This window comes from Deinococcus sp. Marseille-Q6407 (assembly GCF_946848805.1).
Classification (GTDB): domain Bacteria; phylum Deinococcota; class Deinococci; order Deinococcales; family Deinococcaceae; genus Deinococcus.
This window is the reverse complement of record NZ_CAMPFU010000003.1, coordinates 275,650-320,000: the sequence shown is the minus strand read 5'-3', so window position 1 is coordinate 320,000 and position 44,351 is coordinate 275,650. Positions and strand designations below refer to the sequence as shown.

Annotated in this window: 49 protein-coding genes and 3 tRNA genes (2 of these 52 only partly in view); 34 read left to right on the top strand and 18 right to left on the bottom strand. The window is 68.1% G+C overall.

From position 1 onward, the window contains the following. The 4 genes in view from folP to OCI36_RS08685 are tightly spaced (at most 42 nt apart) and all read left to right on the top strand, a layout consistent with a single transcriptional unit that may run on beyond the window. Window positions 1-26 carry the 3' portion of a dihydropteroate synthase gene (gene folP, locus OCI36_RS08700; RefSeq protein ID WP_261664688.1) on the top strand. 889 nt of this gene lie to the left of the window's left edge, so only the last 26 of its 915 coding nucleotides appear in the window; its start codon lies beyond the left edge, outside the window; its stop codon occupies window positions 24-26. Continuing rightward, window positions 23-424, top strand: a complete 402-nt coding sequence (gene folB / locus OCI36_RS08695) for a dihydroneopterin aldolase (RefSeq protein ID WP_261664687.1) — start codon at window positions 23-25, stop codon at window positions 422-424. The genes folP and folB overlap by 4 nt, the downstream gene beginning before the upstream one ends. Beyond that, window positions 421-930: a 2-amino-4-hydroxy-6-hydroxymethyldihydropteridine diphosphokinase gene (gene folK, locus OCI36_RS08690; RefSeq protein WP_261664686.1), complete on the top strand. Its 510-nt coding sequence runs from the start codon at window positions 421-423 to the stop codon at window positions 928-930. Before folB ends, folK begins: the two co-directional genes overlap by 4 nt. 42 nt (window positions 931-972) lie before the next feature. After that, complete coding sequence (locus tag OCI36_RS08685) at window positions 973-1,452, top strand: hypothetical protein (protein ID WP_261664685.1); 480 nt, start codon at window positions 973-975, stop codon at window positions 1,450-1,452. 92 nt (window positions 1,453-1,544) lie between these two features. On the opposite strand, the gene OCI36_RS08680 is transcribed toward OCI36_RS08685, so the two are convergent. Beyond that, entirely contained in the window at window positions 1,545-1,865 is a 321-nt protein-coding gene (locus OCI36_RS08680) for a hypothetical protein (protein WP_261664684.1), read from the bottom strand. A 35-nt stretch (window positions 1,866-1,900) separates the two neighbouring features. Between OCI36_RS08680 and OCI36_RS08675 the strand changes: the two genes are divergently transcribed. Continuing rightward, entirely contained in the window at window positions 1,901-2,143 is a 243-nt protein-coding gene (locus OCI36_RS08675; RefSeq protein ID WP_261664683.1) for a hypothetical protein, read from the top strand. Between the two features lie 108 nt (window positions 2,144-2,251). On the opposite strand, the gene pnp is transcribed toward OCI36_RS08675, so the two are convergent. After that, on the bottom strand, window positions 2,252-4,627 hold the full coding sequence (pnp, locus tag OCI36_RS08670) for a polyribonucleotide nucleotidyltransferase (protein ID WP_261664682.1): 2,376 nt from the start codon (window positions 4,625-4,627) through the stop codon (window positions 2,252-2,254). A 95-nt stretch (window positions 4,628-4,722) separates the two neighbouring features. On the opposite strand from pnp, the gene OCI36_RS08665 reads away from it, so the two are divergent. Continuing rightward, window positions 4,723-5,541 carry an isoprenyl transferase gene (locus OCI36_RS08665; protein ID WP_261664895.1) on the top strand — a complete coding sequence of 273 codons (819 nt, stop codon included), beginning with the start codon at window positions 4,723-4,725 and terminating at the stop codon, window positions 5,539-5,541. Window positions 5,542-5,825: 284 nt separating this feature from the next. Here the strand turns inward: OCI36_RS08665 and OCI36_RS08660 are convergent, their stop codons facing one another. Further along, window positions 5,826-6,314: an EVE domain-containing protein gene (locus OCI36_RS08660; RefSeq protein ID WP_261664681.1), complete on the bottom strand. Its 489-nt coding sequence runs from the start codon at window positions 6,312-6,314 to the stop codon at window positions 5,826-5,828. Window positions 6,315-6,359: 45 nt separating this feature from the next. Further along, entirely contained in the window at window positions 6,360-7,772 is a 1,413-nt protein-coding gene (locus OCI36_RS08655; RefSeq protein WP_261664680.1) for an esterase/lipase family protein, read from the bottom strand. Window positions 7,773-7,966: 194 nt separating this feature from the next. On the opposite strand from OCI36_RS08655, the gene OCI36_RS08650 reads away from it, so the two are divergent. The 3 genes from OCI36_RS08650 (at window position 7,967) to OCI36_RS08635 (ending at window position 11,919) form a co-directional block, all read left to right on the top strand. After that, window positions 7,967-10,021, top strand: coding sequence for a molybdopterin oxidoreductase family protein (locus OCI36_RS08650; RefSeq protein ID WP_409996730.1), 2,055 nt, complete (start codon window positions 7,967-7,969; stop codon window positions 10,019-10,021). A gap of 237 nt (window positions 10,022-10,258) precedes the next feature. Continuing rightward, window positions 10,259-11,065, top strand: a complete 807-nt coding sequence (locus tag OCI36_RS08640; protein WP_315941265.1) for a GNAT family N-acetyltransferase — start codon at window positions 10,259-10,261, stop codon at window positions 11,063-11,065. 5 nt (window positions 11,066-11,070) lie between these two features. After that, complete coding sequence (locus OCI36_RS08635) at window positions 11,071-11,919, top strand: serine hydrolase (RefSeq protein WP_261664678.1); 849 nt, start codon at window positions 11,071-11,073, stop codon at window positions 11,917-11,919. 87 nt (window positions 11,920-12,006) lie between these two features. Here the strand turns inward: OCI36_RS08635 and OCI36_RS08630 are convergent, their stop codons facing one another. Next, on the bottom strand, window positions 12,007-13,077 hold the full coding sequence (locus tag OCI36_RS08630) for a M20/M25/M40 family metallo-hydrolase (RefSeq protein ID WP_261664677.1): 1,071 nt from the start codon (window positions 13,075-13,077) through the stop codon (window positions 12,007-12,009). Window positions 13,078-13,116: 39 nt separating this feature from the next. Here OCI36_RS08630 and apaG point away from each other — a divergent pair, with 39 nt between their 5' ends. The 3 genes from apaG to OCI36_RS08615 all read left to right on the top strand — a co-directional run bounded on the left by apaG (window position 13,117) and on the right by OCI36_RS08615 (window position 15,031). Continuing rightward, entirely contained in the window at window positions 13,117-13,524 is a 408-nt protein-coding gene (apaG, locus tag OCI36_RS08625; RefSeq protein ID WP_261664676.1) for a Co2+/Mg2+ efflux protein ApaG, read from the top strand. 81 nt (window positions 13,525-13,605) lie between these two features. Then, window positions 13,606-14,226 carry a single-stranded DNA-binding protein gene (locus OCI36_RS08620; protein ID WP_261664675.1) on the top strand — a complete coding sequence of 207 codons (621 nt, stop codon included), beginning with the start codon at window positions 13,606-13,608 and terminating at the stop codon, window positions 14,224-14,226. 46 nt (window positions 14,227-14,272) lie between these two features. Then, on the top strand, window positions 14,273-15,031 hold the full coding sequence (locus OCI36_RS08615) for a metallophosphoesterase (RefSeq protein ID WP_261664893.1): 759 nt from the start codon (window positions 14,273-14,275) through the stop codon (window positions 15,029-15,031). 13 nt (window positions 15,032-15,044) lie between these two features. Here OCI36_RS08615 and OCI36_RS08610 read toward each other — a convergent pair whose 3' ends face one another. Next, window positions 15,045-15,788: a metal-dependent transcriptional regulator gene (locus OCI36_RS08610; RefSeq protein WP_261664674.1), complete on the bottom strand. Its 744-nt coding sequence runs from the start codon at window positions 15,786-15,788 to the stop codon at window positions 15,045-15,047. Between the two features lie 93 nt (window positions 15,789-15,881). On the opposite strand from OCI36_RS08610, the gene OCI36_RS08605 reads away from it, so the two are divergent. The 6 genes from OCI36_RS08605 (at window position 15,882) to purK (ending at window position 20,340) form a co-directional block, all read left to right on the top strand. Then, complete coding sequence (locus tag OCI36_RS08605) at window positions 15,882-17,078, top strand: glutamate ligase domain-containing protein (RefSeq protein WP_261664673.1); 1,197 nt, start codon at window positions 15,882-15,884, stop codon at window positions 17,076-17,078. Window positions 17,079-17,302: 224 nt separating this feature from the next. Further along, window positions 17,303-17,377 (top strand) — tRNA-Gln (locus tag OCI36_RS08600). A gap of 26 nt (window positions 17,378-17,403) precedes the next feature. Next, window positions 17,404-17,478, top strand: a tRNA-Gln gene (locus tag OCI36_RS08595). A gap of 49 nt (window positions 17,479-17,527) precedes the next feature. Then, a complete protein-coding gene (locus OCI36_RS08590; protein ID WP_261664672.1) occupies window positions 17,528-18,637 on the top strand; it encodes a M20/M25/M40 family metallo-hydrolase in 1,110 nt (369 codons plus the stop codon). A gap of 63 nt (window positions 18,638-18,700) precedes the next feature. Continuing rightward, entirely contained in the window at window positions 18,701-19,231 is a 531-nt protein-coding gene (purE, locus tag OCI36_RS08585; protein ID WP_261664671.1) for a 5-(carboxyamino)imidazole ribonucleotide mutase, read from the top strand. Next, a complete protein-coding gene (purK, locus tag OCI36_RS08580; protein ID WP_261664670.1) occupies window positions 19,228-20,340 on the top strand; it encodes a 5-(carboxyamino)imidazole ribonucleotide synthase in 1,113 nt (370 codons plus the stop codon). The genes purE and purK overlap by 4 nt, the downstream gene beginning before the upstream one ends. A gap of 28 nt (window positions 20,341-20,368) precedes the next feature. On the opposite strand, the gene OCI36_RS08575 is transcribed toward purK, so the two are convergent. Next, entirely contained in the window at window positions 20,369-21,217 is an 849-nt protein-coding gene (locus OCI36_RS08575; protein ID WP_261664669.1) for a PH domain-containing protein, read from the bottom strand. Between the two features lie 152 nt (window positions 21,218-21,369). On the opposite strand from OCI36_RS08575, the gene OCI36_RS08570 reads away from it, so the two are divergent. Beyond that, window positions 21,370-22,800, top strand: a complete 1,431-nt coding sequence (locus OCI36_RS08570) for an alanine/glycine:cation symporter family protein (protein ID WP_261664668.1) — start codon at window positions 21,370-21,372, stop codon at window positions 22,798-22,800. A 75-nt stretch (window positions 22,801-22,875) separates the two neighbouring features. Here OCI36_RS08570 and OCI36_RS08565 read toward each other — a convergent pair whose 3' ends face one another. Beyond that, window positions 22,876-23,565, bottom strand: coding sequence for a hypothetical protein (locus tag OCI36_RS08565; protein WP_261664667.1), 690 nt, complete (start codon window positions 23,563-23,565; stop codon window positions 22,876-22,878). A gap of 111 nt (window positions 23,566-23,676) precedes the next feature. On the opposite strand from OCI36_RS08565, the gene xseB reads away from it, so the two are divergent. The 7 genes from xseB (at window position 23,677) to OCI36_RS08530 (ending at window position 28,592) form a co-directional block, all read left to right on the top strand. Beyond that, window positions 23,677-23,949 (top strand): exodeoxyribonuclease VII small subunit, encoded by a 273-nt coding sequence (xseB, locus tag OCI36_RS08560; protein ID WP_261664666.1) that lies wholly within the window; start codon window positions 23,677-23,679, stop codon window positions 23,947-23,949. 79 nt (window positions 23,950-24,028) lie between these two features. Beyond that, a complete protein-coding gene (locus tag OCI36_RS08555) occupies window positions 24,029-24,643 on the top strand; it encodes a lysophospholipid acyltransferase family protein (RefSeq protein WP_261664665.1) in 615 nt (204 codons plus the stop codon). Then, entirely contained in the window at window positions 24,640-25,662 is a 1,023-nt protein-coding gene (locus OCI36_RS08550; RefSeq protein WP_261664664.1) for a FecCD family ABC transporter permease, read from the top strand. The genes OCI36_RS08555 and OCI36_RS08550 overlap by 4 nt, the downstream gene beginning before the upstream one ends. Further along, a complete protein-coding gene (locus tag OCI36_RS08545; protein WP_261664663.1) occupies window positions 25,659-26,447 on the top strand; it encodes an ABC transporter ATP-binding protein in 789 nt (262 codons plus the stop codon). Before OCI36_RS08550 ends, OCI36_RS08545 begins: the two co-directional genes overlap by 4 nt. Window positions 26,448-26,503: 56 nt before the next feature. Further along, window positions 26,504-26,872, top strand: coding sequence for a (2Fe-2S) ferredoxin domain-containing protein (locus OCI36_RS08540; protein WP_261664662.1), 369 nt, complete (start codon window positions 26,504-26,506; stop codon window positions 26,870-26,872). Window positions 26,873-26,929: 57 nt separating this feature from the next. Then, window positions 26,930-27,853: an SDR family oxidoreductase gene (locus OCI36_RS08535; protein ID WP_261664661.1), complete on the top strand. Its 924-nt coding sequence runs from the start codon at window positions 26,930-26,932 to the stop codon at window positions 27,851-27,853. A gap of 109 nt (window positions 27,854-27,962) precedes the next feature. After that, window positions 27,963-28,592: a lysophospholipid acyltransferase family protein gene (locus tag OCI36_RS08530; protein ID WP_261664660.1), complete on the top strand. Its 630-nt coding sequence runs from the start codon at window positions 27,963-27,965 to the stop codon at window positions 28,590-28,592. Window positions 28,593-28,621: 29 nt separating this feature from the next. Here OCI36_RS08530 and nrdR read toward each other — a convergent pair whose 3' ends face one another. Together nrdR and OCI36_RS08520 are read right to left on the bottom strand one after the other, a co-directional pair. Then, complete coding sequence (gene nrdR, locus OCI36_RS08525) at window positions 28,622-29,104, bottom strand: transcriptional regulator NrdR (RefSeq protein ID WP_261664659.1); 483 nt, start codon at window positions 29,102-29,104, stop codon at window positions 28,622-28,624. 25 nt (window positions 29,105-29,129) lie between these two features. Next, the gene (locus tag OCI36_RS08520; RefSeq protein WP_261664658.1) at window positions 29,130-29,888 is read right to left on the bottom strand and encodes an SDR family NAD(P)-dependent oxidoreductase; all 759 of its coding nucleotides are present in this window, start codon (window positions 29,886-29,888) and stop codon (window positions 29,130-29,132) included. 372 nt (window positions 29,889-30,260) lie between these two features. On the opposite strand from OCI36_RS08520, the gene glpX reads away from it, so the two are divergent. Beyond that, window positions 30,261-31,265: a class II fructose-bisphosphatase gene (gene glpX / locus OCI36_RS08515; RefSeq protein WP_261664657.1), complete on the top strand. Its 1,005-nt coding sequence runs from the start codon at window positions 30,261-30,263 to the stop codon at window positions 31,263-31,265. Window positions 31,266-31,387: 122 nt separating this feature from the next. On the opposite strand, the gene OCI36_RS08510 is transcribed toward glpX, so the two are convergent. After that, a complete protein-coding gene (locus OCI36_RS08510) occupies window positions 31,388-33,565 on the bottom strand; it encodes a hypothetical protein (RefSeq protein ID WP_261664656.1) in 2,178 nt (725 codons plus the stop codon). Window positions 33,566-33,866: 301 nt separating this feature from the next. Here OCI36_RS08510 and OCI36_RS08505 point away from each other — a divergent pair, with 301 nt between their 5' ends. After that, window positions 33,867-34,913 carry a Glu/Leu/Phe/Val dehydrogenase family protein gene (locus OCI36_RS08505; protein ID WP_261664655.1) on the top strand — a complete coding sequence of 349 codons (1,047 nt, stop codon included), beginning with the start codon at window positions 33,867-33,869 and terminating at the stop codon, window positions 34,911-34,913. 96 nt (window positions 34,914-35,009) lie between these two features. On the opposite strand, the gene OCI36_RS08500 is transcribed toward OCI36_RS08505, so the two are convergent. Next, window positions 35,010-35,084, bottom strand: a tRNA-Asn gene (locus OCI36_RS08500). Between the two features lie 147 nt (window positions 35,085-35,231). On the opposite strand from OCI36_RS08500, the gene OCI36_RS08495 reads away from it, so the two are divergent. Genes OCI36_RS08495 through OCI36_RS08485 form a run of 3 tightly spaced genes read left to right on the top strand, consistent with a single transcriptional unit; the run spans window position 35,232 to window position 36,805 of the window. Continuing rightward, window positions 35,232-35,984 (top strand): phosphodiester glycosidase family protein, encoded by a 753-nt coding sequence (locus OCI36_RS08495; protein WP_261664654.1) that lies wholly within the window; start codon window positions 35,232-35,234, stop codon window positions 35,982-35,984. 30 nt (window positions 35,985-36,014) lie between these two features. Continuing rightward, complete coding sequence (locus tag OCI36_RS08490) at window positions 36,015-36,470, top strand: putative dsRNA-binding protein (protein WP_261664653.1); 456 nt, start codon at window positions 36,015-36,017, stop codon at window positions 36,468-36,470. Then, window positions 36,467-36,805 carry a YraN family protein gene (locus OCI36_RS08485; protein WP_261664652.1) on the top strand — a complete coding sequence of 113 codons (339 nt, stop codon included), beginning with the start codon at window positions 36,467-36,469 and terminating at the stop codon, window positions 36,803-36,805. Before OCI36_RS08490 ends, OCI36_RS08485 begins: the two co-directional genes overlap by 4 nt. Window positions 36,806-36,842: 37 nt before the next feature. Here the strand turns inward: OCI36_RS08485 and OCI36_RS08480 are convergent, their stop codons facing one another. The 3 genes from OCI36_RS08480 to OCI36_RS08470 form a co-directional block, all read right to left on the bottom strand. Continuing rightward, a complete protein-coding gene (locus OCI36_RS08480) occupies window positions 36,843-37,916 on the bottom strand; it encodes a M20/M25/M40 family metallo-hydrolase (RefSeq protein WP_261664651.1) in 1,074 nt (357 codons plus the stop codon). A 137-nt stretch (window positions 37,917-38,053) separates the two neighbouring features. Beyond that, complete coding sequence (locus tag OCI36_RS08475) at window positions 38,054-38,548, bottom strand: hypothetical protein (RefSeq protein WP_261664650.1); 495 nt, start codon at window positions 38,546-38,548, stop codon at window positions 38,054-38,056. A 106-nt stretch (window positions 38,549-38,654) separates the two neighbouring features. Then, window positions 38,655-39,218: a DUF2179 domain-containing protein gene (locus OCI36_RS08470; protein ID WP_261664649.1), complete on the bottom strand. Its 564-nt coding sequence runs from the start codon at window positions 39,216-39,218 to the stop codon at window positions 38,655-38,657. 95 nt (window positions 39,219-39,313) lie between these two features. On the opposite strand from OCI36_RS08470, the gene OCI36_RS08465 reads away from it, so the two are divergent. The 3 genes from OCI36_RS08465 (at window position 39,314) to OCI36_RS08455 (ending at window position 42,112) form a co-directional block, all read left to right on the top strand. Then, window positions 39,314-40,168 (top strand): VC0807 family protein, encoded by an 855-nt coding sequence (locus tag OCI36_RS08465; protein WP_261664648.1) that lies wholly within the window; start codon window positions 39,314-39,316, stop codon window positions 40,166-40,168. Between the two features lies 1 nt (window position 40,169). Then, a complete protein-coding gene (locus OCI36_RS08460; RefSeq protein ID WP_261664647.1) occupies window positions 40,170-41,150 on the top strand; it encodes a multidrug resistance efflux transporter family protein in 981 nt (326 codons plus the stop codon). An 86-nt stretch (window positions 41,151-41,236) separates the two neighbouring features. Continuing rightward, window positions 41,237-42,112, top strand: a complete 876-nt coding sequence (locus OCI36_RS08455) for an aminoglycoside phosphotransferase family protein (protein ID WP_315941264.1) — start codon at window positions 41,237-41,239, stop codon at window positions 42,110-42,112. Window positions 42,113-42,124: 12 nt separating this feature from the next. Here the strand turns inward: OCI36_RS08455 and OCI36_RS08450 are convergent, their stop codons facing one another. The 3 genes from OCI36_RS08450 to OCI36_RS08440 form a co-directional block, all read right to left on the bottom strand. Further along, entirely contained in the window at window positions 42,125-42,859 is a 735-nt protein-coding gene (locus tag OCI36_RS08450) for a metallophosphoesterase family protein (RefSeq protein ID WP_261664645.1), read from the bottom strand. Between the two features lie 84 nt (window positions 42,860-42,943). Further along, complete coding sequence (locus OCI36_RS08445) at window positions 42,944-43,438, bottom strand: flavin reductase family protein (protein WP_261664644.1); 495 nt, start codon at window positions 43,436-43,438, stop codon at window positions 42,944-42,946. 199 nt (window positions 43,439-43,637) lie between these two features. Further along, window positions 43,638-44,351, bottom strand: the final stretch of a protein-coding gene (locus tag OCI36_RS08440; RefSeq protein ID WP_261664643.1) for a family 10 glycosylhydrolase. It continues 1,185 nt past the right edge of the window; 714 of the gene's 1,899 nt are visible here — the last part of the coding sequence; the start codon falls outside the window, past its right edge; its stop codon occupies window positions 43,638-43,640.

The following is a 44,351-nucleotide window of genomic DNA, read 5'->3' as shown; positions in this document are numbered from 1 at the left end:
CACTGACGGCCGGAGCTGGCCAATGACCGGCCAATCTGCGACCGGCCAATCCGCAACCGGCCGGGTGGTGCTGTCGGGGCTGGAATTTTTTGCCCGACACGGGGTCTTCGAGGCAGAGACCCAGCTGGGGGCCCGCTTCGTGGTGGATGCCGAACTCGTCTACCCGTTTGCTGACCTGAATGACGACCTGAGCGGTGCCGTGAACTACGCCGAAGCCTACGACCTGATCCGGCAGCTGGTCACCGGAGAACGCTTCGACCTGATCGAAACCCTGACGGCCCGCATTGCCCGCGAGTTGCTGACCGCGCATCCCCGCCTGGAACAGGTCACTGTGCGGGTACACAAGCCGGGTGCGCCGGTGGCAGGCATCTTCCGCGACATCTATGCCGAACTGACCCTGGACCGAACGGAGCCGGGCGCATGACTCTGGCCTATATCGCCCTGGGCGCCAATCTGGGTGACCCCCTGGCCACCCTGCACGCTGCGCTCGGCGGGCTGGCAGGGCTGGGCGAACTTCAGGCAGTCAGCCGGCTGTACCGCACGGCACCGGTGGGGGGACCGCCCGGGCAGCCGGACTATCTGAATGCGGTTGCCGCGTTAGAGACCCGCCTGGCCCCGCTGGCCCTGCTGGACGCCTTGCAGGCGCTGGAAGCTCAGGCCGGCCGCACCCGCACAGTGCGCTGGGAGGCCCGCACGCTGGACCTGGACCTGCTGCTGTACGGGGGAGAGGTGCTGGCCTCGGAACGCCTCAGCGTGCCGCACCCGCGGGCCTGGGAGCGTGCTTTCGTGCTGGCTCCGCTGGCTGACCTGGCCCCGGATCTGGCGCATCCGGTCAGCGGAGAAACAGTCCGGCAAGCACTGGCCCGGGCCGGGACGGCCGGCGTCACGGCCGCGCTTCAGAGCAACTGGCCAGAGTGCCGGACAGAGTGACTGGGGCGGCTTTTAAGCCGGAAACGCGCTATTGTGGGAGATATGAACGAGAACACGACCACTACCAGCCGGGGCGGTTCAGGGCGCACAGCGCTCTGGGTGGTGCTGGCCCTGTCGCTGGCGGCTCTGGCTTATCTGACCATGGGCCTGGCTATTCCCAATAACCCGCTGTATTCCGACCGCAGTGCCAACGGCATCAGCAAGTACAAGTTCCTTGAACAGTGCCAGGACGGAATCGAGCAGGCCGAAGAAATGGGCCAGATCCATGACGCGCTGGTCAAGCAGCACATGCTGGGCGAGGATGACAATGTCCGCACCGAAATGCTGCTGAACTCGCGTGAACTGGTCGACAGCATCCGGGTCTCCAACCAGCCTGGTCAGAGCTGGGCCATGTCGGCGCCGGTGCTACTGCGTTCTCAGCTGACCAACGAGCCGCTGCTGCAGGTGTACTCGCAGTGCCACTACGACCGCGAAAACAACCAGGCCGTGGTGTCGCTGCAGCCCAGCAACTCCGGCTTCTAATTCTGAGTCTGACGGCGAGATAAACAGGGGAGAGAGCGGCAGCAGGTGATGGGAGCCGCTCTTTTCTTTTGAATTTGCCGCGTCCCCGCAGCTTAAAGTTGTTCGCGGCGCCAGTTGTTCCAGAGCTGCTGGGCCTGGGTGCGCACGGCGCCGTCCCCGGCGGTCCGGGCGTAGCTGACGCCCCAGCGCAGATGCTGCTCGCTGCGGCCTGCTTGGCCGCTCAGCCGGGTCAGCACATGTAATCCCAGATGCGCCCGTGCCAGCAGAGCGTCACGCTGGGCACTGGGCCGCAGGCGCACCAGCTGGTCCAGCGCCGCTTCCAACTGTGGCCGCGCCCGGCCCGGATGCCCAGCGGTATAAGCCTGTTCCGCAGCTGATAAGGCATCGGCGGCGGCACTCAGGGACGGCTTCATCGCTCCAGTGTACGGCGGCCGTTATGCTGAAAGCTATGGACGCGCTGACGTGGGGCTGGCTGGGCGCCGGGCTGTTGCTGCTGGCCGGCTTTGGCTGGGGCCGGCAGGTGTCCGGGCCGGGCGTCACCGGCAGCTGGCTGGCAGCCATGCTGATCCTCTCGCTGGCCGGTCTTTTTCTGGTGGCCCAGTCGGCGCTGGCCGGGCACGATCTGCCGGTGAGTGTGGGGCTGGTGGGTGCTGTGGCCGCGTCGCTCATCTCGGTGTTCATGTCGGATTGAAGCGCAGGATTGTGCGGAGCAAAAAAAGCCCCCGCAGCGCGTGGCTGGCGGGGGGGCGGGCAGTCTGAGCCGGCCTGACCGGAACAGAGCTGCCGGAGAAGACCGAGCTCAGCTTTCCTGGTTGTCAGTGGTGCTGGGGCCGAAGGACAGCCGGTCAAGGCCTTTCTGCTCCTGCTCGGCTGGCGTTGCTGGCGTGGGGGCGGCCGGTGCAGAGGCCGGCTGGGCGGCGGCCGACGGTTCCTGGCTGCTCCACTCGCTGCGGGGCCGCTCGCCGCGTTCGCCCTGTGGCCGGTCACTCTGCCGGTCGCTGTGCTCATGACGTTCGCGGCGGGGGCCACGGTCACTGCGCTCGCGGCGTTCGCGTGGCGCACGCGGTTCGCGTGGGGGCACCTTGCCTTCCAGTTCCGGGCGAATCAGGTCGATCTTGCCGCGGTCGTCAATGTTGACAATCTTGACGCGCACTTTCTGACCCATCAGCAGCACTTCCTCGACCATCTCAATGCGTTCTTCGCTCATCTGCGAGATGTGCAGCATGCCGTCCTGGCCGGGGAACAGGTTGATAAAGGCCCCGAACGGCGCAATCTTGACCACTGCGCCCTCGAATTCGTCGCCCACCTTGGGCTGGTAGGTCACGGCGGTAATCCGGTCCTGTACGGCCTGCGCGGCCTCACCGCTGGCGCTGAAAATCCGCACCAGGCCGTCTTCCTCGATGGTCACCTGCGCGCCCATCGCTTCCAGCTCGCGCACCTGCTTGCCGCCGGGGCCGATCACTTTGCCGATCAGTTCCGGGTCAATTCGCATGGAGATGATGCGCGGCGCGGTGGGCGAGAGTTCGCTGCGGGGCGCCGGCAGCACTTCGGCCATCTTGCCCAGGATGTGCATCCGGGCTTCCTTGGCCTGCGCGAGTGCCTCACGCATGATGGCGGGAGTGATGCCGCCGATCTTGATGTCCATCTGCAGGGCCGTGACGCCTTCGGCAGTGCCGCAGACCTTGAAGTCCATATCGCCCAGGGCATCTTCCAGGCCCAGAATGTCGGTCAGGATGCGGTAGCGACCTTCTTCCATCACCAGGCCCATCGCCACGCCGGCCACCGGGGCCTTGAGCGGCACGCCGGCGTCCATCAGCGAGAGGGTGCCGCTGCACACGGTCGCCATCGAGCTGGAGCCGTTGGATTCCAGCACTTCACCCACCACGCGGATCACGTAGGGGAATTCCTCGAACGAAGGCAGCACCGCGCTGATGGCCCGCTTGGCGAGGTTGCCGTGGCCCACCTCGCGGCGCGACTGCGCGCCCATCCGTTTGACCTCGCCGGTGGAGTAGGGCGGGAAGTTGTAGTGCAGCAGGAACTTGTCGTCGGTTTCGGCGGTCAGGTCATCCACCAGCAGTTCGTCGCGCTCGGTGCCCAGGGTGGTTACGCCCAGCACCTGCGTCTCGCCGCGGGTAAAGATGGCGCTGCCGTGGGCGCGGGGCAGCGGCCGCGCCTCGATCCAGATGGGCCGCACGGTGCGGGTGTCGCGGCCGTCGGCGCGCAGGTCCTCTTCCAGAATCAGGCGGCGCAGTTCCTGCTTTTCCACCTTCGAGAAAGCGGTTTTCAGTTCCTCGGTGCGCTCCCGGGCGCCTTCGGCTTCGCTGTCGGGCACTCGCTCGGCAATCAGGCGGTCGCGCAGCGCCTTGAGGTTGGCGCTGCGCTCCTGCTTCTTGGCAGTCAGCAGCGCGGCACGCAGGCCGCCGGCGCGGGCCGCTTCGGCCAGTTCGGGCACCAGGTCGGGCGAGAGTTCGTCGTCGGCCAGATAATTGAATTTTTCCTTGCCCAGCTCGGCCCGCATGGTTTCGATCAGGCTGATCACGCCCTGCATCTCGGCGTGCGCGAATTCGATGGCGTCCACCAGGTCGCCTTCGGCCACCACCTGCGCGCCGGCTTCCACCATCATCACGGCGTCGCGGGTGCCGGCCACCACCAGGTCCAGGTCGGAGTGTTCCAGTTGCTGCGCGGTGGGGTTGATGACGAACCCTCCGTCCACCCGGCCTACCCGCACGCAGGCGGTGGGCCCGGCCCAGGGAATATCGGAGATGCTCAGTGCGGCGGCGGCGCCGATGGGACCCAATACGTCCGGCGCGTTCTGCTGATCGGCGCTCAGCACCGTGATGATCACCTGGGTTTCGTGGCGGTAGCCCTTGGGAAACAGCGGGCGAATCTGGCGGTCGGTGATACGGGCCGAGAGAATGGCCTTCTCTCCGGGGCGGCCTTCGCGGCGGCTGAAGCTCCCGGGAATCTTGCCCACGGCGTAGTGTTTTTCCTCGAATTCCACGGTGAGCGGCAGAAAGTCCAGGATGCTTTTTTCGGTGCGGGCCTGCGCGGTGACCAGCAGCAGGGTGTCGCCGTAGCGCAGCGTCACCGCGCCGCTGGCGAGTTTGGCCAGCCGGCCCGTTTCCAGGGTCAGCTCGCGGCCCCCCAGGGTCGTCGTGTAAGTCTTGCCTAACATTCCCGCAGTGTAGCCCGCGGCCCACTGCTAAACTGAGGGACGTGACCCCGAAAGACCCCGCCGCCCCTGCTGCTGCTCAGACGTCTAAAACGCAGCTGGTGACCCGCTGGCTCAGCGCCGGGCAGAATGTCAAGAACTCGCTGCGCGGCGCCGTGCTGAGCGGCTATGAGGCGCAGCTGGCCGCTCAGGTGCGTTCCGGCGGCGCCGTGCCGCAGCACCTGGGCCTGATTCTGGACGGCAACCGCCGCTTTGCCAAGGCTGCTGGATTGCAGCGCGAAATGGGCCATTCCATCGGCGCCGAAAAGGCCCACGAAGTGCTGGAATGGTGCTTGGAACTGGGCATTCCTGCTGTGACCATCTGGGTGCTGAGCACCGACAATGCCGGCCGTGACCCTGCCGAACTCTCGCACATCCTGAACCTGCTGCGCCGCGAGGCCACCCAGCTGGCGGTGGACCCCCGCATCCACAGCAACCGGGTGCAGGTCCAGGTGATCGGCCAGCACGACGATTTCCCGCCCGAGGTGCGCCGCGCGCTGGAGAACTTGGAAGAAAGCACTGCCGGCTACACCGGCATGCGGCTGAATATCGCGGTGGGCTACGGCGGCCGCGAGGAAATCGTGAATGCCGTCAAGTGCCACCTCTATGAGCAGGCTGCCGCCGGCAAAACCCTGACTGAGGTGGCCGATCAGCTGCACTCGGCCGATATCAGCCGGCACCTCTACACCGCCGGCATCCCCGACCCCGATTTCATCATCCGTACCAGCGGCGAGATCCGGCTCTCGGGCTTCATGCTGTGGCAGAGCGTGTATTCGGAGTTCTATTTCTGCGATGTGTACTGGCCGGGCTTCCGGCGGGTGGATTTCCTGCGGGCACTGCGCGACTTTCAGGGACGCAACCGCCGCTTCGGCAAATAAGCCGGGCGGCTTTGGAGGGCCGGGGCCAGAAGGTCAGCACTGCAAAAAAGAAACCGCCCGCGCCGGGGCAGACGGGCGCGGGCCAGGGCGGGCCAGACAGAAAAAGCTGGAGCGGCTTCAGTCCTGCCGGGGGCCGCTGTGGGCTGGCTCTTCACCGACCTGAGGCCGCAGCGAAGCCACCAGCAAAAACAGCACCGTCAAAATGCCGATCAGGAGGAAAGCCATGCCCAACATTATGACTTGGTAAAGATGGCAACTCTGTGAAGGAAACCTCTATAGAGGGCTTACCGCATGGCGGGTTTCTGGTCAGGCAGTGCGGCCGGCCCTCCCGCAGCCAGTGCTGCCTGAAACTCCGTTTCCGAGACCGGTAGTACGCTGAGGCGGTTGCCAGGGCGAACCAGCGGCGAATCTTTCCAGGCGGTCATCTCCCTGAGCCGGTCCAGCGTCACCGGCTGCGGCAGTTCGGCGGCGGGCTCAATGTCCACCATGCTCCAGCGTGGGGCCTCGGCGCTGCTTTTGGGGTCGTAATACTCGCTGGCAGGGTCGAATTGCAGGTCGTCCGGAGCGGCTTCCCCCACCACCCGCGCCACGCCCACCACGCCGGGCGGCCGGGCGTTGGAGTGGTAGAAGAGGCACAGGTCACCCCGCCGCATCTGGCGCAGAAAGTTGCGGGCCTGATAGTTGCGGATGCCGTTCCAGGGTTCGCGCCTGGCCGCCTGCAGGTCCGCGAAGCTGAAGACGTCGGGTTCGGATTTGATCAGCCAGTAGGCCATGCCCGCAGTGTAAAGGCCGGGCGCAGCCCTGGCGCCCAGCCGGGGTCACTTGAGGCTGCTCAGGAACGCTGCCTGATCGCGGTAGAACTGCCGGAAGTCGCGCAGGGTCAGCAGGCCGGCGGCGTCCAGATGGTCGTAGCCTTCCATTTTGCCCAGGCGGTACCACTGGCCGGGCTGGGTGGTTTGGCCGGTATAGGCCACGCTGCTCTGGCCCAGCGGAGCGTGCTGGGCGTAGACCGGCACCAGGCCGTCGTTTTCCCACCACTCCGGGCCGTAAGTCACGGTGCCCTTGGCGCTGGTGCCGCGCAGGTTGCCCAGTCCGGGCGGCAGCGGCCAGGCATAAGGAAAGGCCGTGATGTGCAGCGGCGCTGCCATGGTGGGCCGCGGGTAGTGCCAGCCGGTCAGCAGGCCCGGGTAGGTGTCGCTGGACGCCCAGGAAAAGTAGCGGGTGTGTTCGCTGCGCGGCAGCCGGGCGTTCTGCTGGTAGGCGCCCTCGACGCTCAGGTCGAAGGCGGCTTGGTCTTCGGACTTCCATAGGGGTGAATTCGGCTGGAAAGCGCGGGTTAGATAAGCATTTAGGCTCTCGCCCGCTTGCCGGCGCAGGCCCCACTGCCCCATGTCCATGTCGTACAGGGAGTTACCGGTGGTCGTCCCGCCGCCCAGGGCCGCCGCCGACAGAATCAGGTCCTTGAGCAGAGGCAGCGCCGACACCAGCTGATCGGTAGCCGGGCTGCCGCTGTTGGCCCCGCTGATGGTCATGACACTTTTGACCCAGCCGGCGCGGCCCCCGGCGAACAGGTTGCTTCCGGCCGCGTCGGCGGGGCTGCCCCGGTCCAGCAGACTGACCAGTGCCAGCGAGGTAGGCCCGCCCATCGAGTGCCCGATCAGGTTGACCGGATGCGCGGCGTCCCACTGCGGATAAAAGCCGGGGTAGCACTTGACCGGGTCGGTGCGGCGGTGCCCGGCCGCAGCCGAGTGCGCCGCGCCGTAATCCACGCAGCCGCCCCTGATCTGCGCGAACAGTTCGCTGGCCCGGTCCCAGTTGGAGATGACCGGGCCCAGGCTGGCCGCATAGACGGTATAGCCCTGCGAGCGCAGGTCGGCCACCGTGCCGCCGGGGCCGCCCCAGTAGTTGAAGCCCAGCAGTTCGCCGTCACCCCAGCCGCCCAGGCCGTGCACCAGAATGATCGGCACACTCTTATCCAGCTGCTCCAAGCTCTGGCCCTGCAGTGCGCCGGCCGGCAGCGAGTGGTCCAGGTCGGTGCGCTGCCCGTCGGCCCGCTGCACATTCAGCCGGGGTGCATTTGGGCCGGTGCTGGCCGCCGCGCCCGGCAGCGCGGCCCGGTGCTGCGCGTAGTCGCTGAGGCCCTGTGTCTGAGGTGTGGAGGGCGCTGGGGTCTGCCCGCAGGCGCTCAGTAGGGCCGCTGTCAGGCCGATCAAGATGGTGGTCTGTTTCATGGGTGCCTTGACCTCGCTTGAATGGGAGAAAGTGCTGGTATGTCAACCCAGGCCAGTCAAATGTTGCCAAATGCCAGCTAGAAAAGGTTTCTCTTTGAGAGGCTGAGTCTAACATGTGAGGCGGATGTAGGAGAATGGGCAGCCGCTGGAAAAACCTGCCGGCCGCCGGAGTTCTGGCAGCTAGAATGGCCCGCATGAGCCCCCGTGAAGCGCTGCTGACCTGCCCGCTCGACTGCCCGGATGCCTGCCGGCTGAAGGTCACCTTTGCGCCCGACGACACGGGCCGCGAGCGACTGGTCAAGGTGAGCGGTGACCCGCAGCATCCCTTTACCCGGGGCTTTGCCTGTGCCAAAACGGTGCATTATCCGGCCCGGCAGAACCATCCGGGGCGGCCGCTCACGCCGCTGCGGCGCGTCAATCCCAAGACCGACCCGCTGCCGCAGTGGGAGGCGGTGGGCTGGGACGAGGCGCTGGACGAGATTGCCGGGCAGCTGCGCCGCATCATTGCCGAGCGGGGCGCGGAAGCGATCTTGCCTTACCACTACGCCGGCAACATGGGCCTGCTGGAAGGCGAACACGTACAGACCCTGTGGCGGGCGCTGGGCGCCGCCGAGATAGAAGAAACCATCTGCTCGGCAGCCGGAAGCGCGGCCTGGGAGATAGGCTATGGCCCCCTGATGGCCCCCGACCCGCTGGACGTGCCGCAGGCAGAACTGATCGTGCTGTGGGGCATCAACAGCCTCAGCACCAACACCCACCTCACCCCGCAGCTGACCGCCGCCCGCAAACGCGGCGCCCGGATCGTGTGCGTGGACCCCTACCGCACCCGCACCGCCGCTTTTGCCGATACTCACTACAAACTGAAGCCCGGCACCGACGCGGCGCTGGCCCTGGGCATCATGCACGGGCTGTTCGCGCATGGCTGGACCGACGAAGCTTTTATCGCTGGCATGACCGAGGGCGCAGACGAACTGCGCGCCGAAGCGAGCGGCTGGGACCCGGCCCGCACCGCTGCCGTGACTGGCCTGAGCGAGACCGAGGTGCTGGAGCTGACCCGCCTGATCGGCATGACCCGGCCCACCTATATTCGGCTGGGCTACGGCATGACCCGCCACGAGTTCGGCGGGGCGGGCCTGCGGGCGGTGTCGTTGCTGCCGGCGCTGACCGGCGACTGGCGCCATGCCGGCGGCGGCGCGGCCCTCAGCACCAGCGGCGCTTTCCGGCTGAATGCGGCGCGGCTGGGCGGGGCACACCTGCTGCGGGAAGGCACCCGCACCATCAACATGAATGCGCTGGGCGACGCGCTGGACCCCGCGCAGGGCTTTGCCGCCACCGTGATTTACAACTGCAACCCCGCCACGGTGGCGCCGGATTCGGACCGGGTGCGTGCCGGGCTGACCCGCCCGGACCTGCTGGTGGTGGTGTTGGAACAGGCCATGACCGAAACGGCCGCGCTGGCCGACTGGGTGCTGCCGGCCACCACCTTCGTGGAGCACGAGGACGCATTTACCAGCTACGGCCACCACTGGATCGGCTACAACCGCGCTGAGCTGGCCCCGCTGGGAGAAGCTCGGCCCAACTCCTGGATCATGCAGCAACTGGGCCGCCGCCTGGGCGTTAGCGAGCCGTCGCTGTACTGGACGTTGGACGACCTGCTGGCCGAGCTGCTGGACTCGCCGCACCCACATCTGGCCGGCATTACCCCCGAGCGGCTGAAGGCGGAAGGCACCGTGCGCCTGAACTTGCCGGCCGGGTGGCGGCCTTATGCGGAAGGAGCGCCCACGGAGAGCGGCCGGATCCAGCTGAGCCCGGTGCCACGGCAGCAAGAACCGCAGGCCCGGCTGACGGCGGAGTATCCCCTGCGCCTGCTGACCCCGCCGGCGCACCATTTCCTGAACTCGACCTATGGCCTGCTGGACCGGCTGAACCGCGCCGAGGGCACCGAACCACACGTGATGGTGCACCCGGATGACGCAGCTGCCTATGCCCTGGCAGACGGCCAACTGGCCCGACTGGTCAGCGAGCAGGGCGAGGTGCAGCGCCGGGTACAGGTGACTGACGCTGTGCAGCCGGGCGTGGCGGTGGTGGAGGGCATCTGGTGGGGCAGCGCCGCCCCCGACGGCAAGAGCATCAACACCCTGACCGCCCAGACCCTGACCGACCTGGGGGGCGGCAGCACTTTTCACAACACCCGGATTCGCATTGAGCCGCTGGCCCCGCCCCAGCTGACAGCCCAGTCGGCCGACTGACCGGCAGCTCCAGACCGGCAGACACACTTCCGGAGGAACCTGAACCCATGCCCATTACCCTGCGCCCGGTGACCGCCGCCGAATATGCCGCCTACGCTGAGACCACTGCCCACGACTATGCCGGTGAAAACGTAAAAGCCGGCCGCTGGCCTGCCGAGGGCGCCCTGGAACGGGCCCGCGCCGAGCATGCCCGGCTGCTGCCGCAGGGGGGAGACACGCCGGGACACCGCTGTGAAGATGCTGCTGGACAGCGGCAGTGGGCGGCCGGTGGGCCTGCTGTGGTACGCCGAGCAGAACGGCGGATGGTTCATCTACGACTTCGCGGTGCAGCCGCAGTTTCAGGGCCAGGGATACGGCCGGCAGGCGCTGGAGACTCTACAGGCCGCTGCCCAGGCGCAGGGAGTGCCACACATCGGGCTGCATGTGTTCGGCCACAACCGGCGGGCCCGCGAACTGTACCGCCGGGCCGGCTTTCAGGAGGTCAGCGTGCTGATGCGGCTGGATGTGCCGCCGGCTGATGGGGAAGCGCCAGAGGAAGAATGGCTGGACGAGGTGGACGAGCGCGCCCGGGTGGTGGGCCGGGTAGAGCGCCAAGATCACTGGAATGCGCCGCGCCCAGGCCGCTACGTGCGGGTCATCAACGCTTTTGTGGTGAACCGGGCCGGGCAGCTGTGGATTCCCCGGCGCACCCGGAGCAAGCGGTCCTTTCCCGGCTGCTTGGACATGAGCGTGGGCGGCCACGTGGGCGCCGGCGAGAGTTACGAGGCCGCCTTTCGCCGCGAAACCCGCGAGGAACTGAACTGGGACACGGACCGGCTGGCCTGGGAGGACCTGGGCCTGTTCTCGCCGATGGAGGCTCCGCTCAGCGCCTTTATGCACGTCTATGTGATTCGCAGTGAGGAGGCCCCGCCCTACAACCCGGCCGACTTCAGCGGCGCCGAGTGGCTGACCCCGGATGAGCTGCTGGCCCGGATTGCGGCAGGCGACCCGGCCAAGGGCGACCTGCGCGAGCTGGCCGAGCTGTGCCGCGGGCGGCTGCGGTGAATCCGGTGAATCCAGCCGAATTCCAACGTGCCCTGGCCGCCAGCGGGTTTGCCGGCACAGTGGGCCTGCTGATTCAGGATGAAGCGGGCCGCGAGCTGTGTAGCCTGAACGCGGATCAGGTGTTTCCGGCGGCCAGCCTGATCAAGCTGCCGCTGCTGGTGCTGGGTTTGCAGGCCGCCCAGCGCGGTGAGGTGCTTTTGCAGGAGCGTCTGCCTCTGCCGGCCCACGAGCGGGCGCCCGGCGCTGGCGTGCTGCACGAGCTGGACGCCGGTCTGGCCCTCAGCTGGCGCGACCTGCTGACCCTGATGATCATCGTCAGCGACAATACTGCTGCCAATCTGGTAATCGAGCGGCTGGGATTAGAGCGGGTGCAGGCTACCCTACCCCGCCTGGGCCTGACCAGCACCCGGCTGGTGGGCAAATTACAGCAACCCCCGGAGCGGCAGAACGCGGCCCAGCGGCGCGGCGAGCGCAACGCCACCACCCCCCGCGACCAGCTGCGGCTCTTGGGGGCGCTGCGGCGCGGCGAGTTGCTCAACCCGGCGCACACCGCCCTGGCGCTGGATATTCTGGGCCGCCAGCAACTGCGCGATCTGATCGGGCGGCGAGTGCCGTGTGGCCCAGGTGGCCTGCCGCTTTACCAGGTGCTCAGCAAAAGCGGCGAGCTGACAGGGGTGCACCACGACGCCGGCTGGCTGCTGACCCCGCGCCCGCTGGCCGTGGCCTGTCTCAGCCAGGGCGGCGAGGATCCGCGCGAGCATCCCGAAAACCGCGACGTGCTGCGGCTGGCAGAGGCGCTGTGGCCGGTGCTGGCGCAGCTGGGCGAGGTGCCCCTGCCGGCCGCTGACCCCTGAGATCATCCCGGCACCCAGAAAAAAGCCCGGCCAACTGCGACCGGGCTTCTCTGTGCCAGCAGAGCGGCGGTAAGTTCAGCGCTCAGCTCAGCGCAGGTACTCGGTGCCTTCTTCCAGGCTTTCTACCCAGGCGGCCAGCAGGTCGATCACGGCCTGCAGGTCGCGGCCGTCGATCATTTCGCTGGGCGAGTGCATGTAGCGGTTGGGAATGCTCAGCACGGCGCTGGGCACGCCTTCGCGGCTCATGGTCAGGGCGTCACCGTCGGTGAAGGTGTAGCGGCCGGTGGCGCTCAGGGTGTAGGGAATGCCCTTCTTGCCGGCCACGTCCATCAGCTGACGGTTGACCACCGGGCTGCTCATCGGGCCCACGGCCAGGCTGGCGCCGGAACCGAAGGGGCTGACGCCGTACTTCTTGGCTTCCACGCCCACCTGGGTGGTTTCGTGCGTCACGTCCACCGCGATGCCGGCGACCGGGCGGGTCTTGAAGGCGCTGAGCACGGCCCCGAAGGTGCCGATTTCTTCCTGGCTGTTGCCGATGGCGATGACCCGGTGCCTGAGTTCCTGGCCGCCTTCGTGCACTTTCCGCAGCGCTTCGAGCACCGCGAAGGAGCCGGCGCGGTTGTCCAGCGCGCGTGCCACGATGCGCTTGCCCACCTGCAGCGGGCCCTGTTCGATCACGCCGTAAGTGCCCACCGGCACCGCGGCCTTCACGTCATGGCCGTCCAGGCCGATGTCCACCCAGAGGTCTTCCAGCTTGCTGGCCTTCTCGCGTTCCTCGGCCGACATCACGTGAATGGCCTTCTTGCCGATCACGCCGATCAGGTCGCCGCCTGGCGCCAGCAGGCGGATGCGCTGACCTACCAGCACCTGGGGATCCCAGCCGCCGACCGGCAGAAAGTAGATAAAACCTTCGTCGGTCACGTGCGAGACGATCAGGCCGATTTCGTCCAGGTGACCCATCATCACCACGGCAGGTGCGCCTTCGGGACCGATTTCGGCATAGACGTTGCCGTAGTGGTCCTCGCTCACGCGGGCGAAGCTGGCGGCTTCCTTTTTCCAGACGTCGGCGGGGCGGCGCTCGGCACCGCTGGGACCAGCGGCACGCAGCAGATCAAACAGGAACTCCTGGTGTTTAATGGCAGTTTCTTTAAGGGTCATGCTGACAGTTTAGGCTGCCCGGCGCGTTAGGGTGGGCAGATGCCAGCCGCCACGGATCCGCTTCCCCCGCCTTCCTTGCCGGCCCGGGTCAGGGTCAGCGTGGAAGCCTATCATCTGCCGCAGCACAGTCAGCCGGGCGCCCAGTGCTTTGCCTACGTGGTGCGGCTGGAAAACGAGGACGAGCAGACCTGGAAGCTGCTGCGCCGCCGCTGGCAGATCGTGGACAGCCAGGGCCGCTGCACCGAGGTTGAGGGCGAAGGGGTGGTGGGCCAGCAGCCGCTGCTGACCCCCGGCACCCTTTTCATGTACGACTCGTTTGTGACGGTGGACAGCCCCGCTGCCCTGATGTCGGGCCACTACACCCTGGAAAATGCCTGGGGCGAGCAGTGCCGGGTCGCCATTCCGGAATTTCAGCTCACCATAGGCAAAGAACGCCTGCTGAACTGAGCGTGGGCGCTGCCCAGGCCGGGCCCCAGCAGCGCAGGAAAAGCCCGTTTTCCGGCCGGGAAATACTCTAGACTGCCGCCTATGAATCAGGAACGGCGGGCCAGGCTGGACGGGGTCAGGGAAGCGCTGCGGGTCAGTATGACGGCCTGGGCCACCCTGGAGGTGCGCGGCGATCAGGCGCGGGTGGTGCCGGCGCCGCAGCTGGAAGTGCTGGTGGGCCAGCTGGACCGGGCCGAGGGCGGCGAATGGACCCTGCACTGGGCCTGTGACGGCATGCAGCCGCCGGTGGTGCGGGCGCGGCTCGGCGCAGCGGGGCTGGAGCGCGAGGGCCTGGCGACCGGCCTGACCCTGGAAGACGCCCGGCTGGCCGCCCTGGCCGATGTGGCGCGGCTGTACGGCATCAGCGTGCCGGGTGAAGGCCACTGGGTGGACTACGACCCCGAAGAAGGCGCCGACACCACCCTGCTGGAAGCGGAAACCGAGGCGGCGCCGCCCGCCCCCCGCCCCAGCCTGCCGCCTGAGCCGCCCCGTGACCCCCAGATGGAAAAGGCCCGTGGGCATATCGACGACCTGATCGCGCAGCTGCGTGCGGCCGGGCACGGCAAGGACATCGCGCCCATCTTGATGCGCGGGTACGGCAGCACCCTGGAAGAAAGCCGGCAGATCTACAAGGAGTTGCAGGCAGTCCTGCGGGAAGCCTGACCGGGTTCTGGTGACGGGCCATTCCCCCGCCGGCATTGCACCGGGACTGCGTAAATTCATCGTGATCGGCGATGTCCATGCCGATTTCAGGGCCCTTTGGGGGGCCCTGCGGGCCGCCGGCTGCGTGTTGCCCGACGGCCGGCCCACCCCACCGGTCCGCAGTGGGCTGTATCAGGTGGTGCTGCTGGGCGACCTGGTTCACCCCAAAAGCCAGCTGGCCTACGAGCAGCTGACCGGCGCCCCTTACGACCGCCATGACCCGGCCTGTCTGGCGCAGGCGGCGCAGGCTCAGATAGACGGCTTGCGGGCGGTGCAGGCTTATCAGGCGCAGGCTCCCGGCGCTGTGCATATCATTCTGGGCAACCATGACGATGTGCTGGTGCAGCCCCGCTTCGTGCTGGGGACTGGCGGCGGCCTCAAGCACACCGAGTTCGACCCGCAGCACGGCGGCGTGCCGCTGCCGGCCGACCTGAGCGCCTGGGTCACGACCTTTCTGCGCGAGCTGCGGGTGGGGCAGGTGCAGTTCGCCCACGTGGGGCCGCTGCCGGCGCACGCCTGCTACGACGAGTGGTTTTACAGTGACGCCTCCAGCCGGCGCTGGTTTCTGGACACACCCGAATACGTGGCGATGGCTGGACTGGCCTTCGGGGTCTACGGGCACACGCCGATGGAGCGCGGCATCATGGTGCACGAGGGGCACCGCTTCGCACTGGCCGACGCCCTGCACCGCCGCGAATATCTGGAACTGATGCTGGACCCCGGCCGCGAGGACCCGCTGCACAACTGGCGGGTGGTGCAGTTCTGAGCTTTCCCGGCGTTTAATCGCTCTCGGGCAGACCCCCGTCGGCGGCCAGCGGCCCCTCACCGTGAACCTGAATCTGCGCGGCCACGCTGAGCGGCAGGCTGAGCGGGGTCCAGACGGTGCTTTGGCTGCCGCTGGGCGGGGCAATCTGCAGGTCCAGCGTGCCGGCGTCTCTGTCTAGCGCGGTCAGTTCCAGCTCGGCTTCAGGGCGCAGGCCGGATTCCACCAGCCGGCGCAGTTCCTCGGCGTCTTGGTCGGGCACCCGCGAAACCCGCGCCTGTTCGCCCACCTGCAAGGTGGTCAGGCTGCGCTCGGCCCGCAGCGGCAGGTCGCCGGCCGGGCTGGGAATCGGGTCACCGTGCGGGTCGAAACTGGGGTCGCCCAGCCAGGCGGCGATGCGGGCTTCCAGCCGCTCCGAGAGGGCGTGTTCCAGCGCTTCGGCTTCCTCGTGCAGTTCTTCCAGCGGCACCCCCAGCGACCGCTGCAAGAACAGCTCCAGCAGTCGGTGCTGGCGCAGCAGTTTCAGTGCGGCCCGCTCACCTTCGGGGGTCAGCTGCGCGCCGCGGTAGGGCGCGTGCAGCACCAGCCCCCGCTCGGTCAGCTTGTGCAGCATGCCGGTCACGCTGGCGGGGGCCACCTGCAGCGCCGCCGCCAGCGCCTGGGTGGACACCCGGCCCTCCTGCCCCAGCACATACAGCTGCTTGAGGTAATCTCCCGCCGAGGGCGAGAGGGCGGAGGAAGCGGAGGCGGACCGGCGCATGGTTTCAGGATGGCCTCGGGGGCAGGGCAGGGTCAAGCGGGGCAGTTTGGGCGGCCGGTCGCCCCCGCCCCGGGCCGGCGCTAGCCTGAGAGCATGACGCCCGACCCCACATATGACTGGCTCTTTTCCCGCACCCGCGCCGCTGCTGGCCGGGAGCGCGGTCCCCAGGCGGCCCGTGAGCTATTGGACCGGCTGGGCGCCCCGGACCGCCGCTTTCGCTCGCTGCGGGTGGTGGGCACCAACGGCAAGGGCAGCACCTGCGCCATGCTGGAAGCCGGGCTGCTGGCGGCCGGCGTGCGGACCGGGCGCTTTACCAGCCCGCACCTGCACCGCTTTGAAGAACGCATCCGGATTGCCGGCGAGGAGCTGGCCCCAGCCCGCACCCGCGAGTTCGTGGCCTGGGCGCAGCGGGAAGCGCCCGAGTTCGCCTTTTTCGACCTGACCCTGGGGCTGGCGGCCCAGACTTTTGCCGAAAGCGGGGTGGAAGTGGCGGTGATGGAAGCCGGTGTGGGCGGCCTGAGCGACGCGACCCAGGCACTGGAGAATGTGGACGCCGTGCTGCTGACCAATGTGGGTCTGGACCACACTGCCGCACTGGGAGACAGCATCGCCCAGATTGCCGCCGACAAGGCCGGCGCCGCCCTGTCAGGGGCGCCGCTGCTCAGCACGGCGGTAGGCGGTGAAGCGCAGGCGGCGGTGCAGGCGGCAGCGGAGAGGAGCGGTGCGCTGCTTTACCTGCCTGAAACCCACCCGGACCTGTTCGCCTTGCCGCACGCACCCGCTCTGGCCGGCGCCCATCAGCGGCAGAACGCTGCGCTGGCCCTGGCGGCCCTGCGCCTGCTGGGCTATGACGACGGCCTGGAAGCGGCGCTGGGAGCATCCTGGCCCGGACGGCTGGAACGCTTTGGCTGCCAGGGCCGAACCGTGCTGCTGGACGGCGCCCACAACCCGGCTGCCGCTCAGGCACTGGCCGCCAGCCTGCCCCGGGCCGATACCCTGCTGTTTGGCGGGTTCGCCCGCAAAGACACCGCCCAGACGGTGGCGCCGCTGCTGCCGCTGGCCTCGCAGTTGGTCTGGACCGCCCCGGACGAAGAGGGTGAGGTGGCGGACCCGCAGGCGCTGGCCGCGCGCTATGGCGGTGAAGCCCAGCCCAACCCACGGCAGGCGCTGGACCGCGCCCTGGCCCTGACACCAGCGGGCGGCACCCTATTGGTCACCGGCAGCCTTTATCTGGTGGGTCTGCTCCGTGAAACACTGCTGCAGGCGGGCGCGGGAATACAGGTGGGCTGACAGGTCAAAGGAACTGTCCAGGACGCAGACCGGCGGTCGCTGCATCCTCTTGACGAATACTGCATACTGCCCTATACTTTTCAACATATCCGCTCCAAGTGAGCGGTTTTTTTTATGCCTTGCCTTTCCGTAAGGGGGATGGCCCTCTCCTTAGGCTTGACGGGCTGACAGACGGCCGCTATACTCTTTTTCGCTCATTAGAGCAATCCCCGGACGGGCGCCATAGGGATATGGTGTAATTGGCAACACAGCAGATTCTGGTTCTGTTATTCAGGGTTCGAGTCCTTGTATCCCTGCCAAAGCCGCCTTCCGGGGAATTTTTTATAGGGATATGGTGTAATCGGCAACACAGCAGATTTTGGTTCTGTTATTCAGGGTTCGAGTCCTTGTATCCCTGCCAGCGGCGAAGCCTCTAAGGTGGCTTCGCTTTTTTGTTGTCTTATAGAGCCATGCTCCTTTCTGCCGCCGACCTGCTGCCTGATCTGCTGACCCTGGCCCGCCTGGAATCTCCTTCCAACGACCCGGCTGCGGTGGCCCACGTGCTGGACATGGTGGAAGGCTGGGCCCGTGACCTGGGCGGCGAGGTGAGCCAGCTTTCCGGCGGCACCCGGCGGCTGGCTTTCGGGGTGGACGGCACCCGGCCCCCGCTGCTGCTGCTGGCCCATGCCGATACCGTCTGGCCGCACGGCACGCTGGAGCAAATGCCGCTGCGCACCGAGGGCGAGCGGCTGTTCGGGCCCGGCGTGTACGACATGAAGGCCGGACTGGTCGGCGCGGTGCATGCTCTGCGGCAGTTGCGGGGGCAATGGCCGCAGGGCGGCGTCGTGCTGCTGGTCACGCCGGATGAGGAGAGCGGCAGTGTCAGCAGCCGCGCCCATATCGAGGCGGCCGCCCGCCAGGCCCGCGCTGCGCTGGTGCCGGAGCCGCCGGTGGGGGAAGGGAGCGCCGGGCACGCCCACGCCCTGAAAACTGGCCGCAAGGGCGTGATTGACGCCGCCCTGACGTTGACTGGGCGTGCCGCTCACGCCGGCAACGAGCCGGAGCGGGGAGCCAGTGCTATTGCCGCTGCGGCGGAACTGCTGCCCCGCATCGAGGCGGCGGCGCGCCCTGAGCTGGGCACCAGTGTGCTGGTGACCCGGATTGCCGGCGGCAGCGCCGTGAACGTGGTCCCGGCCGAGTGCCGCCTGGAGCTGGACGTGCGGGTCTCACAGGCCGGTGAGGACCGGCGGGTGCTGGATGAGCTGGCCGCCCTGACTCCGGCCGACCCACGGGTGGGGGCGCAGTGGGAGCTGGCGGTGAACCGGCCGCCTTTTCCGCGCGGTGAGGGCACCCTGGCGCTGTTCGCACAGGCGCAGGCGGCCGCGCAGGAATTGGGCTTCACCCTCAGTGAGACAGCGGTGGGCGGCGGCAGCGACGGCAACTTCACCGCGCCGCTGTGCCCCACGCTGGACGGGCTGGGTGCCCCCGGCGACGGGGCCCACGCTGCCGACGAGCATATCCGGCTGGACCTGTGGCCGGAGCGGGTGGCCCTGCTAACTGAGCTGCTGCGGCGGGTGTAGCCTGGCGCCGCTGCGTACCCGCTGGCCGCAGGCAGGTGGCGCCGCCGCACTACACTGAAGCACATGACCGCAGAAGCTTCTTCCCCGTCACCCCGGGTCGGCGTCGTGATGGGCAGCCGCTCGGATTTCGAAACCATGCAGCCCTGCTTGGACCTGCTGGCCCAGCTGAACATCGCTTACGAGGTGCGGGTGCTCTCGGCGCACCGCACGCCGCATCTGCTGGCCAGCTACGCCGCCCGCGCCGAGCGGCTGAACCTGGCCTGCATCATCGCGGGCGCGGGCGGCGCGGCGCACCTGCCGGGCATGCTGGCCGCCTTTACCCGGGTGCCGGTACTGGGCGTGCCGGTGCAGAGCCGGGCGCTGAGTGGCCGCGACAGCCTGCTCAGCATCGTGCAGATGCCGGCCGGGGTGCCGGTGGCGACCTTTGCCATCGGTCAGGCGGGCGCCAAGAATGCGGCGCTGTTTGCCGCCGCCATGCTGGCCACCGGCGACAGCGCCGTGCGGGCGGCGCTGGACAGCTTCCGCCAGGCCCAGACCCAGGCGGTGCTGGACGATCCCTATTTCGGGGAGCACCCCCAGGCAGGTGCCGAATGAAGCGCGAAGGGCTGACCCTGGGCATTCTGGGCGGCGGGCAGCTGGCACAGATGCTGGCGCTGGACGCCATTCCGCTGGGTGTGCAGGTTACAGTGCTGGAACCGGCGCCGGATGCGGGCGCGGCGCTGTGTGCACGGCATATCCAGGCGCCTTACGACGACCCGGCGGGGCTGGAAGTGCTGGCCGGCTGTGACGCCGTGACGCTGGAATTCGAGAATGTGCCGGTGGCGGCGCTGGAATACCTAGAAGGCCGCGTGCCGGTGCGCCCCGGCGCGGGGCTGCTGGCCCATTCCAAGCACCGCGCCCACGAGAAAGCGGGCCTGCGGGCCGCCGGAGCCGGCACGGCCGAGTTTGCCGTGATTGAAGCCGAAAGTGACCTGTCCGGCGCGCTGGAACGGGTGGGTGGCCAGGGCATCCTCAAGACCTCCGAACTGGGTTACGACGGCAAAGGCCAGCGCCGGGTCAGCAGCGACGCCGAGCTGCGGGCCGCCTGGGAGGAGCTGGGCGGGGTGGCCTGCGTGCTGGAAGGCCTGGTGCCGTTTGCCCGTGAGGTGAGCCTGGGCGTGGCCCGCACCGCCGCTGGCGACTTGGCCTTCGGGCCGCTGGTGGAAAATGTGCACCGCAGCGGCATTCTGCGGACCTCGCTGTATCTGGGCGGCGACCAGCGAGCGGCGCAGCAGGCCCGCGACATTGCCCGGCGGGTGGCCGAAGCCTGGGAGCTGGAAGGGCTGATGACGCTGGAATTTTTCGAGTTGCCGGGCGGCGAGCTGCTGGTCAACGAGGTGGCCCCCCGCGTCCACAACTCCGGGCACCTGACCCAGGACGGCGGCGGCCTCAGTCAGTTCGGGGCGCAGGTGCGGGCGGTGCTGGGCTTGCCGCTCAGCGACTGGGCGCCGCTGCTGCCCACCGCCATGGTGAACTGGGTCGGCGTGGAAGATGAAGCCGCGCAGCCCGACTGGGACGCGGTAGACGCTCTGCCCGGCACCCACATCCACCTCTACCACAAGGCCTGGCGGCCGGGGCGCAAACTGGGCCATGTCAACCTGACCGCGCCCGACTCCGAAACCCTGCGGGCGCGCCTGACCGAGCTGGAACGGCTGATTCCTTAAGCGTGGGCAGGCGCTCAGCTGCGGCGCCTCAGCTCTGGGGCCGGGATTCCTGGGGCCGAGCTTCCGGGGACTGGGATTCTGGGGACTGGGATTCTGGGGACTGAGGTTCCTGGTGCTGGCCGAACCAGCCGGCGACCGCTGCCGGGTCGGCCGGGGTGAGGTACAAGGTGGTGCCGCCATGCTCCAGCAGCAGCGCCTGCTCTGGCCGGCGGCGACTGGCGGCCGCCTGTACCTGGCCGCCGGGCACGGCATGACTGGCGTAGGTGCCGGTGTAGTAGCCGGGCATGCCCGTGCCGAACAGCCGCATCCCCAGCGGCTGACGGGTCAGGGCGGCGCGGGTGCTGGCCAGGGGCAGCCGCCACTGCCGCCAGGTGGTGCGGACCACCAGTGCGTCTCCGTCCAGCGCATAGCTGAGCCGCCAGGGGCGCAGCAACGCGTACATCAGCGGCAACAGCAGCGCGGTCAGCACAGCCAACACCGGGTCGGTGCCAGGAGGGTTGGCAGGCCGAAAGGTGCCGCTTCTGCCACCGCGCCAGGCGTCCAGCAGCGCGGCCGGGTCGGCCGGGGTCAGCAGGGTGGGCCGCGGCCGGGTGGCGAAAGTCAGGGCGTCCTGCCCCTGCGAGCCGTCGCTGTACACGTTCAGCGAACCCTGCGCGCTGCCGAAACGCCCCACCACATACCCGCGCGCAGCGCTGCCCACCTGCCGGCCGCCTAACGTAACCGGACTGCGCTGCACCGGCGTACCGGCCGGAATCACCGTCCGCGAGGCCAAAGACCGCGCTGTGATCTGCCCGCCGCTGACCTCGTAGCGGGGCAGCCGCAGCAGGGGCGGCAGCACCAGCAGGGCCGGCACCATCAGGACCGGGACCAGGGTCAAGGCGACTGCAGCATTCCACCATCTGGCCCGCGGTTCCGGAGCTGGCTGGAGGGCTGGAGGGGTTTGCATCTTGCCCCAGAGGTACGTGGCGCGGGCTGCCAGAGTTCCCCGGCACGCCAGTGACGTCTGACCCATCGTTTACTCTGGTTTTAATGGACATCTTGAACAGCTTTATTGACTGGGGCAACGGCCTGCTGTGGGGCTCGGTGCTGATCTACCTGCTGGTGGGCGCCGGGCTGTATTTCACAGTGCGGACTGGGGCGGCGCAGCTGAGGCTGCTGGGCCACGCCTGGAAAGCGGTGCTGGCAAGCCGTGACAGCGACTCCACTGCCGACGGCGGGCGCGGCGGCATCACCTCGTTTCAGGCGTTTGCCACCGGTCTCGCCAGCCGGGTGGGCACCGGCAACATCGCCGGGGTGGCCATCGCCATCTCGCTGGGCGGGCCGGGTGCGGTGTTCTGGATGTGGATGACCGCCCTGCTGGGCATGAGCACCGCCTTGCTGGAAGCCAGCCTGGCACAGGCCTACAAGGTGCCCGACGCCGATCACGGCTTCCGGGGCGGCCCGGCCTACTACATTCGCCAGGGCCTGGGGCAGGGCTGGATGGGCAGCCTGTTCGCCGTCTTTCTGATTTTGGCTTTCGGGCTGGTGTTCAACGCGGTGCAGAGCAACTCCATCGTGGCGGCCCTGAGCGGCTACGGCGTTGGGGCGCTGCCGGTGGGGCTGGTGCTGGCCTTACTGACCGCGCCGATTATTTTCGGCGGCATCAAGCGGGTCTCACGGGTGGCCGAAGTGGTGGTGCCGATCATGGCGGTGCTGTACCTGCTGATCGCCATTTACGTCATCCTGACCAACCTGGGTGAGCTGCCGGCGATGTTCTCGCACATCTTCCAGAGTGCGTTCGGGGTGCAGGCGGCGGCCGGTGGCGTGACCGGCGGGATTGCTGCCGCGCTACTGAACGGCGTCAAGCGTGGCCTGTTCAGCAACGAGGCCGGCATGGGCTCGGCGCCCAATGCGGCGGCGGCGGCCAGCGTGAACCACCCGGTGCAGCAGGGACTGGTGCAGATGCTGGGCGTGTTCGTGGACACCATCATCATCTGTACCGCCACGGCGGCCATCATCCTGCTCTCGGGCGTACATCTGGGCGACAAGGACGTGACCGGCGTGCAGCTGACCCAGGCCGCGCTGACCGAGCACGTGGGTGCCTGGGGCAATGATTTCCTGGCGGTCGCCATTTTCCTGTTCGCCTTTACCAGCATCATCGGGAACTACGCTTATGCCGAGAGCAACGTGCAGTACCTCAGCCGCAACCGCACGCTGCTGAATGTCTTCCGGGTGCTGGTGCTGGGCATGGTGGTGTTCGGGGCCGTGCGTGACGTGCCCACCGTGTGGAACATGGCCGACCTCAGCATGGGCCTGATGGCCGTGACCAACCTGATCGCCCTGTTGCTGCTCAGCCCGGTGGCGCTGCGGCTGCTGCACGACTATGACCGTCAGCGCCGCGCCGGCACGGCCGAGCCAGTGTTCGACCGCCACGCCGACGCCGAGCTGGACCGCCGCCTGCCACACGAGATTTGGAAGTAAGCCGGCAGAGCAGACGGACAAGAGGGAAGGCAGCGGGCCAGTGTTGTGCCCGCTGCTTTTTCTTGTGGCCCGGTTTCAGGCGTCGTCCCAGTCCCAGTCGCGCCAGTCGCTGGGTTTGGCCTCGTTGCTGCTGGCCGCGCTGGGGCTCAGCTGGGCCGCTGCTTTTTTCTTGCCGGCTTTTTTCAGGTCGGGGTGGGGATACCATTCGTACACGCCGGCCAGCGCCAGATGCAGACGGTAAAGCAGAGCTTCACGCAGCGCCTTTTCCTCGCCGGGTTTCAGGCCGCCCAGTTCGCGCCCCAGAATATTCAGAGTGCGCTCCAGCTCCGGCAGGTACGGCTCGCGGGCCTTGTTCACCGCGCCCTTACGTACTTCCAGCGACTGTACCCGGGGCACGTAACTTTCGGCGGCGCTTTCCAGCAGCAGTGCCCGCTCGCGCTCGCGGCGTTCCCTGGCCGCCTGCCGCTTCTCGCGGGCGTCCTCGGCCTTCATGCGGGCAATCAGGAACTCCTCGTCGCCCTCGGCCGCCTCGACCCGTTCTTCCCGGTACAGCTTGACCGGGGGCAGGCGCCGGCCGCCCATCTTCAGGCCGTTGGGCCGGGTAGAGTCGTGTTCCCCGAGGTATTTCTCGATCAGGCGGACGGTCCAGCCGCGCTCCTTGAGGTCGTGGGTGGCGAGAAAACCGGCCGGCGTTTCGACCTTGTCGCGGGTGCGGTGTGGTTTCTGGGCGGCCTGGGACGGTCCAGGCGCGGTGCGGCGAGCCATAACCCACAGTGTAGAGGAGCGCGCCGGTCCTGAAAGGGGCCCCCTCCCGGCCGGCTCCGGCGCAGCTGGACAGAGAAAACGGAGGCCGGCACCGGCGGTACACTGGGCCCCATGCCCAGAGCCAAAGCCGCCGCTGACCCGCAGCCGTCCTACCGCGAAGCCTACGCGGCCCTCAGCCGGATCGTGGCCGAGCTGGAAAATGGGGACACTGACCTGGACCGGGTGCTGCCGCTGCTGGAAGAAGCCCGCGCCGCCTACCAGGTGTGCCAGAGCCGTATTGCCGCCGTATCACAGGCGGTGGGCGGGGCCGACTGGCTGGCGGAAACAGAGACAGGGGCAGAAAGCAGCGGCGCAGAGGACCCGGCAGATACGGCAGAGGAGTAACAGGTCGCCGTCCGTGCCGCAGGAACAGGCACCCGGCTACGGTTCCCGGCCGGGCGGGGTGAGCGTTATGCTGAACGTCATGTCAGACGCTGCGACGCAGCCCCAGCCCCCAACGGTCGATCCGCTGATTTATCAGCTGGTGCGGCAGGTCACCTACCTGCCTCTCCTGCTGAGCGGCAGCCACCTGGAAATTCATGGCCGCGAGCATATTCCCCCGGCCGGAAGCCCGCTGATTCTGGCCAGCAACCACCGCACGGCCCTTGATCCGTTCGTGCTGGCGCGCGGCGTACCGCCCGAGTCGGGACGCTTTGTGCAGTTCATGGCCAAAAGCGAGCTGTTCGTGCCGGGCATCGGCGAGATTCTGCGCCGGGGCGGCACTTTTCCGGTGGACCGTGACGGGCAGGATGTCGGCTCGGTCCGTACCGCCCTGCGGATTCTGAAGGCGAACGGCACCCTGGGCATCTTCCCCGAAGGCACCCGCTCCGGCGGGCAGATGCACGGCGGGGTGGTCCTGCTGGCGCTCAAAGGCCGCGCGCCGGTGGTGCCGGGGGGTATTTGGCATAGCGGGGCACGCTGGGTGCTGCGGCTGGGGCCGCCCATCAGCCCGTCGCGCGGCAGCAAGGCGCTGCTGGCCGAGCTGGAAAGCGAGATTCTGCGGCTCTCGCAGCCGGATTTCGGCCAGCTGTGGGAATGAAGCCCCAGGGGTCGCACTCTGAAGGATGGCGTCCGGCCCGGCTGGATTCCGGCGGCTTGGCGCTGCTGGTCACGCTGGTGCTGCTGCTGGTGGCCGCCGCGGTGCTGGGCGTGGCGGTGGGCAGCGTGCCGATTCCCCCAGCCGAGGTGCTGGACACTGTGCTGCGCGGCCTGAGTGGGCAGCTGCGCGAGGCGGATGCAATCATCTGGGATATTCGCCTGCCACGGGTGGCCATGGCAGTGCTGGTGGGGGCCTGCCTCTCGGTCTGCGGCGGGGCCTTTCAGGGCGTGTTCCGTAACCCGCTGGCCGACCCTTACCTGCTGGGGGTTGCCAGCGGCGCGGCGGTGGGCGCCACGGCCGGGTTGCTGTTGGACCTGCCGCGCGGCCTGATTCCGCTGCTGGCGATGCTGACGGCGCTGGGTGCGGTGGCGGTCACACTGCTGCTGGGGCGTTCGGGGCGGCGCTATCCGCCTACCCGGCTGGTACTGGCCGGGGTGGTGGTGGGCAGTTTTCTGAGTGCCGTGACCACCTTCCTGATCATGCGCGGCGAGGACCGGGCCCGCGAGGTGCTGGCCTACACCCTGGGTGACCTCAGTTTCGCCAGCTGGGCCGACATCGGGCAGGTGCTGCCGTATGCCCTGATCGGCTGCGGCGTGCTGCTGGCGCTGGGCCGCGCCCTGGACCTGTTGCAGCTGGGCGACCTGACGGCGGCCAGCCTGGGCCTGCCGGTTGAGAAACTGCGGCTGCTGGTGATCGTGGCGGCCAGCCTGGCGACGGCGGCGGCGGTGTCCTACACCGGCATCATCGGCTTCGTGGGCTTGATCGTGCCGCACACGGTGCGCCTGATTTGGGGGCCCAGCCACCGCTCCTTGCTACCCATCTCGGCGCTGGCCGGCGGGCTGCTGCTGGTGCTGGCCGACCTGCTGGCCCGCACCACCCCGCTCTCGCAGGTGGGCATCGTGACCACGCTGCTGGGGGGGCCCTTTTTCCTGTATCTGCTGCGGCGGGTCAAGGTATGAGCGGCGCGGACACCTTTGCGGCGCAGGGCCTCAGCGTGTACGCGGGCGATGTTCACGCGGTGCAGGATGTCTCGGCCACTTTTCAGGCTGGCCGGCTCAGCGCGGTGATCGGTCCCAACGGGGCCGGCAAGTCTACGTTGCTGCGCGGCATGCTGGGCCTCTCGCCGTTGGCCGGCGGCACGGTGGAGCTGCTGGGCCGCCCGCTCGCCGCCTGGCCCCGCACCGAGCGGGCGCGGCAGCTGGCGTATCTGGCCCAGACCGAAGGGCTGCCGCCCGACGCCCGGGTGCGCGACGTGGTGGCACTGGGCCGCGGCGCCGGCGAGTGGCGCTGGGGCCTCTTTCCGGTGCGCCCCTGGTCCGCCGAGGACGAGGCCGCCGTGACCGAGGCCCTGACCCGCACCGACACCCTGGCTTTCGCAGAGCGCCGGGTCAGCGAGCTGTCGGGCGGCGAGGCGCAGCGGGTGGCGCTGGCCCGCGCCCTGGCCGCCCGGCCACACTTTCTGATTCTGGACGAACCCACCAACCATCTGGACCTGGCCTACGCGCTGGACGTGATGCGCTACCTGCGCGCCGAGGTGGGCCGCGGCGTGGGCGTGATTACCGTGCTGCACGACCTGAACCTGGCCGCCCGCGCCGACTGGCTGGTGCTGCTGCACGCGGGGCGGGTGCTGGCCGCCGGCACGCCCGAGCAGGTGCTGACCCCCGGCAACGTGCAGGCGGCTTACGGCGTGCAGGTGGAAGTGGTGCAGGCCGCCGGCCGGCCGGTGCTGGTGCCGCTGGAGTAGCGCGGAAAAGAGAGGCGGGTGCCGCAGCGCCCGCTTTCTGCACTACCCTGAGCCATATGACCAAAGCTGGCCCCAAATATTTCCCCACTGCTGGGCATCTGCTGGTGTGCCAGGGTCAGAACTGCCAGAACCGTGGCTCGCGGCTGCTTTATCAGGCGCTGTGGCAGGCGCTGGACCGCGAACACTTGGCCTACTACAAGGCGGGCGGACAGGTACGCCTCACTGAAAGCGGCTGCCTGGGTGCCTGTTCCTACGGCCCCACGCTGTGTGTGTACCGCGAGCGGGCCGAGGGGGGCACGCTGGAACAGGGCTGGTATGCCGCCATGACTTTTCCGCAGGCCTTGAACCTGGCGCGCGCCGTGCAGGATGGCCTGGACCTGCCTGCCGAGGGCCGCTATGGCCCAGGCGAGGAGCCGGCGCCGTAAAGGTTCTCTAACCGGGGCCGCCATGCCCGGCGCGGCCGCAGCACGGATACTGGCGCTATGAGTCAAGACCGTCAGCACCTGCCGGAACAGGTGCAAAATCAGTTCGAGCAGCGTGATCCCCTCACGCAGTATCCTCAGCCGCCCTTTCCCCGCCAGCCGCAGCAGGCGCCGGGGCTGGCCTCGGCCATGCAGCCGCTGCCTGACCACGGCGAGCAGAGCTATCAGGGCTTGGGCCGCCTGCAGGGCCGCCGCGCCCTGATCACCGGCGGTGACTCGGGCATCGGCCGGGCCGTCGCCATCGCTTACGCCCGCGAAGGCGCCGACGTGGTCATCAACTATCTACCCGAGGAAGAAAGCGACGCGCAGGAAGTGGTGCACTTGATCGAGGCTGCGGGCCGCCGGGCTGCCGCGATACCGGGCGACCTGCGCCGGCGTGAATTCTGCGACGAACTGGTGCGGCGCGCGGTGGAAGAATTGGGTGGCCTGGACATTCTGGTTATCAATGCCGGCAAGCAGGTCAGCCAGGACGACATCGCCGACATCACCGATCAGCAGTTCGACGACACCATGAAGGTGAATGTCTACGCCATGTTCTGGCTGAGCCGGGCCGCCGCGCCGCACCTGCAGCCGGGGGCCAGCGTCATCGTGACCTCCAGCATCCAGGCCTCCAAGCCCTCCAAGAACCTGCTGGACTACGCAGCCACCAAGGCGGCCGGCGTGGCTTTTGCACAGGCGCTCTCGGGGCAGCTGGCCAGCCGGGGGATGCGCGTGAACGTGGTGGCACCCGGCCCCATCTGGACGCCGCTGCAGCCCAGTGGCGGGCAGCCGCAGGCCAAGGTGCAGCAGTTCGGCGAGGCAGTGCCGCTGGGCCGCCCCGGTCAGCCGGCCGAATTGGCGAGTGCCTATGTGCTGCTGGCTTCGCAGGAAAGCAGTTACATCACCGGGGCCGTAATTCCGGTTACGGGTGGCACCCTGTTCTAAGCGCGCTTTGACTGTTCCGGCTCTGGCTGCTCCGGCTTTCTTTGGCAGGGCCAGTGGCAGGGGCGCTTGTCAGTGGCGGGGCAAAGCCGGGCCGGTATACTGCCGCCCAATGGCTCCCCGTTCCCTGACCTGGATGAACCGCCCCCACACCCCGGTGTCCCGGCTGGCCGCGGCGGCTCTGCGGCTGGCCGGCTGGCAGATTCTGTTGGCGCCTCCGCCGGGGCCCAAAATCGTGGCGGTGGCCGCGCCACATACCTCCAACGCCGACTTCTGGCCGGGGATTTTCTGGCGTTGGGCCACCCGCAGCCCGGCCCGCTGGATTGGCAAGCACAGCCTGTTTCGCCCGCCGGTGGGCTGGGTGCTGCGCTGGTGGGGCGGCATTCCGGTGGACCGCCGCCGCAGTGGGGGCAACTTCGTGGACGCCGTGGTCGAGATTATTCAGGCGTCGGACGAGATCATGCTGACCATTGCGCCCGAAGGCACCCGCACCCGCACCGAACACTGGAAGACCGGCTTTTATTACATGGCGCTGGAAGCCGGCGTGCCCATCGGCGTCACGGTAATGGATTGGGGACGCAAACGCTTCGGGCTGGTGGGCTACGTGCAGCCGACCGGCGACATCGAAGCCGACTTTGCCGCCCTGCGCGAGCTGCTGCGTGGTGTCCAGGGCCACACCCCAGAGAACACCAGCCCGGTGATTCCCAGCCCGGCCAGCGGCGGCTCCCAGCGGCAGAACTGAGCCCAGGCCGCCAGGACAAGCAGCGGGCGCTACTCGACCGGTTTTTCTCTTTCTGATTCGGGCCCGGCACTGCTTTCGCGCAGGCCCTGAATCTCTTCCAGAAAGCGCTCCACCGAATCGAAGTCGCGGTACACGCTGGCGAAGCGGATATAGGCCACGTCGTCCAGCGGGCGCAGGAAAGCCATCGCCCGGCGGCCGATGTCCTCGGAAGTGATTTCGGGCCGGCCCACCTCGTCCTCGAACGAGTAGGCGAAGGCCCGCAGCGCCGCCTCGTCAACCGGGCGTTTCTCGGCGGCCAGCAGCAGCCCGCGCAGCAGCTTGTCGGGGTTAAAGGCTTGCCGCCCACCGCCGCGCTTGGCCACCATCAGCGGTTCGAGCTGGGCACGCTCGTAGGTGGTAAAGCGCCGCCCGCAGTTCTGGCACTCACGGCGGCGGCGAATGCTGGCACCTTCGTCACTGGGGCGCGAGTTGATTACCCGGCTATCGGGCGACGAGCAGTAGGGGCAGTTCACGCTACTCTCCCTGCCGGCAACCTGCTCACGGCTCGCTCCGGGGCGGCTCCGGCGGCAGGAAGTTGGCCCGATGCTCGGGCGAAAGCTGGTCCAGGTCTGAGCGCTGCACCACGGGCAACGGCACGTCAATGCACATGCCGGTCAGGTGCATCAGTGCCGGCGAGGCCAGGGCGGTCACGGCATTCACCACACCGATATTCAGCTCATCCTCGCCGCTGGGCGAGCGGCTGGGCAGCAGCAGGTTGATACGCAGTCCCTCGCTGTGGGCGCTGTCTACCAGTCCGCGCAGGCCGCCGCGCAGGGTGTTGCCCTGGAGGCCGCCCTCGTCCAGATGCGGCCCCACGATGGTCAGCCACGAGCCGGGCAGGCGCTGGAGCAGGGTCTGGGCAATGCCCACGCTGCTTTTCATGTTGGCCTGAAACAGGTCCATCCATTCGTTCTCGCTCAGCAGCGTAAGCGAAGGGTGGGTGCGCTTGTCGGCCGAATGCACCACGCCCTGCAGCGCGCCGAAAATCTCCACGATGCGTTTTTGCACCTTGATCCAGTCCAGCGGCACCGACACGTCGGCCTGCATGGGGATGGCGGTCGCGCCGCTGCGCTCGATCAGGCTGGCCAGCCCTGCGAGCTGCTCGCCCATCTTGCCCACCAGCACCAGCGTGGCGCCCGCGTCGGCCAGTCCCTGAGCCATCACCCGGCCGAACCCACGGTCAGCGGCGGTGATGGCAATCACCTGCCCCTCCAAAAACCGGGGCGTGGGATGCAGGATGGGCAGCACCTGGGTCACGCTGTCAGCATAGCGCAGGCATCAGGCCGGGCGCGGGCGTGGGCCCAGGCACGGGCAGCGGGTAGGACGGTGAAAAGCCGCTGAGGCACTGGACTGTAAGGTACTGGGCCGGAAGACACTGAGCCAGAAGGTAACGCTGCAGGACAGAGCGCCGGACCGCCCCGCGCTATGCTGGCCGCATGCCCGAATGGCTGAACGACTGGTGGCGACTGATCAAACTGACGGTGCTTTCCCTGGCGGTGCCGGTGCTGCTGTGGGCCCTGCTGGTCTGGGCCGGCGTGCTGCACTAGCCTCTGTCCCGGGGCCTTTTTCCCGGGCCAGTCACGCGCTGTGGGGCGGCCCAGCGCGGCCGCGGCATGCTACTTTTGAGCCATGGACAACAATCCGACCGAGGCGGAGATCCGCTCTCAGCAGTTTGAACATGCCCTGGTGCTGGAAACGGCCCGTGTGACCGAGGCGGCGGCGCTGGCTGCCAGCCGGCAGGTCGGGATGGGCGACAAGAACGCCGTGGATGACGCCGGCACCACCGCCATGCGCGAGGTGCTCAACAGCATGAACATCCGCGGCACCGTGGTGATCGGCGAGGGCGAGATGGACGAGGCCCCGATGCTGTATATCGGCGAGAAGCTGGGCCAGGGCGAGTACGAGGTGGATATCGCCGTGGACCCGGTGGAAGGCACCATCGTGACCGCCAAGGGCCTGCCCAACGGCATTGCCGTGATTGCCCTGAGCGAAAAGGGCGGCCTGATGCACGCCCCCGACTGCTACATGGAAAAGCTGGTGGTGCCCCCGCCCGCCGCCAACAAGGTCAGCCTGGACTACTCCATCGCCGAGAACCTGAAAATCATCGCCGAAGCGCTGGACCGCGACGTGGACGACCTGCTGGTCACTATTCTGGACCGCGAGCGCCACGCCGAGCACATCCGGCAGATTCGTGAAGCCGGCGCCTGCGTCAAGCTGATCGGTGACGGCGACGTGATCGCCAGCCTGGCTGTGGCGGTGCGCGGCAGCGGCGTGCACTGCCTGATGGGCTCGGGCGGCGCCCCCGAAGGCGTGCTGAGTGCCGCCGCCATGAAGTGCCTGGGCGGACATATCCAGGGCAAGTTCATCGCGGAGGACGACGCCCAGCGCGAGCGTTTCCGGCAGATGGGCGTGGAAGAGGGCCGCATCTACAAGACCCACGAACTGGCCCCCGGCAACGAAATCGTGTTCAGCGCGACCGGCATCACCAGCGGTGACCTGCTGTACGGGGTGCGCCGGTTCGGCGGCGGCGCCCGCACCCACACCCTGGTGATGGGCCACGCCACCCGGGTAGTTCGCTTTATCGACAGCGTTCACCTCGAAGACGACGGCGCCCGCGTCACGGTGCGGATCTAGTCTGACCGCTGGCAGCTTGGGCGTTAAGCTGCCAGTCTCTGTTCAAAAAGGCGCGTGTGCCGGTAACCGGCTACGCGTCTCTTTTCTGAATCGGCTGGATTGGCCGGGCGGCCGGGGCAGTGTCAGTCTTCTTTCAGCCAGGCGCCGCTGTTCAGTTCCAGCGTGGCGGCGTCAGCGGCGCGGGCCAGGCGCCAGCTGCCGGATGCGCTGCGCCGGGCGCTCCAGCTCCAGTCGCTGTCCTCGAAGCGCATCCGGCGAATGCCCAGTGCGGCGGCGCGTTCCAGCAAAGAGGCGACCCGCTCGGCGGCGTGGTTGGGCTGTCCGCCTTGCAGTTGCCCGTCAGCCGTGAACAGCCAGGCGCTGGGCGGCAGCGGCCGGGTCAGGGCTGCCGCGCCTGCCTGGTCATCTGTTGTAGGCGCCGTTTCCGCCTCGGTGGCCGCTGCCGCAGGATCCGGTTCTGTTGGTTCTATTGGGTCCGATTCTGATACAGCGGCTGGCGAGGTGGTCGCCGCTGCGCCGCCCAGAAAGGCAAAGGGGTTGAAGCTGCCGTCTGACGCGGCAGCGGTGGCCGTTTCACTGGCGTGGCCCCCACCGGCGCGCGGCTCGGCTTGGCCCGGTGCAGAGGCGGCAGGCGCCGCATCACTGACCAGCAGGTCGGCGCCGGGTTCCGGTTCGCTGGTGTCCACGTCAAACAGGCCATCGCTGCCGCCTTCGCCTTCCAGGTCGAAGATGCCCAGCAGGTCGCTGAGGGCATCTTCGCCGAAGCTGGCGGTGACTTCCTGAGCGGCTTGGTACTCAGCGCGGGCTTCGTCCAGCAGGGCTTCGGCTTCGGTCAGGGTCTGCACGTAGCGGCCACGGGCCTGGGCCGAGAGCTGACCCAGGCGGCGCTGGGCACGCAGGGCGTCGGCCAGGCGGCCCAGCTTCTGGGTGGTCTCGCCGGCCAGGTCGCGCACCGAATCGTACTCGCGAATCACGTGATCGGCCCGGACGTCCAGGTCCTCGCGTTCCTGCGCTGCCTGCCCCATCCGGCGTTCCAGAACACCGTACATGCTGTCGATATCAACGCTGCCGCCCTGCTTGAGGGTTTCGCGGGCCTGGGTGATCTGGGGAGCGAGCTCCTCGGCGGCGCCGGTCACGTCGCGGGCGCTGCGTTCCAGTTCGGTCAGCTCGCGCTGCTGGCGCATCAGGGCCTCGGCCGAGCTGCCCGGTGCCTGCAGGGCGCTCAGCGCCAGGTCCAGGTCGCGCAGTTCGTCGGCGGCCAGGCCCCCCTCTTCCAGGGTGTGGCGGGCCAGACCCTGGGTGATGCGGGCCTGCTCGGCTTCCTGGCTGGCCGGTTGCTCGGCCAGGCGGCTTTCCAGCTCGTTCAGCTGCTCCAGCTGCTCGCTGCGCAGCTGGGTGCGCTGCTGATTCAGCTCTTCTTGCCACTGGTCCAGCGCCGCGTCGCTCAGGGTGCCGGCGGTGAGCGCCGCGCTCAGTTCACGGCCCCGCGCTTCCAGTTCGGGCCGCACCCCGATCAGCTGCCCGAATTCGGTCATCAGGTCTTCCAGGCGCCGCCCGGCGTGTTCCTGTTCCAGCGCCCGGATCTTGGCCTCGGCAGTGGGGTCCAGCACGGCCGCGCCGGCGCTGCTTTCCACCACAGACGATTCCAGCTGCCGGCGCAGCTTCAGGCTGAGGGTGCGGGCCCGTTCTACCTCGCCGGGCAGCAGCATGCCCTGTTTCTGAGCGTCGTCAATCTGTTCCAGCAAGGTGTCCAGCCGCCGCACCTCGCGCCCACCAAGGCCACTGACCCGCTCGAACGACGCTTTCAGCTCGGCCAGGTCCTGCCCCTGGGCCACCAGGCCCTCGGCCAGCCGCCGCTCCATCTGCCCGATCAGGGTCTCGCCCTCGTCCAGCAGGGCAGTCACGTCGTTGCCCACCGCCTCTTCCTGCCGGGCCATGCTCAGCACGCCGCGCAGGCGCTGTGACTCGGGCCAGTCGAAGTACAGCGTGAACTTGCGCACGCCCTCTTCCAGACTGCTGAGGTCGGCCGGCACGTAATCCACGGTGCCCACCTCGGCCGCAACCCGCTGCACCTCGGCCAGCACGTCCTGCACCCGCTTTTTGGCCAGCTGCGCCGGCAGGCTGGTCTGGAGCCGGCGGTAGATGTCCTTTTTTAGCACGCTTTCCAGCGCCTGGGCATCGAGCTGCGCGGGGTGGACGCGGCGCTCCTCGGCGGCGTCCTGGATAATGCGTTCCAGGGCGCGCGTGGACATCACGTCCCCGAGCATCTTGACCGGGATTCGGGACAGAACTGCATTCATCTTGACCTCGCTGATTGGCCTGCTGACTGGCCTGGACTGCCGGCCGTTCCGTTTCCGGCGGGGGGCCTTTGGTCCACTCTGCAAAACGCTGCAAAACAGGAAAGAAGGAAAGCGGTTGGCCGGGGCAGGCGGCCCTGGTTGCCGGGCGCGGGGCAAAAATCACCCGGACTGGCGGAGGGCGCTGCTGACGGCTCCGCTGAAGATAGCGGCGGGACCACCTGTCAGGTGTTCACGGCGCAGTATATCTTGCCTCTATGACGTGCCTCTCACACCCCCGGCCCCGCCGGCAAGGAGCCGACCAATGCTGATGTTTGACGAACTCCATTCCCGCGGCCACGAAGCCCTGTCCCTGATTCAGCACCCCCTGACCGGCCTGCGCGCCGTGCTGGCGGTGCACTCCACCGTGCTGGGCCCGGCCATTGCCGGCGTGCGGCTGCGGCAGCTGGACGAAGAAGACCTGGTGCGCTCGGCGCTGGACCTCAGCGAGAGCCTGACCCTCAAGTCGGCGCTGGCGGGCCTGAACTACGGGGGCGGCGCCTGCGTGATCATGTCGGGCGACGGCGGCGACCTGCTCAGTTCCAAATCCCAGCCACACGCCCGTGAGGCGCTGTTCCGGGCGCTGGGGCGCGAGCTGCGGCCGCTGAGCAGCCGGGTCATCCTGACCGAAGACATCGGCGTCACGCCGCGCGACATCGCCTTTGTGGCGCAGGAAACGCCCGGCACGCTGGGCCAGCACACCGACACCAGCCGGGTGACCGGTTACGGCGTCTACCGTGGCATGAAGGCAGCGGCCAAGTACGTGCTGGACAGCGAAAGCTTGCGCGGCGTGCGGGTGGCCATCTACGGGCTGGGCGCCATGGGCCGCGAACTGGCCGAGCACCTGCACCGCGAAGGTGCGCGCCTGATCGTGGCCGACCACCGCCCCGCCGTGATGCAGGAACTGGTCGAGGACTTCGGCGCGGTGGCGATGGAGCCGGCCGACCTGTTCGACGCGCCCTGCGACATCTTTGCGCCCTGTTCCAGTGGCAGCAGCATTCCACTCTCGGCGGTGCCCCGGCTGCAGTGCCGCATGATTGCCGGCGGCGAGCACCATCCCCTGACCCACGCCGGAGAAAACGCCGTGCGCGAAGCCGGCATCGTCTATGTGCCCGACTTTGCTATCAACAGCGCGGGGCTGATCGCAGCAGCTTACGGCTGCGGCAAGGAAGAAGCCGCCGAGCTGGTGTACCAGAACGTGGCCCGCATCTGCGAGGTGGCGCAGCACTCGGCGCAGCCGGTGCACGCGGTGGCACGCATCATGGCCGAACAGCGCATCTCCTTGATCGGCAGCCTGGGCCGCCGCGACTAGGCGGAGAGCGTGGAGTAGGGGAGGGGCGCAGCGCCGCCTCCCTCTTACTTTTGCTCCAAAGAAAAACCCCCCGTTCAGGACGGGGGATTCTCTTACTGGCTCGGCAGGTTGGGGTCGAACCAACGACCGTCCGATTAACAGTCGGATGCTCTGCCACTGAGCTACTGCCGAATATGTGTACTTCACGCCTTTTCGTGCGCGAAAGGAATAGTAACACAGCCTTTTCCGGCGTGCAAGTCCTGCTGCGCCTGCCTGCTTGCTGCTCACCACTCTTTCATGCCGGCCTGGCAGCCAGCCGTCATGATGGACTGGATGCAGATGCGACGACAGCTTCAGCGTGTAGCCACCCTGGGCCTGGCCTTTGTGGGCCTGGCGCCCACCGCGCCGGCGCTGACCCTGCAGCAGGTGCGCGGTGGCCTGAGCAGCTATACCGTCGCTGCGGTGGACCTGCGGCGCGACGACCTGCGGCTGCACTGGCTCAACCCCACCACCGGGCAACCTTATCTGACCTTCGCGCAGCTGCGTGAGCGACTGCGCAAAGAAGGCAGCCGGGCGCTGTTCATGACCAACAGCGGCATTTACGCTCCCGGCTTCAAGCCGCTGGGTCTGCATGTGGAACAGGGCCGGGAAGAGGTGCCGCTGAATTTCGCACGCACTGGGGGCAATTTTGCCTGGCAGCCCAATGGGGTGTTTTGGGTGGATGGCCGGCGGGCCGGCGTCACCGAAACGGACGAGTATGTCTCCCGTCGGCTGCACCCGCAGTACGCGGCGCAGTCGGGGCCGCTGCTGGTGCGCCGGGGCCAGCTGCCCCCTTCGTTCGACCCGCACAGCACGTCGTTCAAGCTGCGCAGCGGGGTGGGGGTCTGCAGCGATGGCCGGGTGCGGTTTGCCGTCAGCAATGCGCCGGTGAATTTCTACGCCTTCGCCATCTTTTTCCGTGACACCCTGCACTGCCCCGACGCCCTGTATCTGGACGGCAGCATCAGTGCCTATGCCACGCCTGGCACCGACACCCAGCTGGCGAACTTTGCCGGCATCTGGAGTGTTGCCGCGCCGGTGCCCCGGAACTGAGGCAGCCTGCCGCGCCGCTATGCTGAGGGCATGGCCGAGAACCCCAAAGGAGACCTGATAGCGGCGCTGGCCGCCCAGGGCCTGACCCCCGACTTCCGCTTGCAGGAAAGCGGGCCGCCCCACGCGCCCAGTTTCCTGACCGAGGTCTGGTGTGATGGGCAGCGGCTGGGGCAAGGAACCGCTGGCAGTAAACGCGAGGCAGAGCGGCAGGCCGCCCGGCAGGCCCTGGACGAACTGAGCGAGGAGGGTGCGCGTATGGGAAGGCCAGAAGCTGCAACGTCACTTCTGACAGCCGCCGCCTCTACACCCTGGCCGCTGCATCCGGCGGTGCTGGCCGAAGCGCTGGCCGTGGCTGACAGCCGCCTGGCCCTGGGGGCCCCGCTGCCGGAAGTGGCCCGCGCCGCCGCCGGGCTTTACCGCGAGCTGCTGGCTGAACTGGGGCACGCCGCCGCACCAGACCAGGTTGGGCCGGAGCAGACCGGATGAAAGGCGCTGCCGCCGAAGACCGGGCCGCCCGCTATCTGGAGGCGCAGGGCCGCGAACTGCTGGCCCGCAATTACCGCATTCCCGGCGGCGAAATTGATCTGGTCAGCCGCGAAGGAGCCTGCCTGGTGTTTACCGAGGTGCGTCACCGCAGCCACAGCCGCTACGGCAGCGCTGCCGAGAGCGTGACCCCACGCAAGCTGGCGCTGATGCAGCGAGCCGCCCTGGAATATCTGAGCCGTGAGCTAGGCCGCGACGACCTGCCCTGCCGCCTGGAAGTGCTGACCATTGACGGAGACGTGAACTCAGGAACCCTGCAGCTGCTGCCGCTGTCCTGAGCGGCGCCGTTAAAAGGCCGCAGCGCGGATCAGGGCCTCAGTTCTGGTAGTTGGCGATAAAACCCTGCAGGAAAGCCAGGCCCTGTGCGTGGCTGCTGGGGTCCACCCATTCGTCGTCGCGGTGGGCGTGGCCGCCTCGGTAGACCCCGAGAGACAGCGCCGGCAGGCCATAGGGCGCAGCGGCGTTGGCGTCGGTGGAACTGGCGGCCGTGCGCAGTTCGACCCCCACGGCGCGGGCGGCCTGCTGAGCCATCGGCAACAGTTCGGCCACGTTCAGTGAGCCGCCTGGCCGGTCGCTTACCCGTTCCAGCTGCAGGGCCACGCCCACCTGCTGCGCCGTGTGGTGCAGGGCCGCCACCGCCTGCTGCTCCAGCTCGTCCAGCTCGCGGGCACCCAGTGAACGCAGGTCCAGCAGCAGCGATGCCGCCGCCGCGATGGAATTGACGGTGCTGCCGCCCGACACGACCCCCACGTTCAGGGTGGTGCGGGGGTGCGCCGGCCGGGGCAGCGCATAAAGCGCCTCGATCGCCGCGCCCAGGGCATGCACCGCGCTGGGCACCGCCTCGCCCCAGGAGTGGCCGCCGGGCCCGCTGAACTGCGCCTGATAACGCCGCACCCCCACCGCCTGCGTCACCGCCGAGCCCAGGTAGCCGTCTACCGCCACGAAGGCACCCAGCTCGTGGGCGTGCTGGGCCAGCAGGTACTTGGCGCCGCGTAGGTCGCCCAGACCTTCTTCGCCCACATTGGCGGCCACCCACAGTGGGGCGCTCAGCGTGGCGGGGTCCAGGTCGCGCAGCAGTGCGGTCAGCACCGCCAGGCTGGACGAGTTGTCGCCCAGGCCGGGACCGTACCAGCGGCCCGGCTGCGCCCGCACTGTCACGTCGGTCTGGGGGCTGAAGACCGTGTCCAAATGCGAGGCCAGCAGCAGCGGCCCCCGCTGGCTGGGTCGCCCGCTGCCCGGCGCAATCCGCACCAGCACGTTGCCGGCACCGTCGCGCTCAGGTGCGTATCCCAGCTCACGCCACAGCTGGACCATCAGCTCGGCCCGGGTCTCCTCCTCAAAGGTGGGAGCGGGCGTCTGGGCAATGGTCTGAAGAAACTGAAGCGGCATCTGACTTCCGAGTTTACTCCGGCCGCCTTCCTGCGGGCCGGATCAGGGTCCCAATGACGGCGAAAAACTCCGCTGCGCCGGAAAGGGGGCAGGGCGGAGTTCTGGAAACCGGCCCGGCAGGGCCAGCGGATTGCAAGTCAGCTGCGGTTGCCCTGTAGCACCTTGGAACCGATCACTGCGGCCAGGCCTACCAGACCAGCCTTAGCCAGCGGGCTGCTCAGCGCGCCGCCTTCGGCAAAAGCGGCTTCCAGCGGGCTCTGGCCGTTCTGCGCGGGGGCCTGCGCAGCCTTGGTGTAGGCGTCAATCAGGTCGCGGTCGTCGGCTGGGTTGACCTGCTGCACCGGGTTGCTGGAGCTGCGCACAATCGCGTCGCCCATCTGCTGACGGTCCTCGGGCGACAGCTTGCCCAGGTAATCCTTCATCAGGCTGTCGCGCTCTTCGGGGCTGGCGCTCTGCAGGTAGTCGCGCACGTAAGCGGCGGCTTCCTGGGCGCTGACCACGCCGTCACCGTTGGTGTCGCGGGGATCATGGGCGCCGGCACCGGCCTGGCCGGACATCTGGCCCTGGCCTGCTTGGGCCGCATTCAGGGACGCCATCTTTTCGTGCAGTTCTCGTTTCAGGTCTTCAAACATTGTGGAACCTCCCTTTGGTGAAGTGCCTTTACCCTAGAGCGCCGCCCCGTGCGGCTCATGAAAGGAGGCCGCCGTCAGATTGAGAAAAGGCTGACCTTTGCAGAAGTCACTTGCGGGTGATGCGAAAGCGCCGTGCCATGCGTTCCTGCCGCACCGAGGCGTCCTGCAGCGCGGCGGTGCTCACCTCTTCGATGGTCACGAACGCCTTGGGATAGACCTCCTCGATCAGCCGCAGAACCCGGCCGGACTGCTTGCGCGGAATCACGCTGAACAGAATCCGCACGTCACCGTCGCGGCCCGAGCCGTTGAGCGCCGTGACGTAATATCCGGCGCTGCGCAGCGCTCCGGCCAGGTCGGGTGCCGAGATGGGCACGAAGGCCCGCAGCACCACCTTGCCCACCGCCAGCCGCTCCTCAATCCAGGTGCCGATCAGGGTGCCGGCCGCGTAGCCCCCGGCGTAGGCCACGAACTGAATGGGATTTTCCAAATTGTTCAGCACCTGCGCCGCCGCAATCAGCCAGATCAGCGACTCAAAAAAGCTCAGGACGCCCGCCAGGTTGCGCCGCCCGCGCACAATCATCCCGATGCGCAGGGTGCCCAGCGACACGTCCAGAATCCGGAGGCTGAAGATCATGAGTGCGTTGAGCAGCAGGGCCGGGGTGATGTCCATATGGCCCTCAGGCTAACGCGGCCGCCTGTGCTGGGGCCAGCGTTCTCCAGGCCCCCGGGCCGGCTCTGCGCCGCGTGGCATAGTGAAGGCCGACCATGACCCAGCCCCGTTCTCAGCCGCCCACCTCGTCTCAGGCGCCGTCTCCGCCGCCCTCCCCTCCCCGGAAGCCCGGTCAGGGCGCCGTGCCGCAGACCATCCGTGACCTGATTTTCACCCTGGTGGTTCCGATTGCGGTGCTGAGCCCCAACCTGCTGGGCAGCGGGTTTTCGGTGGCAGATCAGCTGGGCGGCGGCACCCAGGGCAACGTCCGCGCCTACCTGGCCGCTGCGCTGATTCCGGTGGTGTACGTGGCCTGGGACCTGATTCGCAACCGCAATGTCAGCCCGGTGGCGCTGCTGGGCGGCGCCGGCGCCCTGGTCGGGGGCGCGCTGGCCTTCTGGTATGTGGACGGCTTCTGGTACGCGGTCAAGGACAGCGCCCGGTCGTATCTGCTGGGATTGGCCTTTTTGATCAGTGCCGGGACACGTGTGCCGCTGTTCCGGATCTTCATGGACGCTGCCTCGCTGAACGAGTCGCCCGACAAGCGCGCCCTGACGCAGCAGGCTATGGACGACCCACAGATTCACCGCGCCCTGGCCAATGCCACGGTGGTGTTCGCCCTGGTGGATATTCTGAGCGGCCTGCTCAACTCTTTCGTGAACTACCAGCGGGTGACGGCCGAATTCGGCAGCGACGCCTTCAACGCGCAGGTGGCCGAGGTCAACGCCATCATGCGCCTGCCCAGCTTCGGCATCAGCCTGCTGGGGGTGGGCATCGCTTTTTGGCTGCTGCACCGCGCCACGGTCGCCCGCTTTGGTCCCGGAGCCAGCCTGCTGGAACCGGGGTCACTGGCCGGGCGGGTTGGGCAGCTGGCGCCCCCCGCTCCCCCCACCCCTGGGCAGGCCGACTGAAGTGCTGCGGCTGCTGGGGTTGGGACTGCTGGCCAGCGCCTTTTTCAGCTCGACCTACGTGTTGAATGAACAGATGAGCGCTCAGGGCGGTCACTGGTTCTGGAGCGCCAGCCTGCGGTACCTGTTCGTGCTGCTGCTGCTCAGCGTCATGCTGCTGGTGCAGGGTGGCCCGGCGCTGCTGCGGGGGCTGTGGCAGGAATTCCGCCGGCACGCGCCCTTCTGGGTGCTGGCCGGCAGCCTGGGCTTCGGGGCCTTTTACGCGCTGCTGTGCTTCAGCTCGGCCTATGCCAGTGCCTGGGTGGTGGCGGCCACCTTCCAGTTCACGGTGGTCGCCAGCCTGATCGTGCTGGCGGCCTTCGGGCAGCCGTTCTCGCGCGGGGTGATTTTCTCGGCGCTGCTGGTGTTTGCTGGGGTTTGCCTGACCAACCTGGGCCAGCCGCATGGCGCATCGGGGCAGACCCTGGGTGAGTCGTTGCTGTACGGGGCGCTGCCGGCCCTGCTGGCCGCGTTCTGTTATCCGGCCGGCAACCAGCTGGTCTGGCAGGCGGCCCGGCCCGGCCCGGCCGCCGGCACGCCGGGCGCCCGCTCCTGGGCAGCGCGGGTGCCGTATATCCGCACGCCGCTGCTGAAAAACACCTTCGGGCGCATCTGGCTGATGACACTGGGGTCCATGCCGCTGTGGGGTGTGCTGGGGCTGCTGCACCCAGTGCTGCCGCAGGGCGGGCAGGTGGTGAGGGTGAGCACTGCACTGGTGGCGCTGCTCTCGGGCGTGATTGCCACCGGGCTGTTTCTGTATGCCCGCGACGAGGCCCGCACCCCCGGCGAGATTGCCACGGTGGACGCCACCCAGGCCAGCGAGGTGATCTTCGCGCTGCTGGGCGGGGTGCTGCTGCTGGGTTCTCCGCTGCCTGGCCCGCTGGCCTGGGCCGGGCTGGTCACCATTCTGGTGGGGCTGGTGCTGTTCACGCGGGCGGGGCGCTAGAGGAAAACAACAGAAACCCTGCTGGCTGGTGAAGGCGAACCGCTGCTGTAGCCACTTATGCTACGGAGCAATGACCCTACGTATGCATGCCGAAGAGCTGGAGCTTTCACCTGAGCTGGTCCGGCGCCTGCTGGCAGCTCAAGCTCCGCAGTGGGCTGTGCTGCCGCTGCGCCGCGTTGCTTCCGATGGAACTGATAATGCGGTATTTCGTCTGGGTGATCAGCTGGCGGTCCGGTTGCCGCGTATCGGCTGGGCAGCAGAAGATGTTGAGAAGGAATGGCGAATGGCGCTGGTTGCCGCAGCTGGCCCCACAGCTGCCGGTGCCCGTTTCTGTGCCCATATTTTGTGGCGTGGCTGCAGAAGAGTATCCCTGGAACTGGAGCATTTGCCCCTGGCTGCCAGGCAAGCATCCACAGGCGGGACAGTCATCACACCCGCAGGGGCTGACCAGTGACCTGGCTGGATTTTTCCAGGCGCTTCATCGGCAGCCCGCGCCGGCAGAGGCTCCAGCTGCCGGACGGGGTGGCCCGGTGCGTCTGCGAGATGAAGATGTGCGTGAGGTGATACAGGAGCTGGGGGCGCGGGTCAATGGCCGCGCCGTCCTGCGTGCCTGGGACGCCGTGATGGAATCCCCTGACTGGTCCGGGCCGCCGGTGTGGATTCACGGCGACCCGCTCGGCGGCAACCTGTTGACACAGGCCGGACGGCTCAGTGCGGTGATTGATTTTGGTGGTCTGGGCGTAGGTGATCCGGCAGCCGATTTCCTGGGTGCCTGGCAGTTGTTCACGCCGTTTCAGCGCCGAAGCTACCGACAGCTGAGCGGCGTGGACGAGGCCACCTGGCAGCGGGCGCGTGGGTGGGCGCTGTCGGTGGCCCTCTTTGCCCTGCCCTACTACTGGGACACAGCCCCGAGCATCCGGGAGCGCTCACAACAAATGATTGCTCAGGTCTTGCTGGATTGACAGCCTCGCGCCTCAGTCCTCGTCCAGTTTCCTAACCTTGCGCTTCTGGTAAGACCCGGTCATCAGTTCGGCCACGTATTCACGCACGAACGGCATTCCGCTGGCCTCGGCGGCCCGCACCTCGGCGGCGCGGTCGTAGGGCACCCGCACAAAAGACGCTGTATACCCCGGCGCGCTGAAATCCAGAATCAGGTAACTGGGCAGCACACTGTCCAGGGGGTTGCCCACCGAGCCGCAGTTCAGCAGCGGCTGGCCTTCCACGTCCAACAGCAGCGCCTCGTGAATGTCGCCGAACACCAGCGCGTCGGCGTAGTTCATCAGGCCCAGCGCCGGCTGCGGGGCAAAGTTGTCCAGCTGCTCCGAGAGGCTGGAATGGGGATACAGCTTCTGAAATACCCCCCGGCTGCTGGCATGCACGAAGCGCCAGCACAGCCCGCCGAACTCTTCCTCGATGCCGAACGGCAGGGTTTCGAGGTATTTCAGGTCGGCCGGCCGCAGCTGTGAGCGCGGCCAGAGGTCCTGCGGGCGGTGACTGGCCCCGGCTACCCGCGCGTCCCAGTTGCCCTGCACGGCGCGGGCAGCGTGCGCCTGCGCCCAGTCCACCACTTCCCGTGGGCGGGGGCCTTTGCCCACCAGATCACCCAGCACCCAGATTTCGCTGATGCCGCGCCGCTGGATGTCGGCGTGCACGGCCAGGGTCGCTTCCAGATTGGCGTGCAGATCAGCGATGACAGCGAGGCGGGTCATACAGGACAGTCTAGACCAGCGCCGGCTCGGCCCGCTGCATCTTTCCCCGGGCCCTGGCCCCGGCTTGGATGGACTGCCGGCTGTTCAGGGTGCCAGGGTGCCGTAGCGACTGCCGAAATACAGCAGCGGTTCGCGGTCCGCGTACTCGGTAGAAGTGATCAGGCCCAGAAAGAGGGTATGGTCGCCGCCGTCCAGCACCTGTTGCTTGCGGCAGACCACCGAGGCCACTGTGCCTCCCAGCACCGGAAAGCCGGCCTGCTCGCGCCAGGGGACCGCTTCCTCGGGGCCGGGCCGCCCGGCGAAATGGTTGCTGAGATGAATCTGGTCATGGGCCAGGATGCTGACGCCGAACTGCGTCACATCGCTGCCCAGCAGCACGCTGTGCATGTGCGCCCGCTTGTCTACCGACACCAGAATCAGCGGCGGATTGAGGCTGACCGAGACAAAGGCGCTGGCAGTCATGCCGTGCGCGGTGCCGTCCGGCTCGCGGGCGGTGATGATGGTCACGCCGCTGGCAAAGCGGCCCAGGGTCGCGCGGAAATCCTCTGGGCCGATGCCCTCTGTGCTGGCTTGCGTCATGCGGCCAGTCTAGAGTAGTTCTCCAAATGACACGTGCGTCGGAACATCACCGCCGCCCGCTCCATTTTCCGTCCTACTCTTTGTTTTGCACTCGCTTTGCTCACCAAAAAGCTGTGCCATCTTTTTGTCAAATGCTTTAGAGGAGCAGGCTGGGGGAGGCCGCCGCCCGCTCCTGTGAGAGTTCCGCGCGCCGCCGGGCTCAGCCGGGCGTTTCGCCGCCGCGCTGCAGTTCCTGGGGGGTGGGCGGCGCCAGGTTGGGCGCGCCGGGGGCACCGGGCGCGGGCGCGAGGCTGGGCGCCGGAGCGCTGACCGGCGACAGCTTGCGAATCACCAGGTTGGGCACCTGGGCAATGCCTTTATCCGGCACCCGGGTTTTCCAGGCCTGCCCGCTGACCCGGACGCGGGTTTCACCGGCCGGCACGTCCATAAAGCCGTAAAAGCCGCCGCCATCGGTCACGCTGGTGGCAACGACCTTGTCATTTTGCAGCAGTTCCACCTTCAGGCCGCCCAGACGTTCCTGCCCAGCCACAGTGCCCAGCAGGCCACGGGTGTGGGGCGGCGGGCCGTCGAAGCGCACCGGCCGGGCCAGGCTGGTCTTGGCCAGCGCCTGCCGCACGGCTTCGCGGCCGGCGGCAGCGTTCTGTTTGTCCTCGTACACGGCCAGGGTGGGGGTGCGGTACGAGTAACCCACCCAGCCCACGCCGGCCTGCAGCGCCCGCTGCGCCTGCGCCGCCGAGTCCTGCGGGCCGTTGAGGTAGATGCTGGAGCCGCTGGCGGTCAGGCCCCGGCCCTGCAGACTGTGGGCAAAGCGGTTCCAGCCGTCGTACCACCCGGCCTGCTGCGCCACGTTCTCGCGCTTGTAGTTCATCGGCATGTTGATGTCCAGCAGGCCCTCGTTCATCCACTTAGGCCA

Bases quoted from the DNA above. Each gene is read 5' to 3' on its own strand.
- folB (WP_261664687.1), top strand. From the start codon at position 23: ATGACCGGCCAATCTGCGACCGGCCAATCCGCAACCGGCCGGGTGGTG.
- folK (WP_261664686.1), top strand. From the start codon at position 421: ATGACTCTGGCCTATATCGCCCTGGGCGCCAATCTGGGTGACCCCCTG.
- OCI36_RS08685 (WP_261664685.1), top strand. From the start codon at position 973: ATGAACGAGAACACGACCACTACCAGCCGGGGCGGTTCAGGGCGCACA.
- OCI36_RS08680 (WP_261664684.1), bottom strand. From the start codon at position 1,865: ATGAAGCCGTCCCTGAGTGCCGCCGCCGATGCCTTATCAGCTGCGGAA.
- OCI36_RS08675 (WP_261664683.1), top strand. From the start codon at position 1,901: ATGGACGCGCTGACGTGGGGCTGGCTGGGCGCCGGGCTGTTGCTGCTG.
- pnp (WP_261664682.1), bottom strand. From the start codon at position 4,627: ATGTTAGGCAAGACTTACACGACGACCCTGGGGGGCCGCGAGCTGACC.
- OCI36_RS08660 (WP_261664681.1), bottom strand. From the start codon at position 6,314: ATGGCCTACTGGCTGATCAAATCCGAACCCGACGTCTTCAGCTTCGCG.
- OCI36_RS08655 (WP_261664680.1), bottom strand. From the start codon at position 7,772: ATGAAACAGACCACCATCTTGATCGGCCTGACAGCGGCCCTACTGAGC.
- OCI36_RS08650 (WP_409996730.1), top strand. From the start codon at position 7,967: ATGAGCCCCCGTGAAGCGCTGCTGACCTGCCCGCTCGACTGCCCGGAT.
- OCI36_RS08640 (WP_315941265.1), top strand. From the start codon at position 10,259: ATGCTGCTGGACAGCGGCAGTGGGCGGCCGGTGGGCCTGCTGTGGTAC.
- OCI36_RS08630 (WP_261664677.1), bottom strand. From the start codon at position 13,077: ATGACCCTTAAAGAAACTGCCATTAAACACCAGGAGTTCCTGTTTGAT.
- apaG (WP_261664676.1), top strand. From the start codon at position 13,117: ATGCCAGCCGCCACGGATCCGCTTCCCCCGCCTTCCTTGCCGGCCCGG.
- OCI36_RS08620 (WP_261664675.1), top strand. From the start codon at position 13,606: ATGAATCAGGAACGGCGGGCCAGGCTGGACGGGGTCAGGGAAGCGCTG.
- OCI36_RS08610 (WP_261664674.1), bottom strand. From the start codon at position 15,788: ATGCGCCGGTCCGCCTCCGCTTCCTCCGCCCTCTCGCCCTCGGCGGGA.
- OCI36_RS08605 (WP_261664673.1), top strand. From the start codon at position 15,882: ATGACGCCCGACCCCACATATGACTGGCTCTTTTCCCGCACCCGCGCC.
- OCI36_RS08590 (WP_261664672.1), top strand. From the start codon at position 17,528: ATGCTCCTTTCTGCCGCCGACCTGCTGCCTGATCTGCTGACCCTGGCC.
- purE (WP_261664671.1), top strand. From the start codon at position 18,701: ATGACCGCAGAAGCTTCTTCCCCGTCACCCCGGGTCGGCGTCGTGATG.
- purK (WP_261664670.1), top strand. From the start codon at position 19,228: ATGAAGCGCGAAGGGCTGACCCTGGGCATTCTGGGCGGCGGGCAGCTG.
- OCI36_RS08570 (WP_261664668.1), top strand. From the start codon at position 21,370: ATGGACATCTTGAACAGCTTTATTGACTGGGGCAACGGCCTGCTGTGG.
- OCI36_RS08565 (WP_261664667.1), bottom strand. From the start codon at position 23,565: ATGGCTCGCCGCACCGCGCCTGGACCGTCCCAGGCCGCCCAGAAACCA.
- xseB (WP_261664666.1), top strand. From the start codon at position 23,677: ATGCCCAGAGCCAAAGCCGCCGCTGACCCGCAGCCGTCCTACCGCGAA.
- OCI36_RS08555 (WP_261664665.1), top strand. From the start codon at position 24,029: ATGTCAGACGCTGCGACGCAGCCCCAGCCCCCAACGGTCGATCCGCTG.
- OCI36_RS08550 (WP_261664664.1), top strand. From the start codon at position 24,640: ATGAAGCCCCAGGGGTCGCACTCTGAAGGATGGCGTCCGGCCCGGCTG.
- OCI36_RS08545 (WP_261664663.1), top strand. From the start codon at position 25,659: ATGAGCGGCGCGGACACCTTTGCGGCGCAGGGCCTCAGCGTGTACGCG.
- OCI36_RS08540 (WP_261664662.1), top strand. From the start codon at position 26,504: ATGACCAAAGCTGGCCCCAAATATTTCCCCACTGCTGGGCATCTGCTG.
- OCI36_RS08535 (WP_261664661.1), top strand. From the start codon at position 26,930: ATGAGTCAAGACCGTCAGCACCTGCCGGAACAGGTGCAAAATCAGTTC.
- OCI36_RS08530 (WP_261664660.1), top strand. From the start codon at position 27,963: ATGGCTCCCCGTTCCCTGACCTGGATGAACCGCCCCCACACCCCGGTG.
- glpX (WP_261664657.1), top strand. From the start codon at position 30,261: ATGGACAACAATCCGACCGAGGCGGAGATCCGCTCTCAGCAGTTTGAA.
- OCI36_RS08510 (WP_261664656.1), bottom strand. From the start codon at position 33,565: ATGAATGCAGTTCTGTCCCGAATCCCGGTCAAGATGCTCGGGGACGTG.
- OCI36_RS08505 (WP_261664655.1), top strand. From the start codon at position 33,867: ATGCTGATGTTTGACGAACTCCATTCCCGCGGCCACGAAGCCCTGTCC.
- OCI36_RS08495 (WP_261664654.1), top strand. From the start codon at position 35,232: ATGCGACGACAGCTTCAGCGTGTAGCCACCCTGGGCCTGGCCTTTGTG.
- OCI36_RS08490 (WP_261664653.1), top strand. From the start codon at position 36,015: ATGGCCGAGAACCCCAAAGGAGACCTGATAGCGGCGCTGGCCGCCCAG.
- OCI36_RS08485 (WP_261664652.1), top strand. From the start codon at position 36,467: ATGAAAGGCGCTGCCGCCGAAGACCGGGCCGCCCGCTATCTGGAGGCG.
- OCI36_RS08480 (WP_261664651.1), bottom strand. From the start codon at position 37,916: ATGCCGCTTCAGTTTCTTCAGACCATTGCCCAGACGCCCGCTCCCACC.
- OCI36_RS08475 (WP_261664650.1), bottom strand. From the start codon at position 38,548: ATGTTTGAAGACCTGAAACGAGAACTGCACGAAAAGATGGCGTCCCTG.
- OCI36_RS08470 (WP_261664649.1), bottom strand. From the start codon at position 39,218: ATGGACATCACCCCGGCCCTGCTGCTCAACGCACTCATGATCTTCAGC.
- OCI36_RS08465 (WP_261664648.1), top strand. From the start codon at position 39,314: ATGACCCAGCCCCGTTCTCAGCCGCCCACCTCGTCTCAGGCGCCGTCT.
- OCI36_RS08455 (WP_315941264.1), top strand. From the start codon at position 41,237: ATGCCGAAGAGCTGGAGCTTTCACCTGAGCTGGTCCGGCGCCTGCTGG.
- OCI36_RS08450 (WP_261664645.1), bottom strand. From the start codon at position 42,859: ATGACCCGCCTCGCTGTCATCGCTGATCTGCACGCCAATCTGGAAGCG.
- OCI36_RS08445 (WP_261664644.1), bottom strand. From the start codon at position 43,438: ATGACGCAAGCCAGCACAGAGGGCATCGGCCCAGAGGATTTCCGCGCG.